The sequence below is a fragment of the Dietzia sp. WMMA184 genome (genome assembly GCF_002441635.1).
Taxonomy (GTDB): domain Bacteria; phylum Actinomycetota; class Actinomycetes; order Mycobacteriales; family Mycobacteriaceae; genus Dietzia; species Dietzia kunjamensis.
The window spans coordinates 56021-113691 of record NZ_NXEI01000004.1 but is presented as its reverse complement, the minus strand read 5'-3'; the positions used below and the strand labels follow the sequence as shown (position 1 = coordinate 113691).

The following is a 57671-nucleotide window of genomic DNA, read 5'->3' as shown; positions in this document are numbered from 1 at the left end:
TCCGGTAGCACGGCCCGGGTTGGTTACTGGGCGAGGTGCGGCGAACGCGGTGGCAGGCTGGCTGGGGGGCGTGGCTTAAGATCGGCTCATGTAGTAGTGCCCCATAGAGTGGTGTAACTCGGTGGCCGAGATCGTCTCCGACATCCGTGTCGTTGACGGATGTCGAGCGGCCACCGCGTGATCCTTCGAGTCAACCGTCTAAAGAATTCTCGAGGAGTCATCGCGATGACCGCACCCCATATTGTCGACCCTGCAGGCCTGCTTGGCCAAGCCCTCTCCGACGCATCACCGGATCTGATGCGTGAGCTGCTGCAGACCATGATCAACGCCCTGCTGTCCGCCGACGCCGACAGCGTGTGCGGCGCCGAATGGAACGCCCGCACCGCCGAGCGCACCAACCGGCGCAACGGCTACCGCCACCGGCCCCTGGACACCCGCGTCGGGACCGTCGACGTCGCCGTTCCGAAGCTGCGTTCGGGCAGCTATTTCCCGGAGTGGCTGCTCGAGCGCCGCAAGCGGGCCGAGTCCGCGCTGATCACGGTCGACCTGGCACTGACCACACGAAGAAACATCGCGACTAACAGGGCAAACACGCCCGCCACCAGCAAGTAAGACACGCCCCTGCCTGCCGATCGCATAGCGAGGGCAGGCAGGGGCATGGCCCCCCGGGTCCCGGTCTTTCGAGAGCGAACCGTGCTCTTGAGATCAGGTGAGCCCCCTTCTCGGCGACCATCGACGGCCTTGAAGAACTAGAGCCAGTCGTTGCCACCGAGACGAAGAGCGCTCACGTCAAGGCCAGGGGTGAGGCCTGTCTGGGGTGCGAGATCGTGCTTTTCCAGGACGGCGCGGAGCGTCTCGGCCGCGTCGATGTTCAGCGGGCTCGAGACCCACATGCCGTAGGGCAGATTGACGAAGCGGTTCTCGCGCACAGCTTTGAGGTCCCGGCTGGCGGGGTGAGCCTTGAGCGCGGCGATCTTGTCCTCCACCGTCTGTTCGCCGTAGTCGACGAACGCGATCATGTCCGGGTCTGCGGCGGCGAGGCGTTCCCAGCTGACGCTGGTCCAGGTATCTGCGACATCTTCGGTGGCGCTGCGCGCACCTGCGGCGTCGATGATCCCCTGGGGTCCGCCGAACGACCCGGAGGACAAGATGGTGTCGCTCGTGCTGTCGACGAGGAAGATGGTGGGCTTGTCCTGCGGGGCGGGCAGGGCACGCAGCGCCTCCAGCCGCTCGGCCACCTCGTCTGCCGCTGCCGCGCCCGACTCGGCGTTGCCGGTAATGGTCCCGATGTTGCGCAGGTCGGAGTCGAGTGCCTGCCACGGGTCCATGGTCCCGCGCTGGACCTCGCCCTCGGCCTGTCGGCATGCCTCGGAAAGCTGGTAGACCCCGATGTCGTGTCCGGCGAGGACATCCGGGGTCAGTCCGCGGGATTCGGAGAACCCATAGTTCCAACCGGCGAAGATGACGTCGGGTTGCGCCGCGACGACGTTCTCCAGGGTCGGGCCCGTGTCAGTGACCTCGTTGAGGCCGTCAATCTGCTCGCCGTAGGCCAGGCGCAGCAGGTCCTCGTCTTTGGACGCCGCCGCCACTGCGGTGATCTGCTCGCGGACTCCAGCCGCCAGGGCGATGGAGATGATTCCCGAGTCGTAGGCGAACAACTCGTCCACAGTCTCGGGGTAAGTAACCTCCTGACCGCAGTTGACCACGGTGATCTCCCCTCTGGAGTCACCGACAGCGGTTTCTGTGGTGTCGGAGCCGCATGCGGAAACAAGTGCCAGGGTTACGGCCAGCGCGGGTCCTGCCGTGATGATCGAACGGTTCATGGGTGAGTGCTGCTTTCTGTAGGGGCGACCGCGTCCCCGATGAGCAGGTGCGGTCGGCCGGTTCGTGGGTGGGCGACGATGTCGCCGTGGACGCCGAACACCTCATCGAGGAGCTCGGCGGTGAATACGTGGAGAGGCGGTCCGTAGGCGACGATCCGGCCGTCGTCCACGACGGCGACAGAGTCGAAGTAGCGCAAGGCCAGGTCAAGGTCGTGGATGGCGGCCACGACTGTGGAGCGCAGACCCTCGAGCGCGTCCATCAGGCGCAGGCGCCAGGCGGCATCCAGGTGATTGGTGGGCTCGTCAAGCATCAGCAGCGGGGTGCGCTGGGCCAGTGTTCGAGCTAGTACCACGCGGTGGCGTTCACCACCGGACAGTCGCGTGCAGGACTGTTCGCCGCGGCCAGCCAGGCCGACGGCCTGCAGTGCCTGCTGGACGATGTCCTTTTCGCCCTCCTCCCCCAGCGCCCAGGGTGTGCGGTGGGGCGTCCGGCCGAGCGCCACGGCTTCTGCCAGGGTGAGCTCAGCCGAGGGAGCTTCCTCCTGGCCTTGAACAGCGATCAGGCGTGCCCGCTGCCGAGACCGCATCCTGTGTACGTCGGCCCCGTCGACGGTCACCGAACCCGACACCGGGGCATCCAGTCCGGCCAGCACCCTGAGCAGGGTCGATTTTCCCGCACCGTTGGGGCCGACCAGAGCGAGCCGGGACCCGGCCGGGACATCCAGGTCGACACCGGAGACGATGACCCTTTTCCCCCTGGCGCAGGTCAAATCGTCGGCGACCAGGTGCACCCCGCTCGTCGGGGTCATGATGCGTTTCCGAAGGTGTAGGCACGACGCCCCATGAGCAGCAGGAAGATCGGGGCGCCGATGATCCCGGTGACGATGCCCAACGGCATCTCCTGAGGGGCGGCCACCACCCGGGAGACCACGTCCACCCACACCAGGAACAGTGCGCCCGCCGCAGCGGCCACCGGGAGCATGGCGCGGTGAGTGGAACCGACAACCAGTCGGGCAGCGTGCGGGATGATCAGGCCGACGAACCCGACTCCCCCGGCCACGGCGACCAGCACCCCGACCAGCAAGCCCTGGAACAGAAACAGCCCGATCCGCAGAGCACGGATGGGCACCCCCAGCGAGGCCGCTGTGTCCGAACCTGTGGCGTAGGCATCGAGCCACGAATGCAGCAACAGTCCGGTCACGAGGGCCACCGCCACAACACCAGCTGCTAGAGGCACCTTCGACCAGGTCGCCCCGGCGACGCTGCCGAGCATCCAGTGCATCACCGTCTCGGCCGAGCGCGAATCGGTGGCCATGAAGACCAGAAAGGACGACACGGCAGTGAACGCCGACGAGAGCACCACCCCGGCCAGGATCAGCCGCAACGCAGTAAGACCACCGGTGGCACTGGCCACCGCGTAGACAAGCACTGTGGCACCCAACGCCCCGAGCAGAGCCCCACCCGACAGCGCCCACACCCCAAGACCGCCGAGAAACCCCAGGGTGATCACCGCGGTGGCGCCCACCGCGGCGCCCGCCGACACCCCAAGCAGATACGGCTCGGCGAGCGGATTGCGCACCAGGGTCTGCATCGCCGCCCCGGCCAGAGCCAAACCCGCCCCCACCAACGCGGCAAGCACCGAACGAGGCAACCGCAGGTCAAGAATGATGATGGAGTGTGCACGCTCAGCTTCACCCCCGACCACGGCCGCCCACACCGTCCGCCACACATCCCCCACCGGAATGTGCTCAGCACCGAATGCGACCGAACTCACGACGCTGACCACCGTCAACACAGTGAGAACGATTGCCAGTGGGATCGGCGGGAGCCTGCGGGCGGAGCGAAACGCCGGTGAAGTGTCATCGGCGATCGCCCGTGACCGGCTCCGCAGTGCAGTGCCGGTCATCGGACAATCCTCGTGGCAATCCGGCCGCGTTCACGCCGACGCTGTTGCCGACCGCGCCGCTGCTCCTCTGGGATCTGGGGGCACGAGTTGCACTCGGACCGCTGAGCTCCCAGTCGGATCAAACAGCACGTGTGACGGTCGTGGACCAGCATTGGCGGGTCACCCAGCCGGATCATCGTCACCAAAGGTCGATCGGACAACGCTCGGGTCACCAGATCGGCATCCATCTCAACCGCGAGGCGCCGCATGCTGCCCGCGGTCCGGTGTGCCGCCCCAAACGCGCCAGCGCACGAGGCCGCAACCCCTCCCAGAACGGCCCGCCGGGTAACGGTGCCGGCCTCGACGCACGCGTCCACCAGGGCATCCACACGCGTCCACCAGGGCATCCATATGACACCGAATAGTGTCGACCAATGCGCTGGGATCCTGCTCGCGCCCGAGCACCGGAGTGCCGGGCAGCGACACCTCGAGCGTGGCACCACTCTGATCGATCAGAGCCCACCAACGCTCGTGACCCGGATGCAGCAGCGTGCCGTCCGCGCACCACGCCGCGACCATGAGGCCCAGAGCCCGGCCAGCGTAGTGCTGAAGCGAACACAGCAACCCGGGTGCCGCATGAGCAGTCCCCAGACTGCGCGAGTACTGGTGGCCGATCTCCCGCCAAGTAGCGGGATCACACAGCTCGGTGACACCGCGCCAGTTCGGATCGTCGGGATCGGGTCGCGATCTGTGGGGTACCGGTGATGTCGTGATAGCCCGCTCGGCCAGGGTGCTGATTCCCACGCCGACGGGCTCATACGTGAAGTCCACGTCTGACCTTGTCTCTTCGGAACCTGTGCGCGAGGTTCGCTCGGATGTCGCGGAACCGACAGGTATTCGGACTCGGGATCAACCCTCCCCGGCGCCTTCCCGGACAAAGTCCAGTGGCATCCTGCCGGTTCGGTACCCCACACCGCTGCGCGCCAGTCCCGGAATCTCACCGGGTTCCCTGGCACCCGCCCATCCCCGTAAGGGACGGCTAGATGCGGTCGGTTCCGCGGCTGACGTTACCAGACAGGCTGGTCAGCACTCCCTTAGGACGAGACCCACTGATCAAACCGCCGGCATCAGACGCGAGAGCAGCGACGACGAACTTGGTGCCCGGCCAACCCCAATAACATGGGAACTCTCCGAGAGGACTAACCCAACAACCTCGCCCACCGACAGGGTCTCGTCACCACAAGGCGCACCGACCGATAACCAGACGTTATGACAAGGGTGAAGGCAGGCACGCTCGGTCGTCTGCCTTCACGGTTCCGGCTCCCATTGCATTGATTTTGTCCGCTTCGAGCCGACACCCACCAGTTTTGTGCGCAAGCTCTGACGAACTACGCCAGCCCATAAAACTAGACTGTGCTGATGGCTACGAAGAGGGTGTCCCCTGCAGTGCTTGTGCCGCTGCAAGAGGCCTTGGCTACTGCTTACTGGTTCAAAAACGATCTGAGAGCATTCCTGCGCAGCGCCACCGGCGAACCCGAGCTGATCGCTCAGCTCGACTGGGGCGGTTCGTATAAGAGAGCCATCGTCCGTCAACTAGTCACTACGCTCGCTGACAACCAGCACCGGTACTTCGACACCCTAGTCGCGCTGATCTTGGCAACAGCTGAGATCGATCCTTCCTCACTGAAGCGGCTCGATGACGGTGCCGCCAAGTATGAGTCCGCAATCGCGGCACTCAGAGTCCTTCAGGACATGGTCGGACCGTACCGCGCTATGCGGTCGGAAGCAGAGGCGGCAGCGCAACGTCGCCGCCTTGACCAGGAGCGCGCCGAGCAGAAACAGGCGCTCGCACGTGAGACATCGGAGCTGAACGCCGAGTTCATTTCTATGCACTCCCAGCAAGCGCAGGCGCGTGGCTATGCCCTGGAAAACCTGCTCAATCGGCTCTTTGCCCTATACGACATCGACGTAAAGGGACCGTTCCGCATTCAAGGGGAACAGATCGACGGCGCCTTCACGTTCGAAGGAACCGACTACCTCCTGGAGGCAAAATGGACGCAGGAGCTGAGCACCACTTCCGACCTGTCGATTTTCGCAGAAAAAGTGCGTCGCAAGCTGGACAACACCCTTGGGTTGTTTCTCTCCATCAGTGGCTTCCAGCCCAACGCCGTGGCTCTGAGCGGAGAAGGTGGCCGACGATTGTTACTGCTCGCAGAGGGTTACGACTTGGCGATGGTGCTCGACGGGAAGATCCTGCTAGACGAGCTGCTACGTCGGAAGAAGCAACACGCGGCCCGCACCGGCGAGATCCTACTTCGCGCTGCAGACATCCTGTCCTGAAAACATCAACGGATGCCGATGCTCTCTCACACCCCTGTTGATAGTCGGCCGGAAGGTGTCGTTCAGGCCTTTTTCGGCATGCGTTCATGCACACGCAGAGCCGACTCAGTAAGTCGAGTCAGCGGGTAACCGGCGAGGTGAAGCCACCGCAGGACACCCCATTGCAAGGTGGCGGCAGCGGCCTCTACAACCTCTGTGATGAAGACGGGGTCCGGCATCCGTGTGCTGCGAAAATGGCCAGGCTCGTACTCCTCACCGATCTCGACGTCGTAGCCGACCATGCCGAACCAGTTTTGACCGTGCCCCGCTCCGCTGGCCGCGTTCCATAGGAACGACCAACGGTCGGCGTCACCGCCGACCGTTTCCGCCGCCTGGCGAACAAGCCCCTCGTATCCAGGCGGTTTGTCCTTCGGTGAGGCACCAGCTCCGAGGTCGCCGGCGCGCTGCACGGTGTCAGCCATCCGCTGGTCAATGCGCTCGACAGGGTATCCCCCAGCCAGCTGTGCCTTGCGCTCGTACCCGAAGTCCTTGTACATCATCCGCAGTAGCCGACGCACGCACTCACGTGGGTCGTCAACATCGGCCAGCAGCCAGACCGCATGTGCTCCAGACTCAAGACCGGCCCTGCCCATGAGCAAGTACGGCCGGTATCGCACATTATTAACATGGGCTTCGTCGAACGAGTACGGCGCCACCAGGTCGGCCCACAGCAGCATGTGCTCGATGCCCGCGCACAGGTAATTGTGCGACCACGCCGACACCTTTTCCCACGGGTACAACGCATCGGCGCACGCGAGGAGGCTGGCGGGGATCGGATCGACCGCACCGTCCAGAGCGAGTTCGCACGCCCGGATTGAGTAGGTCGCGCGCACCCAACGCTGCTGGTGTTCCTCACTGAGGAAGCCCTGGGGTGATGCCATCGGAGGATCATCGCACCAGTGCATTCGCCCAGTAAAGCGCAGAGGGTGAGACAGGCTCCTCGGGTTGGTCCCGAGCGGTGGCGCTCACTCCGGCCATATCGAGACGCTCGCGAGGCGCTGACAGTACTGCGTTATCGGTGGCGACCTCCATTTGACCGCCCCCTCTCGACCTCGCGCTCGGCTCCTGAGCTGTCCCGGGGGTTTCGGACACCGGATCTGAGGCGGATGATCGCTTCGGGAGGGAGTCCAGGATGCCTGCTGCCAAGCCGCCGGAATTTCGGCGCCGAGCTGTTGAGCTTGCTCGTCTGCGGGAGAAACCGATCGCCGAGATCGCCCGGGACCTGGGGATCAGCGAGTCCTGTCTGCGCCGGTGGATGGACCAGGCCGACGTCGACGAGGGGCATAAGTCCGGTCTGACGAGCGACGAGCGTGCGGAACTGGCGCGTCTACGCCGTGAGAACCGTGTCCAGGCGATGGAGATCGAGATCCTCAAACGAGCCTCGGCGTACTTCGCCCGAGAGAACGTGCTCCCAAAATAGTGGCCCGGCTGATCCATGACCTCGCCGCCGACGGGTTCCCCGTGGCGGTGGTCTGCCGGGTCCTGCAGGTACCGCGATCGTCGTACTACGACGCGATAGCCGTGCGTCCGCCGACGGAACGCGAGATCACCGACGCGCATCTGCCGAACGAGATCATCGACATCTATGCCGCGAGTCGGGGCACCTACGGCGTCCGGAGGGTGCATGCCGACCTGGTGCTGCGGCGCGGTCACCGGTGCGGTCACTGCCCCAGCTACCGCACCGAGCCTTCATCACTGCCGATCCTGGCGGCCCAACGCATCGACGCCGAAGCACTTGCCCGCGACGCCGAAAGCCGAGGGTGGATCGACGAAGCCGACCGTCACCACAAGCTCCTGGACCGCCTCGATGCGCTCATCGCCGACACGGAAGCCGCTGCAGGATGACCGCCCGCGACAAGATCAACCTCGTCGAACGCGCCTGCACAGACCTGGCCCACGAAGGCAGGCCGGTCACTATCGTCGCGATCGCAGCCGCCACCGGACTTAGCCGCTCAACGATCTATCGCAGCACCGTACTGCGCAGCATCATCGAGCACCACAAGCATCCCGAAACTCCGATGACCGCGCTCACCGATGAGCTCACGACGCTGCGAACCGCGGTCAACACCCTCGCAGAAGCAGTGCGACGCCACGACGAGCAACTCCGCCGCATGCGCCGCTGACTGCGTTATCCGGCCAACGGACCATCAGGCCCCCGATTAGCCGGATAAGCCTACGACAACTCGCTCATGGAGTCATTTTTCGGATCGATGCAGATCGAACTGCTCGACCGCCGCTCCTGGGCCACCCGTGCCGAGCTGACACAGGCGATCTTCGAATGGATCGAGTCCTGGTACAACCCCAGGCGTCGCCACTCGGCGCTCGGCTACGTCAGCCCCGTCGACTACGAGAACCGTTCCGAGACCGCCGCCGCCGCGGCATGATCACCACACAACACCTGTCCGAGAAAACCGGGACAGCTCACTCGCCCGCCGACACAGCCCGGGCAGCCCCCCTGGCCGACACCCGCGGCCCCGCCGGTCTCTCCCGCGCCATCGCCGACACCATCCGCACCGCACTGTCCGCGCATCAACCAGCGAACGTGATCGACGAACGCATCAAGAGCGCCTTCGCTGTCGGCGAGCCCTTGGCTTTATGGTGACTCCACAACAGAGAAAACCCCCACCAGCGCTGACCCGGGTTTCCAAGACCGGGGAACTCCGGTCAGTAGTGTGCAACTTATGACTGACCGGGCAAAAGGCACGCTAATCTGGATCAACGGTCCTCATGGCAGCGGGAAGACCCACACCGCTGCAAATCTGACACGAAGACTACCAGCGGCCCAGCTCGCAGATCCGGAGCATGTCGGCTTCGGCTTGCGCCGCATGTACCCGCGAACCGCACGCCCGGACTATCGCAGCCTCGACGCCTGGATAACCGCAACGAGCTCGACAATGATCGACATTCTGGACCGCACTGGCGGAACGGTCATCGCTCCTCAAACCGTAACCGATACAGCAACGCTGACCCGACTGCTCGATCCCGTCCGTCAAGCGGAACACCGAGTGCTCCATGTCACCCTGATGACTGGACTCGGAGAACTTCAACGCCGATTGCGCACGCGCGGAGATGTCATCGCTTCTTACGCCCAGCGTCAATCCGAAACCGCAATTAGAGTCCTCTCCGCCCCAGCGTTCGCCAGCCACCTCGACACTACGAACCGGACCGTTCAGCAAGTTGCTGACGACATCGCCACGCTGGCTGGGCTTGAATTAACTCCTGATCGCACGAATATCCTGAGCAGATCAATCCGAAGCACGTGCCTCAGGATCAGCGCGATCCGAGCCCCCTGGGCCTAACCGGCCCCAAGTAAGCCAATTGGACACATACCGAATACCTGCGGGTTACCAGTCATCAGCTGGCGACGAGACGGCGTCAGCAGAACCGAGTACGCGCACCGCTTCGCCCTCCTGATCGCCGGCGAACTAACCGACGGGGCGATCGGTGAGCACCGCTGCAACGAACCCTTGTGCGTGCGCGTGGACCCCGGCCACCTCATCGCCTCAACCCAATCGGCGAACCTGCTCTACGCGGTCGCCTGCGGACGCACCGGCATCATCCGAAACACCACCGAACGCCACGACCGGCACGCCCGGTCCCTCGCGGTCCGCGAGGCGGTCTCCGGCGGCTGGAACCCCAAGGCTTACGCCCACGCCTGCGGCAACACCGCACCCCTAGACGAGCCGCCACTGTTCTAGAATCGTCTACAAAACCTACAGCAATGGCCCCACCAAAGCGGTGGGGCCATTGCTGTATCGGTCGGGTGGGAAGTGTCAGCGGGCTGCCGCAAGGCCTCGCGCGCGGCGCAACTGCCAGTAGCGCGGAATCGTCCATTTCAGCGGCGTCTTGTCGATCACCACCAGCGCCAGACGCGACCGGTAATGCACATCGTGGCGCACGGCGAATGACCAGTGCCCGATAAACCACGCCACTATCCCCAGCGCCATCACCGTCGGCGCCCAAGAGCTCGACTGGGTCACGCCACAGAATCCGATCACGGCGCAGATGCCTCCGATGCCGCGTGCCAGCGGCGGCACCAGAAGTGATGCCACCGCGACCATCGCCACGGCTTGTATCGCGGTCTGTAGATCCCACATGACACCCCTCCCGTGTTGGCGTTCGTCCCGCTACGTGCCGACCGCACCTGACGCAGGTCCGAGCCACTTGGTCATTGCCTGTCCTGTTCGGTCAGTGTGCTCGCCCGGTCCGACACGACAAGGCCACCCCAGTGCGGCTCGCTACTTGTCCTCGTCGGCCTGCCCGGAGGAACGAAACGCGTCCAACAGTTCACGCAAGGTGTCCGAAGTGGCCTCGGCCCGCACACGCCCGCGGTCAGCCTCCTCGGCCTGGACGCGCGCCTGCTCTGCCTCACGCTGCACCTTCTCGAGCTGCTGGCGAACCTGGGCCAGTTCGGAGCGCAACTGCTCGGCGTCCCGGACCGCCGCCTCTCTGGCCGCGTCGGCGTCTGCTCGCTGCGCCGTAGCCGTCTCCGCCGCGGCGAGAGCGTCGGCCTCGCCCGCGCGCGCGGCATCGAGTGCCACCGCGGTGGCCTCGTCTGCCTGCTCGGCAGCGCGCTTCCACGCCGCCGCCCACACCGAGGCCACCATCGCCGACATCGCCTCCGACAAGTCCGGGGCCTCGGGCACCTCACCCGCTGCACCCGCGGCGTGCTCGCGCATCCACGCCGCCACCTCGCCGATCCGCACCCCCGCTTGTTTCTGCACCGCCCGCACGGTGACCTTGTCCCCACGCGCGACGAGTACGCCATAGGCGTGAGCGATCTTCTCCGACGACGACATGGCGCCCCTTCAGATTCTGTGTCCGGTAACGGGTAACCGGAAACGTATTCTGTTCCCGCCGTTACCCATCATAGGGGACGCCCGCGCCCATGTCGAGGATCAAGCGCTGACCGCTACTGAGACGCCAGGCGTCTGGCGGCGAACAAAACGGGGCGTCACGAGTCGTGTGGACAATCCCACATACCACCAACCGAACGGAGAAGGAATATGGATCCGACAATCATCGGACTCACGCTTAGCGTGAGCGCGTACTGCGCGATTGCGGTGACCGTGATGGTCGCTACGCTTGCCGCTCGCGGACATCACATTGGCCTGCCGGGGCAGTTTGTCGGCATCGCGTCCGGCGTGACCGGACTGGGACTGTCCGGAGTCGCCGTCCTGGCGTCGTCGGCGATCCTGCCGATAGTGGCCGGAGGTGCCATCGGTGCCGGCCTCATCGGCGGCGGCCTCGGCTGGGTCCTGAGCGAGACGGTGAAGGCTCTTCCAGCTGGCAATGATTGAGATAAGGGATGGCCCGGCCACTGCGACCGGGCCATCCCTTCCATCGTCAGCCTCTTACCGACCAGCTTGCTGGGTCTCAGGGGTGCGACTGTCAGGATGGGCGGGTGAACTCCCGGGACCTGGACCTGCCATCCAACTATGGGCGCCTCGTCGAGGACCTCAAGGACAGGGTCCGACGAGCACAGGTCTCGGCGCAGCGACGGGTCAACACCCAGCTGATCGAGTTGTACTGGTCCCTCGGGCGGGCTGTGCGCGAGGAGAGCGCCCGGCACGGGTGGGGCAGCGGTGTGATTCGCAGGCTCGCCGAGGATCTTCGGGCCGAGTTCCCCCAGATGAAGGGCCTTTCTGCCCGGAACCTGCAGTACATGGCGACCTTCGCCGGCGCCTGGCCCGCCGGGCCAATCGCGCAACACCCTGTTGCGTACCTGCCCTGGGGGCATGTGACTGTCCTGCTGGACAAGCTCAGCGCTCAGGACGATCGGGACAAGTACGCCGCCGCGGCCGTCGAGCACGGCTGGTCGCGCAACGTGCTGGCCAACATGATCGCCAGCAGCGCCCTCGAACGCACCGGGGCGGCTCCATCGAACTTTGCGCAACAGCTTGTTGCGCACGATTCCGAGCTGGCCCAGCAGATCGCCAAGGACCCGCTGATCCTTGATTTCCTGGACCTGTCCGGCGAGGTCGCCGAACGCGAGCTCGAGGAGTCCCTGACCGACCGGATCGTCGATACGCTGCGCGAGCTCGGCCCGGGATTCGCGTTCGTGGGAAGGCAAGTGCACTTCGACGTCGGGGGCGAGGACTTCTATGCCGACCTGCTGTTCTTCCACGTCGAGCAATTGCGGTACGTCGTCGTCGAGCTCAAGACCGGCAAGTTCAAGCCCGAACACGCCGGACAGCTGCAGTTCTACGTCGCGCTCGTCGAGGACCGCCTGCGCCGTACCGCGCACGCCCCGACTGTCGGAATCCTCGTCTGCGGCAGCCGCAACGACCGCGTCGTCCGTTACGCGCTGAACCAGGCTGGCGCGCCCCTGGCAGTTTCGACCTTCAGCTACGCGAGCCTGCCTCCCGCCGAGCAGGAGGCGCTACCCAGCGAGGACGATCTCACCGCCGCCCTGGACCAGATCACCGAGGGCGACCAGGACCACCCGTAAACACAGCTGGAGCACACCGTGGCCCCAATAGGCCTTCCACCTGCCACTATGTTAGTGCCGATAACTTATGTTATGACAAGCTAACGTCTGCGTATTGCATCAGATGATTCATCTCCCGGCCCCCGAGTTGCCTTCTCGTACGCAACTTCGATGTCAGCTCCGACCTGTTAGGTAGCCCGCTCACGGGCGACATCACCGACGGCCAGTTGATCGAGTACCGCATCTTGAGACGGTTGGCTGACGACCTCCGCAGCGTCGTTGACCTTTGCGGGATTCCGGACAGTCTCGATCAGATGCATCACCGATTCAGTAGACGAAACGGCCCTCCAGGGCTTCCGCTTCCGGCCAGAGCTCTGGCGGGTCCACTGCCACGATGCTCGAGAAGCTCCTTTATCGAGCATCAGTCGCCGGTCGCGAATACCCACGAGGCAGATGCCCCGCACGTCACCGAGGTCAGCGGCCCAGGCCTCGGCCGCGGTGCCCGGCCGCGCTTTGAGCCCGATCCGGTTGGCCAACAGCAACCCGACCAGAGAGGCCATGGTCATGATCCCGAGGCCCCCCACCTGGATCAGGCCTAGGATGACTAGTTGACCGAACCCGGACCGGTGCACCGCAGTGTCCACCACGATCAACCCGGTCAGACACATCGCCGACGTCGCCGTGAAAAATGCCTCGATCACACCGGTGCCGCCACCGGGTGCCACCGACGCAGGCAGCAACAACAACCCGGTGATGCCCTTGCGGATCGCCGCGGCGCGCAACGGGCCGGCTGTGGTCTGGGCAATCGACAACGACTACGTCTTAGGCGCGGTCTCACCCGTGGCGGCGATAGCGCGGAGATACTTGCGTTCCGCCGGCGTAGCCCGATCCCATCGGGAGGGAAAGAACCCCCGGTCCAACAGTGCGGTCCCCCGCGTGCCCGCCCCTGCTATCTGGGCCGTAAGGCTGGGCCGTTCGACATTCCCACAACTGCCGCCGCGATGGCGGCGAGTGCAGCGATCGCGGTGAGTGCGCTGGACGCAAGGGTCAGACTCAATGCGCCCACCAGGCCCGCGACGGGGTAGGTGATGAGGAAGCAGGCGTGCGAGAAGGCGAACTGGGCCGTGTAGACCAGATTGCGATTCCTTTCGGTGGAGGCGGCGGCGAGAAGTCGCGCCGACGGCGTGTTGATCAGGGATGTGCCCGCGCCGAGCGCGAACCACGTGCCCAGTAGCCATCCCCACCCCGTGCCCGATGAGTGCACTGCAACGGTGACCGCCACCGCCACGGTCAGAAAGATCGCGATTACCGCGATCCCGGCCGCCATCGTGCGGATCACCCCGAGACGTTCGACGAGTCGCGGCGTGGCCACCGCGACCAGAAGAGACCCCAACCCGTAGCACGCCAAGGCGAGTCCGAGGTCGGAATCATCACGGTCCAACACGCCGCGGACGTAGACCACGGTATTGACCAGGACCAGCGCGGTACCCGCGGCCACGGCCACGTTGGCGCACATCAGAAACCACAGCTCTCTGGTGCGGGCGAACACCGCGGCCCCTTCGCGGAGCCTGCGCCAGAACGGCAGCCCGGAGGTCGTGACAGATGCCGCCGGCAGGTGCGCCAAAAGCACGAACACGATGGATCCGGCGAACCCGATCGCGGTGCCGACGAACAGGTCATGGAAGCTCACCACGGCCAACATCGCGGCGGCGATAGCCGGCGACAGCAGCGACTCGAGGTCATACGCCAGCCGCGAGAGCGACAACGCGCGGGTGTACTGTCGCTCGTCCGGGAGCACTGCCGGGATCAGGGATTGAAACGCTGGGGTGAACGTCGCCGAGGCCGATTGCAAGACGAACACCAGGACGTAGATCTGCCACACCTGCTCAACGAACGGCAGGAGTAACGCGACCGCGAACCGGACCAGGTCCGCACCCACCAGGACGGTCTTCTTCGGGAGTCGATCCACCAACGCCGCCACCACCGGCGCCACACCCACATACGCCACCATCTTGATGGTCAACGCCGTCCCCATCACCGCGCCGGCATCGCCTCCGGCCAAATCGAAGGCGAGTAGTCCGAGCGCCACCGTCAGCAAGCCTGTCCCCAGCAGCGCCACCACCTGCGCGGCGAACAGCCGGGCGTAGGTGGGGTTGCGAAGAACCCCCACCATCACCGGGGTCCTGTCGACACCACCGGCGGCTGATCGATCGGGACCCGATGGTGGCGGGGCGTGCCCCCGAGGGCATGTTCTGCCTGGAAGATCGCGTCAGAGACCAGCTGGGAGGCGTGCTCATTGGCCAGACGGTAAAACACCCGCTGGCCCTCCTGCCGGCTCTCGACAATCCGGGCCAAGCGCAGCTTCGCCAGATGCTGCGAGATGGCCGCCGGGGTCTTGTCCGCCAAATCCGCAAGATGATTCACCGACATCTCCCCCGCCTGCCGCAGCGCGAGGATGATCCGCACCCTGGTGGCGTCGGCCAACATCGCGAACACCTCTACAGCCAGCTCGACGAACTGACTGTCCGGATCAAGACCGCATATCTGCTTATCTGCATCCATACGCAGATTCTTGCACATTGGCACCGCCGACTCGTGGGAAAGGTCCGGCGTGACATGAACCGCTGGCGCCTAGGGTGTAACCGTGGTTTCATTTCGCGAGTGAACGATGCGACCTCCGCGACGCGCGGCCAGTGGGTGCTGCTGAGCTACCGACTGCCCCGGGAACCGTCCACACCTCGGATCACCCTGTGGCGAAAGCTCAAGAAACTCGGAGTGGCGCAGCTCGCGGACAACGTCGTCGCCCTGCCCGATGACGCCCGGTCGCGCGAACACCTGGAGTGGTTGGCCGACGAGGTCCTCGAGTGGGGCGGTCAGGCCGGGATCTGGATCGCGTCGGCCACCACCCAGGCCCAGGAACTCCACCTGATCGACCAGATGCGCAACGCCCGCGCCGCCGAGTACGCCGACCTCATCGCCCACGCGTCTGCGGCCCTGCACGCGGCCGAGGACGAGCGGCTGAGCAGCCTGCGCCGGCTGCGCAACCAGTGGCGGCAGATCACGAGGCGCGACTACTTCCCCCCAGCTGAACGCGCCGCCGCCCACACCGCTCTCCGGCAGCTTGCGAGCCGCGAACCACAGAACGCGGAGACCACCCAGATGAAGGAATCGCTGTGAAGTGGAGTACCCGAGCCGGAATTCATATCGACCGTGCCGCCTGCGCGTGGCTGATCAGCCGGTTCGTCGACAGCGAGGCCGAGTTCATCTTCGTGGCCGGACCCGGCGACGTGCCGGCAGATGCCACCCCGTTCGACATGCGAGGCGTCGAACTGTCCCACCACAACGGCGACTGCACGTTCGAGACCATCCTGCGTCGCTACGACCTGGCTGACCCCGTGCTGTGGCGCATCGCCGAGATCATCCACGAGGCCGACCTCGAAGACGACCGGTTCGAGGCCCCTGAAGCACCTGGCCTGGACACGGTCCTACGCGGACTGTCCTTGATCGGCGACGACCACCACACGATGGCGGTGACCACGCCGGTCTTCAACGGCCTGTACGAGTACTACCGTCGGAGCCTGCTCGGCGGGCGACCCGCTTGATCACTCCCACCCATCCTCAGAACCGGGACTCTCTATGACCAGCGACCGCACCGCCAATAACCCCACCGACACCGAGACGCCCTCCGCTTTAACCTGGAAGGCGAGCGGGGATGCGATCCCGCTGAGGGTCGCACTGCGCACCTGGTTCGCCATCAGCCTCCAGACCTTCGGCGGACCGGCAGGACAGATCGCCGTGATGCAACGCGCCCTGGTCGACGAGAAGCAGTGGATCGGCCAGAAACGGTTCCTGCACGCCCTCAACTACTGCATGCTCCTGCCCGGACCGGAAGCCCAGCAGCTGGCCATCTACACCGGATGGCTCCTCAACGGCACCCGGGGCGGCATCGCTGCCGGCACCCTCTTCGTCCTACCGGGCGTGGTGGCCATGCTCGCCCTATCCGGCATCTACGTGGCGTTCGGTGACACCACCGCCGTCACCGCGATCTTCGCCGGCCTGGCACCGGCCGTGGTGGCGATCGTCGCCCAGGCCGTCCACCGGGTCAGCAGCCGAGCCCTGGCCAGTCGCGCACTCGTCCTGCTCGCCGTCGCCTCGTTCCTCGCGCTGTCGGTATTCTCCATCCCCTTCCCCGTCGTGATCATCGCCGCCGCCGCCACCGGCTGGCTCATCGGCCGCGCCCGCCCCGATGCACTACAGAGCAAAACCCCCGCCCGCACCACCGACACCGACGAGACGCCGCCACTGATCCCTGACGACGTGCTGCACACTGAGCGCCCGACCGCGCGACGCTCCGCAACGGTACTGGCGATCGGCATCGCCGTCTGGGGGCTACCCCTGCTCGCCGTCGCCCTCCTCACAGGCACCGACAGCGTGTTCACCACCCAGGGCATGTTCTTCACCGGCACCGCCCTGGTCACCTTCGGCGGCGCCTACGCAGTCCTGGCCTACGTCGCCCAACGAGCGGTCGAGGTGTTCGGCTGGCTCGCACCCGGGGAAATGGTCCGCGGACTCGCCCTGGCCGAAACCACACCCGGACCGCTGATCATGGTCGTGCAGTTCGTGGCCTTCGTCGGCGCCTTCCGCAACCCCGGAGGCATGGACCCATGGCTCGCAGGAACCCTCGGAGCCCTAATCACCACCTGGGTCACCTTCGTCCCGTGCTTCGTGTTCGTCTTCCTCGGAGCGCCCTACATCGAGCAACTCCGCAACAACAAGGCACTGTCCGCAGCGCTGACCGGCCTCACCGCCGCCGTCGTGGGCGTGATCGCCAACCTCGCCCTCTACTTCGCCTTCCACACCCTGTTCGCCACCACCACCGCACTTCACTGGGGCCCGATCCATCTCGAACTACCAAACCTGGGCACCTGGCAACCAGTCAGCACCGCCATCACCCTCGTCGCGCTGATCCTGGTCTTCGCACTGAAATGGTCAGTACTTCGCACCCTCGCCGTTTGCGCATCCCTCGGCGCAGCAGCAGCACTCGCCGGATTGCCTCTGCCATGACAGCACCGTCCCCACCCACTCCGGCCCCCACCTGATGGTGTCGCATTAGACGATCTTCTACTGCGACATCCCGAGACGTTGTCGGGCCCAAGCGCACCGGTGATCAAGGCGTTTCACGTGAATGTCGTACTTGCTGATCGCGTTTGACAGGGCCAAGTGCTCCAGTTGGCCGGAGCCAGGCCGAGAGCACGGCCTTCAGGCGTTCGAGGCCTGTCGGACCCATCGGATAACGTGGAAAACATCGGGTGATGACATTGACGTAATTCAGCTTTGGAACCGCTGGAGGATGCCGATGCTTCGTCCGATGTGCGTATACAGCAGAGCCCCGACGGTCGGGGCGAGCCGACAGACGGGGCCTGCACAAGATTGGAGCCTTGCGCGGAAACCGTAACGCACCCGGCCGCCCACTCCCCGCACAGGGGTGACGGGGGGCAGGGTGCGCTGGCTCATGATGTCTGTATTCGCGAGCTCTCGGGAGGGAGCACATCATGGCAAAACAGCCCAACAACCACGGGAAATCCTGGTCTGGCAGCGACGACGCGCAGATGCGGAAGCTCGCAAGCCAGAACACCCCCACGCGCCTTATGGCGTTCAAGCTTGGACGCACGGAAGACGCAGTCCGGAGTCACGCTTCGGATCTCGGCGTCAGCCTCAAGCCTACGAACCAGTCCCCGTACAACAGGCGGAGCAAGTAGTGCTCGGGCGCCCGAGCACTTACCCTTGTGCGGTCACCGACTGCTGTTCGACGGACCCGAAGGCAATCGGGCGCGCTTTTCGGTGGGTACGCGCGCGACAGGAGCCCGGTCAGCAGATGCTTCTCTGGGTCCCCCAGAAGAACGCGATAGACGACAATCCGGAACTCGAGGCGATCTCGCGCTTGCCCGGTGTTTCCGTTGGGACGTCGCGTGGGCGCTCAGCGCCCGGATGGCGCGAGGGACCCGTGCTCGGGATGTGGGCGTACACAGAAGATCTGGCGAAGATTCCGTTCGGACGCCCTACGGCCTTGTGCATAGTGCCGTGGGATTCCGACCGCCTTGAGGGATGGGTTCGAGCTGTGGACGCAGAGGTCCTCGGAGACGGTCACGATTGGCAATCACTCTCCTGGGAAAGGGCGGGACTCGACCCCATTGTTGCCCGAGGTCTCGACCATCTGACTTTCACGATTAACCACAGTAACTCGATCAGGGCCGGATACGAGAGGCGTGATGTCGTCAGCGTGCTACTGGCCCTGCACGATGCAGGATTCACGCTTCCTGCCGAGGCGCTTCGCTCCCAGGCACTGCGGTACGGATGGGAAGCTGGAAACGCCAACCACCTCGCCAGCTACTGCGCACAGATTGGACGGGGAAGTCGGCCTCGTTTTCCTGGACGTGCTGTCCTCAGGCCGGACATCGTTGACCTTTGGCGAAACGATGTTCTTAGTGCGGGATCCGTTTAGGAACTGAGTTAGCTCCGGTCCGGCGATCTTCTGTTCGCCGGACCGTGGCTGATGCCATCAATCACATCTTGGTTGTAAGGGTCGTATCGTAGACACGCTGAGTGAGCATGACGGGTTGTCACTCTCCTTTTGCCGCGGCCATCGCGACGAAGGGGGCAGCGCCGACACCAAACGCGAGTGTATCGTATCCAGACGTTATGTAAAGCCAGAACCTGCGTACCAAGCCAGGTGGATCGCTCGTATTGGCTGATTCACAACGCACCAAACCGCGCCGAGCGATGAGCCCACTCGCGAAGATTCAGCGAAGTAGATCCCCACATAGCGAACTCCGGATCATCTCCGTCGTCTGCCGAACAAGCAGGAATACATCTCAGACATAAGGGACCTCACCTAGCAGAACGGCGCACGAAGGTCACTAAAGAGGAGCGTGAGGCCGTGCTTGCGGTGAGACGATGACCGCTCAGCACAATTCAGAACGAATGGGGACCGAATGACCAATCCGGCGCAGTTCATGCTGGCCGATCTCCGGGAGAAGTACGAGGCTGTGCCCTCCTCCAAGTCCTTCGAACGCCTCTACGACGATCCCGAGTGGGGTCACATGTTCGCCGTACTTCACAGGCGGTTGAACGACCATTTCACAGCCATCAACGGTAGAGCAGAGACGACTCACCACTACTGGGCCGACGACAGTAGAGACCTCCTCTCACTCATCCGAGAGATTGAGGCCGACCTTCACACCCTCAAGCGGGCCGGCGTGGAGGTTGAGCTAGCCGACTCCTACGAGGCTGCATTGGAGCGTTGTCTGCCGTGGCTCTCACCGAGCGGGGGCAGTACGGTGCCGGAGGGGTTCGAGTCAATTGAAGTCATTGCCTACGAACCGGTGCTGACCCGCGTGGGCAGAAGGGTAACGTTGAAGAAGCGCCAAGAAACCCTCGACCTAAAGATGGAGGGCAGCGGATCCTTCGCCCACGTGTATTCTTACGTCGATCCTGACTACGGAATCAAGTTCGCTTTGAAGCGAGCAAAGAAGGACCTCGACGAGCGGGATCTCGAACGCTTTAAGCAGGAGTTCGAGGTCTTAAAGACGCTGAGCTTCCCCTACGTGGTGGAGGTCTACCACTATGACGAGACCCGCAATGAGTACCGAATGGAGTACTGCGACACTACCCTGCGGGACTACATCCGCAGAAAGAACGCCAGTATCTCGTTCGCCGCCCGCAAGCGCATCGCCCTCCAATTCCTCTACGGGATCAACTACTTGCACCACCAGAAACTGCTACATCGGGACATTAGCCTTCAGAACATCCTGCTTAAAGTCTTCGCCGCAGGCGCAGTTCTGGTGAAGCTTTCAGACTTCGGACTAGTGAAGGCCGGCTCGAGCGAGTTCACTCGCACTCAAACTGAGATGAAGGGCACAATCCGCGACCCCATGCTCAGCAACTTCAGGGACTACGCGGTAGTGAACGAGATGTATTCGATCGGCCACGTTCTCGCGTACATCTTCCAGGGTCGGGAGTCCCTCCCACCTGGGACCGACGAGGTGGGGCGCATTATCCATAAGTGCGCCGACAACAACCTCGATCAGCGCTACCAGTCAGTAGCTGAACTCATCGCGGATGTGGAGAGATTGGAGGCTCCGCCAGGACAGGCGACTGCATAGGACCCGTGCACACCGATCCTCTTTCTCCATAAACCGAAGGTAGCCCCTGCTGGGCAAGTGCTGCAGTGACCGTCCCAGTTCCTTGGATCTGAGGCTCGGCGACTCACGTAGCAGCACTGCCAACTCCGCCGAACTGGGAAGCTGTCAACATGGGGCGTGTCGAGTGGACCAGACTGAGCGGTGATGGAGTTGAGGCCGTCGTTGCAATGCTGTTGTGCACCGAGTATCCAAATGCGTGGCGAGTCCGGCCAGGCCAAGGGGACGGCGGGGTCGACGTGTTCGTTCCGCTGTCCGACGACCGCAAGCTCCGCGACGTGTACCAAGTAAAGAAGTTCGCAGAGAACTTGACGAGCTCGCAGAAGCGCCAGATCAAGGCGTCATTCAACAAGGTGCTGAAGACTGCCGACGACAAGCAATGGAAGATCTCGTCGTGGTTTCCTTGTGATGCCTCTCGATCCCACGCCGGCGAACGAGGAGTGGTTCGCCAAGATGACGGCTCCTGTCAGTTTTCCGTGCCATTGGGTGGGTCTGAACCGCCTTGATCTGCTGGCGGCCCAGAACCCGATGGTCATCGACTACTACCTCCGTGACGGCAAAGACAGATTGCAGCAACAGACAGACCTGCTCGCCGGCGTAATCGCTCGCCGAGATAGCCGTACTTCAGGGGAGGGCTTGCTGCCGTTGGACGTCCGTTCTGCCGCGCAAGAGCTGATATGGGATTTTGACCGTGCTAATCCCTTGAGTTGGGACGCTTTCGGGGCCGAGATTTGAAACTGAAGCGCATAGGCCAGCCTAAACTCTTTATTTTTGCTTGGGACTCTTTCTTCCCAGATCCAGTGCAGTAGAAGTTGAAGTGCTCGACTCGTCGACGGTGCTGGCGTTCCAATTCATACCGGGGGCATTTCCGGGGATAGCACTGTTCACGACGTCGCTCCAGGAGGTCTGCCACTGGGACGGGAAGCAGGTTTGGAGCAGGTCGAGCATGATTGGGACTGCCGTCGAGGCCCCGGGGGACGCCCCGAGTAGTCCCGCAATTGTTCCGTCGCCGGCGACGATGAGTTCAGTTCCCTGCTGGAGTACACCAATGTGACGTCGGTCGGGGGTTACCAGTTGGGCGCGCTGACCGGCGGGCACCAGGTTCCAATGATTGATGTCTGCGGCCGGGTAGAAGCGTTGTAGCTTGGCGAACTTCTTTCGGGGTCGGGCGGCAAGTTCGACGAGAAGGTAGCGCATCAGTGGAAGGTTCTGGATGAGTGCTGCCGCGATGACGTGCAGGTTGTGCCAGCGCAGCGTGGTGAAGAAGTCTGTGAGTCGACCCTTCTTGAGCAGCTTGGTGCTGAAGGTCGCGAAGGGACCGAACATCAGGTGTTCGGTCCCGTTGATGAATCGCCGGTCGAGATGGGGAACCGACATTGGTGGCGCTCCGAGCTCTGCTTGTCCGTAGACCTTGGCTTCGTGGCGGGCAACGACCTCTGGTTCCGAGCAACGGAAGAATGCAGCACCAACGGGTAACACAGCGTATCCGCGAATCTCGGGTAGGCGAGCGCGCTGTAGCAGGCGTAGTGCCATTCCGCCTGCGCCGACGAACACTCGTCGCCCACGAAGCTCGAACGTGTTGCCACGTGCGTTTCCCCCGACGACCCATGTTCCATCCGGGGACTGGTGTAGCGAGCGAACGTCGTGCTCGAGCAGTACCTGTCCGCCGGCATTGGAGACGATCTGCATCAACCCTTCCGTGAGCGCGCCGAAGTCGACGTCGGTGCCACCGGGATGGCGGGTGGCGGCTATCGGCTGATCATCGGTCCGTCCCTCCATCATCAGTGGTGCCCACTCGCTGATGGTGGCGGGATCTTCGGTATAGGCCATCCCGTCGAACAGGGGATCTGTCGTCAGCGTCTCGAATCGCTGCCGAAGGTAGTCGACGTCGCGGCAGCCGAAGACGACGTCCATGTGTGGGGTGGAGTGTACGAAGGCGTCCGGGGAAAGCAGTCCTTTGCGTACTAGGTGCGCCCACCACTGGCGGCTGAGATGAAACTGCTGCGCAACCGTCGACGCCTTGTGTCCGTCTGAGGGGTCTGGCATGTAATTGAGTTCGCAGTATCCGGAGTGTCCGGTGCCGGCATTGTTCCAGGACCCGCTGCTCTCAGTACCTAACCCAATTGCCCTCTCAAACAGGACAATCCGCCAGTCAGGCTGCAGAACTGCCAGCATTGATCCCAACGTCGCGGACATGATTCCGCCGCCGATCAAGATCATGTCGGCGTCGAGCTCCGTGCCCGAATCCGGTCCAGCTTTCGGTGTCTTCCTCATGAGTCACACGCTCCCGATGTGGTGGGTCCAGTGCTGTCAGGATCGCCTCGACTCGATCGTTCCGTCCAATGAATGATTAGGGAGATACGATCCGATAATGGATCAATGGACAAATCGGCTGGCCCCGCACTTGCGCGCCCTTGTGGCACTTTCCGCTCACGATGGGCATATGACGCAGGCCGCCGAGGCGCTCGGCATGCCGCAATCGTCGATGAGTCGTCGCGTTCACGCGTTGGAAAAGGAACTGGGCATTCCGCTTCTCATCCACGATGGACGAATCGTCCGCCTTACTGCTGCAGCCCAGCGACTTGCCCAGCAGATGCGCGAGCCACTGCGCGAGCTTGATTCGGTAATTGGTGAAGTAACCGGAGAGGCCGACCCCGATCAGGGAACAGTGCGATTCGGCTTCCCCCTAACGATGGGCTCAGGGCGCATCCCCGATCTGCTCGCCGAGTTCCGACACCAGCACCCCGGCATCAAGGTGCTCCTCAAGCAGGCACACGGCTCCGCCCTGACTGCGGAGCTTCTCGCCGGCGAGCTAGACCTGGCTGTCGTCATACCCGCTCCCGAACGGCTCAGGCACGTACGAATCGGCACGCAGCGAATCCAGGTCGCTGTCCCCAGCGATCATCCGCTCGCTGCGCTAGAGCAAGTCGAACTCGCAGACCTCAAGCACGAGACCTTCATCGCCAACCCGCCCAGCTACAATCTCCGCCAACTAACCGAGACCTGGTGCTGGGAAGCGGGGTTCACACCGGACATCGCGGTCGAGGTAACCGAGTTCGCGACTATCCGCGAACTGGTCAGCCGCGGACTCGGGGTCGCTCTGCTACCCAACGACAAACGGATACCTCCAAGCATGACCGAACTGCCGCTGGTCGGCTCCCAATACCGTCGAGACATCACGCTCGTCTGGAGCGCTACAACCGAAGCGCCCGCCACCCGCCGCCTGAGCAGCTTCCTCCTCCACCAGCCCGGCTGACACCACAACCCTCCGCCTGCCGCCTTCAGGCAACCCAACTGCAGATGAGTTCAGATCGTGGCCTCAACCTCACGGCCGTCAACAACTGACCTTGAGACCCATACCGCACCCACTGGCTAAGTCAGACCGCGCTACGGCGACGGATCGCCTCGACCATTCCGCGGAAGGCTCAGCTGGGTCTCAGCAGTCCCAACCACTTCCTTCAAAACGGCCTGAAAATCCCAGAATCCCAAGATTTCGTCCCAGAATCCCAACTTTCGCCTTGCGCGGCACGTTCGGACCTCATGGAGATCTACAAAGCAATCAATGCCTACGATCCGCACTACCGATATGAGTTGTCGATGACCGCGGCCCCACCCGACGGATCCGAAGTGAATCGACCGGGGATCGTTGCACTAGCGGCGTACGGGTCACCGGACGGCTGGCTATTGATAAGCATCTTCGCTCGGAGTTTGGCAGCCCTAGAAGAGCGTCCAATAACGGGCGAATTCAGGGTAAAAGTCGACGAAGGAAGCGATCTCGATACAGAGTACCGCCGCTACCACGAGTTCGGCACGCCGGTTTCATTGCCGAAAGGCTCAGTGAACTTCCGCCTCTCACTCCCAGGTGGACTGGGAACCCTCGACAGCGACGACGACAACGTCGAGCTGTCCATAACACCCTCGGAAGTTCCACATGACGACGACGCGGAAACCGAATTGGTCATCGCCGTACTGTCACCTGACCAGACCACGCTCGCGGAACTGGAAGTGCGACTGGTCGAGCGCACGCGGGGGGCCGCAGGGGGCACGCGGACAGTTTGGGAAGACCCGTCTGAATCCGTACGTCTGGAAATTCTCGCAAAGGACCACCCCGACCTGACGGTCAACATGCGTATTAGCTCAGATCCTGCCGGGCGTCGGCCTGCCGACATCGTTGACAGTCTCGAGTTCATCGCGAACCTGCACGACCCAAATACGCTGGGGGTGTCAACTGCATACGGTCCGCGTGAGTTCTCAGCCGTATCAACCTCCGCATACGGAAGAGAACGTGACATTAATTCAGTCCGCCTAGCGAGGATTGCGCGGGCATTGATGACCATCCAGGAACACACCAAAGCACGCATCCTCTTCCCGTCCAGCTATACCTGGGACCAAGCGCGTGAGATGCTAGAAGTAGCGAAGCTTCTTTCGGGCGAGGCGATTCCCTTCACCTGGCCGGAAATTAGGGTGGACCTGGAACCAGACCAAGAGTTTCCTTTCCAGGTCGGTGACGAAGCCATGTTCCGCGTGGTGAACGCTCTTGAGATATCGCTGGATTCGGGGCGCCTAGAGGTGGGCCAACGCATGGCAATCCTGCAGGGCCGAATCGCGGAACTAACAGCAACGCAGCTCGTCGCTCTTCCCACTGACAAGGACCGTGCACAGATGTTGCGGTTCGATGGTGACGAGAAGCCTCGGAGAGTTCGTGCGCTCGAGGTCCCGGGACCGAGGCCTGACGTCGGGACGGTTGACCCTCTGCCCTAGCCGCCGTAGCTTGTACCGTTTGACGATCGCCAACCGCGACACTGTGTGGTCGCGCCGATCTTGGGCGTTCGCGCCGCTCGAAACGATGTCTGGCTTATCCGTACTGTCTCGTACACGTGTAAAGCAGGTTTCGTCGCGCAGTAGACGGGCTGCCACTACAGCCGTCTACGACTTTGGGCGCTGAAGTGCGCGATAGAGCGTAGAACGGCCCACTCCGAGGTCTCGGGCGATGGCCGATGGCCCCTCCCCCGCCTCGATGCGGGCGCGGGCCTTGTCGATCTGCTCGTCGGTCAGGACGCGCTTGCGACCTTTGTACTTGCCTTTCGCCTTGGCGATAGCGATGCCCTCGGCCTGGCGCTCACGGATGATGGCCCGCTCGAACTCGGCAAACGCCCCGAGCAGCGAGAGCATCAGATCCGCGCGAGGATCCCGGGCGCCAGCGGCGTAGGTTGCCCGCTCGTGGACGAACTCCACACTCGCACCCTTCGCGGTGATCTCACCAACGATCTGCTTGAGATCAACCAGAGAACGACCGAGACGGTCCATCGACGCAACAACCAGCTCATCACCGTCACGCAGATACCTGATGCACTCCTCCAGCTTCACGCGATCAGCACGCGAGCGAGCCGACTGCTTCTCAACATAGACCCGGTCGCACTCCCCCACCGCCTCGAGCTGACGCGCCTCATTCTGATCCGCCGCCGACACCCGCACGTACGCCACCCGCTGTCCACGCGGACGCGACGCCCGGCGAGTCGGCTTCTGATTCGGCTTTGGCTTCCGCTCGATGACGTTCTCCGAGTCTGTCGATTCCACCCGAATCGACCAGTCCAGCTCGTCCCGGCGACGGAACTGAGTCCGCACGCTCCCACGGCTGACGATCAGCACCTCCTCGCCACCATCACCCGCCCGATTCAAGAGCGTCCCGATCCGATCAGCCATCAAAAGACCCTTTCGCCCGGAATCCGTATCAATAGATACTAGACCCGGCGGGAAGACGTTTCATAAGTACCGATCTAGACCCTGTGACACAGCAGCGATGGCCGGCGGCAGCCCGTCCCGCACGGGTGTACTTCAACGGGACCAACAAACGAGTAACCTCCAAACCCGGACTGCGTCAGAGTGAAACGAAAGTGAGCCCCCAGGAGCCCCGAAAGTGCGCCGAGGCCGCCCATATGACACCTGAATGAGGCCAACAGCGGTAGGCTCCGACCATGGACCAGCTCGACGAGGCTCTTGCCGCGCACGCACGTGCGCAGGAGTTCGTACAGATCACGCGTGAGGCGTTGCACCTGGCAATTAGGGATGCCCTGCACAACGGAGTAAAGCAGATCGACCTCGTCCGTAAGACCGGTTACACGCGCGAACACATACGGCGCATCTCACGCGAGGTGCAACCTTTCGGCGAATGAGCGCACGACCTCCAAATCGTGATACCAACCAGGCGGTCAGCACGACCGGAATAACCGCTTCCGCGAACGTGCATCCGCGGACCTCAACGCCCACGGCGCCTAGAACAAGGGGTAGTAGGAAATGGCAAATAGTACCGGTGGTGCCGGCTTGGTCGCGCTACGCGCAGCGTGCGAGCCTCGCGAAGACGTCCTCACCGGCGGTCTCGCTGATAACCACTTCGCAGCTCAGTTGGACAAAGTTGTTCGCGACGCCGACCACTACCCCGTGTACGGCGACCCAGATTCGTTTTTCGCACAGACCTACGCCACCAGTGGCCTGCGTGCTCTCCTCACGAAGACCTTCGGCCGCGTGACCGGTGCGAAGGGGGTGGCAGCAGAGAACGGCGTCCTTCGTCCCACCACCTCATTTGGTGGTGGAAAGACCCACGGTCTCACTGCTGTTTACCACCTCGCCAAGGGCGCCCGACCGGCAAACCTCTCCGATTTTGTAGACCTCGCCTTGCTTCCCGCCGGACCCGTGCAAATTGCTGCACTCGTCGGTGACGCACTCGACCCAGTCGCCGGCGTTGAGACCAACGGACGCCGCACCTATACCCTCTGGGGTGAGATGGCCGCCCAGATCAGCGCCGACGCTTTCAGCGCTATGGATGCCAGCGACCAGGAACGCACCGCCCCTGGAACCTCGACGATCAAGAAGGCGTTCGCGGGGCAGCCGACCATCGTCATCATCGACGAGATCGCCAAGTACATCAGGCAGGTCACCTCCTCAGGCAGCGAAGACGTCCGCCGCATGGCAAAGGCAATCCCTGTGTTCCTCGGGAATCTCTTCGAGGTCGCCTCCGACCCGACGAACAACGTCTCCGTCATCATCACCTTGGCCGCGGCTACCAACGCCTTCGGCGAAGAGACCACCGAAATGACCGACCTCCTCGATGACGCTGCTTCCGCCGCGAGCGGCGCGGTGGCCGAGACCGCCGACGTTCTGACCCGCGCGGTCCAGCCGGCAGCCGTTATCAAGCCGGCAGACGATACCGAGATCGGCGAAATCCTCAAGACTCGACTATTTAAGTCTGTCGACCAAGACGCTGCGCGCGCGGCCGGTGATGCCTACCGAGACTTCTACGAGGTGCTCAACAAGAGTGAGACCTTAGCCGGCGGACCGGAACAGCCCGTCACCTACGGCGACCAGGTAGCCAAGTCGTACCCGTTCCACCCCGAACTTGTGCGTGTCCTCGACAAGCGTCTCGGCGACATTCCCCAGTTCCAGCGGGCACGTGGCGCCCTCAAGCTCCTCGCGGAGGTGGTGGCAGGGATATACCGCGACGGCGACGACACCGCGATCATCAACGTCGGCGACATCGATTACACCGATGCGCCGGTCCTCAACCACCTCACCGACGGACTCGGTCGAGGGGAATTCTCCTCCGTGGCAATCGGCGACTTCGCTGGCCCCACGTCCCATGCCGCATCGGTCGACGCCGACGTCTTCCCCGGCAAACCCCATTACGCGACTCGAGTCGCTCGGACCGTATTCACCCACTCGCTAGAGATGAAGTCTAACGCTGGCGCCGGCCGCAACGACTGGTTGCTCGGCACCATGCGCCCCGGCGAGAACGCCACAATATTTGAGAAGGCACTGACCGAGTCGGAGAAGGTGTTCTGGCATCTGTCCTTCGACGGCGCGCGGTGGCGATTCAATGTCGAACCGAACGTCAACGCCATCATCGAATCCGAGAAACGCAACGTCGCGAACACTCGTGTCGCAGCCATCGTTGACGACCTCATCCGCCGAGCGTTCTCGAACGATGGTGGTGTCACCGCCGTGCTCTTCCCCTCCAGCGCCGTCGAAATTCCCGACCAGGCCAGCCTGCGCGTTGCGGTGCTCGACTACCGCGTCCTGTCCGTGAACCTCACCGATGCCGAAAATCCCCCTAAACTGCTGGTCGAGATGCTCGACAAGGCTGGAACCGTCGGCTCGCCCCGCAAATACCGCAATGGTGTCGTGCTCGCGGTCGCCGCGGACGACCAGATCGACGTTCTCAAGGACCGGGCCCGAGCACTGATCGCCGCGGACATCCTCGCCACCGACACCACCCGACTGAGTCAGTTCAGTGCGGAAGTGCGTAAGAAGATCGAGGCCTACCAGAAACGTGCATCGCTCGAAGCCCGGATCGCGGTGAACCGCTGCTACAAGCACATCTACTTCCCCACCAATGACAAGTCAAACGGGCACCTGCGACACAGAGAGCTGCCCCCGCAGGTCCAAGGTGACCCGAAGAACGCGACATCCGCAGTGATCGCACTCCTTGAGGACGAGGGCAAGATCCGGCGTGACTCGTTCACTGCGTCTTTCTTACGGTCGAAGACTTGGCCGAAGGTCGACTCCGTCACGACTGCAGCAATCTTGGACTACTTCTGGATGGATCACGGATCTCCGATCGTCCGCAACCCTGCGCTCCTGCGTGAGGCCATCACCAATGGCATCAAAAACGAGAACTGGGTCTACTACGACGGAGCTACAGGCAAGGCCTACACCGCGCACGCGATGGCCGGCATGAATGTCGGATTTAGCAGCGATGCCGCGATTATGACCGCCGCCGAGGCTCAGAATCGGGGTTTGCTCGTCCGCAAACCGACCCAGACCGACCTGCGCGCGGTCCTGACCGGCACCGCCACCACCGGCGCCGAACTCCGGGCACTACTCGATACCGAGTGTGGCGGAGAACCGTCTAAGACCGACGTCCTCGAACTACTCGCCACCGCGGTGCAAACCACCGACTACAAGTCCTTCGTCGTCCTCGACACCGACCCAGCGCCCGGAGTGCGCGCCCTGACGCCGAGCTCAATCAAAGATAAGGGACTCGACACCCTCCGCATCGTCCCGCGAACGGACGCCGACACCGCTGGAGTTGAGGTACCGACCCGGACCGTCAACAATAAGACATTCACAGCGACAGGCCCGGGCGGTGCCGCATTCCAGAAAATCGTTGACCAGATCTCCGATTTTGCAGTCCGTACCGTCTCCCGTATTACCCTCAAGGTCACCGCCGATGAGGCCAAGGGCGCAGGAGACATCGACCTTGCGGTCGCAGCGCTCGGTATGCTGCCCAAGCACTCCATCTCCGTGACGAGCACGATCGTCGCCGAGTACAAGAACTTCGCCGGTGGACTCCGGTTCGCCGGCACCGCCGAGCGGGCCGACTTCCAGAGGTCTTACGGCCACGTCAAGAAGGCACTCTCCGGCGCTGACAAGATCGCGGGCGACATGACCCTCGACATCGCATTAGAACCGGCCGTCGACGTCGACGCTGCGGACATCAGTCAGATCCACACCGTGGTCAAGACCCTCCAGATTCAGCAGACCACCATGACAGCCGAGGTGACTCGATGAGCGCCCGACCCAGCACCACTACCCGTATTCGGCCGCTTACCGCTGTCAGCGCTGTGCGCGCATTCCGAATCACTGTCGTCCCTGGCAAGAATGACTCCTACGGGCTCGTTCTCGAGGAAACCTACGGCGAATCCGGAAACGCCCTCGCCTCTCGCGTCGTCGCCACCACACCCGAGCAGACCGGCCGGATTATCGATGCTGTCTTCGCGGCCGCCCGTGGCTCCGGGCACTCGCCCAGCGTCTTAGCGTTCACCCGCCAGGTCCCAATCAGGATCAACGAAGTCGACGGCGTCCGACTCGCACTAATCCTTCTCACCACTCAGCCGATTGCAAAGCACGAACGAGTGTGCGCGATCATGGCAGGCATCAACGCCATGAGCGTCGAGGAGACCTACTATTGGTACTCCAAGTGCATCGGCACAGAAGCCTCCCGCGCACGCAAGGCGCTACGAACACTCCTATCCGACAACTGATTCGATTGACAATATGACTAACTCCCGCCCTCGCGTCCTTATCGAAGACTGGCTTCCCGTCGCTGAACTCGGAATCGAGTCGAAGCGGGAACGAAAGGTATTTACCGATCTGCCACCATTGAATTATCTGCATGTATGGTGGGCGCGACGGCCCATTGTTGCTTCACAAGCTGTGGTGCTAGGCGGACTACTCCCTACTTGGACGGTGGAACTAGCCAACCAGTTCCCCGGTGATGAGCCCTTATCCACACGAGACTCCTACAGGGACTGGTTCTTAAAACTCGTCGGAATTCTTGGGGACCCTGTTGCGGCTGCTCGCCAAGAGGCGGCAGGAATTGCCAAGGGCATCAAAGCTTTTGGCTACTCTCAAGCCTGGAAAAACAGTCCGACCGTGTCCGACCTTAGCCTGCTCCATCGGTTGCTGATTCACACGTGGGGTGCGATTCCCACAGTGGCAGACCCGACTGCCGGCGGAGGGAGTATCCCTTTCTCAGCAGCACGGTACGGACTTCCAACAGTCGCTAATGATCTCAATAGCATTGCTGTCTCCGTGATAAACGGTGGAGTAAAATATCCCAATGACTACGGAGATTCCGTCTCCGAGGCCGCTGATGCGTTTGCCAACCGATTGGCAGAGCGACTTGAAAATCGCCTTCGGCCATTCTTCCCAGTTGAACAGGGTGCCGAGATCGCCGAGTACTTATACGCCTACGAAATCGACTGCCCACGTACAGGTAGACCGATTCCTCTGCTGCCAAATTTATGGCTCGACAAAGCAAACCCGAAAGCAGCCATCTCCATTGAGGTTTCTGAAGAATCGTACGAACTGCGGGTAATCGAAGGTCCAGAATTCAATTTCGACCCGTCCAAGGGGACTATGAAGGGCGGAAGCGCAGTCTCGCCATATGACGATATTACCATTGACGGAACATACATTAAATCCGAGGCCCAAGCCGGGAGGATGCGGCCCATTATGTATGCCGTCGGTTGGCGCGCCGCAGGTCGCCCCGGAAAACGGCCAGGACCACTTACTTTTCGGACCCCTTCCGATTTGGAACAGCGTGCGTTGGATTGTGCGAGTCAAGAAGTACTCGCACGAATAGATGAGTGGATTCGCTTTGACTTAGTGCCTAGTGAAGACATTCCCGATGTGTCGAACTATAATCGAGGACATCGCCTGTACGGAATCAATAATTGGCGATCAATGTTTACGGACCGCCAATTGCTCACGCACGTTACTTTCGTTGAGCTTTATCTGGAAATAATTGAAGAGGTGCGCGCCGAGTGTGGAGAATATACGGAGGCTGTGCTAAATCTCATCACGCTTATGCATGGGAAAATGCTGGATTACAACAGTCGAATGTCGGCATGGAACATTAGCCAGAGATCAGTGCAGCACGCGTTCGAGAGCCATAACTTTTCATTCAAGACCACTTTCGCGGAAAAGATGACGCCGGGCCCTTTGCTGCGTTGGGCCTCGGCGCAAGTTACCAAGGCTTCAAGGGTGTCATCTGGATTGCTTCAACAATCTCGAGGTGAACGCAAGTCTGAAATTCTAGTCTTTCAGGGGAATGCGGCAAGTATTCCAAAAGTGGAAACTGGATCCATTTCGCACATATGCATTGATCCACCGTATTATGACAACGTCATGTATGGGGAACTTTCTGACTATTTTTATGTCTGGCATAAAAGGACCTGGGGAAAAATTGTCCCAGCAATATTTACCCAAGAGTTAGCTGATGTAGATAACGAAGCTGTTGCCAACTATGCACGATTTGCCTCAATGGGTAGGCGGAAATCCGAGTTAGCCGATGCTGATTATGAGGCTAAAATGACAGCTATATTCGCAGAATGCAACCGCATGTTGCGCGACGACGGCGTCTTATCTGTAATGTTCACCCACAAACGGGCAGAGGCATGGGATACGCTTGGCATGGGACTGCTGCAGGCCGGACTTATAATCGAAACCTCTTGGCCGGTAAACACCGAGTTTGAATTTTCGTTTCATCAAGCAAACATGAATTCAGCAGCGTCCACGATCATGCTGGTCTGTCGTAAGCGCGGTACTTCTCCGAGTTCAGCGCGAGTATACTTGGAAGATATTGAGAGCGAGATTCGAAGTGCCGCAAGGACTGCTGCGCAACGCTTCCAACACGACGGTATCGACGGTGTGGACTTGCTGCTGTCTACCTACGGTCCCACCCTTTCGGTAATCTCGCAGAACTGGCCGGTATACTCTTCTGTCCCAGACGCAGAAGGAAAGGACCAGCTTCTGCGCCCCGAGGACGCTCTCGACCTAGCCCGGGAAGAGGTCGTCCAGCTACGCCGCTCCCGGTTGGTCGGCAAGGCTGCACATGTCGACGATCTGACGGACTTCGTCCTTCTTGCTTGGGACATCTTTGGATCTAGAGAGTTCCCTTACGACACAGCTCGTCTTCTTGCACTTGCTGTTGGCGGAGCCGAAGTAGATTATCTCGAGCGTGCCAAGATTGTGAAGAAGAAGGCTGGCAACGTCACTCTGCTCGAACCGAACGAGCGACTACGACACGACGGAGACAGCAAGTTGCCCGGTGTCCGTCCGGAAGCAACGAGCTTCGAGTTCATGATCGACGCCATCGATACCGCACTGTATATCGCCGACGTCGACGGGATGCCAGCTGCCAAGCGGTTCCTCGACCGGCACGGGTTCACCACCGATTCTGGATTCATCTCGACCGCGCAGGGGCTCGTCAACGCGATCCCGCGGACGAAGGTGAAGGGCGCGTGGGCCATTCCCGAGGCCGGATTGCTGGACACTTTGTGCACGCTGTATTTCCCGACCGTCGCGTTGCCAGAATCGGAAGATCTGGCCGCGGCGGCGGTGCAAGCATCGCTATTTGAGAACGACTGACCGATGCAGCCGGACCCCCAGGAGTCACTGATGAAGGGCCTGCCCGATGCCGACGACTCGTTCGTTGGCATCGGGTTGAAGGGACGGTATAGCCCAAACGATCACCCGCTGGAGTCGTTCTACATACCAATGCTGTCCCGTGCGATCGCTTACGACCGCGCGGTCGGGTACTGGTCGGCTTCCGAGTTGCAGTTCGCAGCCCAGGGAACCGCGCAGTTCCTAGCCAACGGCGGCCGTATGCGGCTCATCGTCGGCGCTCAGCTGAACGAATCCGACGTCACGGCAGTGCTGTCCGGGCAGCCGATGAGCGATGTCGTGGCGGCGCGACTGTTGGCGGATCCGGCTCTCGAAGGAACGAAGATCGTCGCGAATGAGCACCTTAGCGTGCTCGCCTGGATGGTCGCGCACGACCGGCTCGAAATTCGAGTCGGGGTTCCACAGCTCGGCGGACAACTCCTCTCCTACCAAGAGTCGGGCCGGTACTTCCACACCAAGTACGGAGTGTTCACGGACCGGCACGAGAACAAGGTTGCCTTCAACGGATCGAACAACGCCTCCGTGCGTGCGTGGGCCGTTAACCACGAAACCTTCGACGTATTTCCGTCGTGGATGCCTGCGGTGTGGGAATGGAATGGGCGTCAAGCTGTTCTGGACTTCGAGCGTCACTGGCATAACCAGCCCGACGAGGGGTGGGCTGTCGTGCCGCTGCCTCAAGCGGTGCGCGAGCACCTCATCGACCACGCCCCTGCTGCGCCACCGCTACCGAAGGCAACGTCGGATTCGCACGACGAGGGTGGCGGCAAGCGAGTCGCGCCGGAAGTCGACCCGAATGACACGAAGCAAGCGTGGGTCGAACTCATCGACCTCGGCGGTCGGCCCACCGCCTCGCCGTACACCGCGGTGGGAACCGCGCAGGTAGAACCGCTGCCACACCAGGCGCGCCTGATCGACCGGGTCGTGGCCACATACCCACGCGGCTACCTATTCGCCGACGAGGTGGGACTCGGGAAGACCGTCGAAGCGGGCCTCGTGCTGAGAGAACTGTTCCTGGCTGGCAAGGCAAACAAGGCCCTACTGCTAGTGCCAGCGTCTGTGATGCGGCAGTGGCAGGAAGAGCTCCACGAGAAGATGAACCTCGACGTGCCCCGACTCGAGAAGGGCGAGTTCCTCGATCGAAACGACGAAACCGTCCCGGTGCCTACCGGCGTGAACCCCTGGTCGGCGTTCCCGATCGTACTCGCCTCGAGCCACCTCGCGCGCCGCAAAGACCGCCGCAAAGACATCCTCGCCGCGGGCCCGTGGGACGTCGTCCTCGTTGACGAGGCTCACCACGCACGGCGGCGAGGCTCAAAGGCCAGCGACACTCCGAACTCGCTGCTCGGCCTACTGCTGGAAATGCAGGACATCGGTATGTGGAAAGCGCTGTACCTTGCGACCGCGACCCCGATGCAGATGAACCCACACGAAGCCTGGGACCTCATCTCCCTGCTCGGGTTGAACGGGAGGTGGGCAGTGTCCGCGTCCAACTTCCTCGGATACTTCGAGCGGTTCCGCCACAATCCCCGCTCACGAGGCTGGAAACTCCAGTGCGAGATGCTGGCCGACTACTTCGAGGATCCAAACGCCGAGCGAGACCTGCACCTCGCCGATCAGGTCAACGCTGCGCTCGGGTTCGTCGGAGCCTGGGCGGTAACCGAGCTGCACTCAAATCCACCGTCCGCGGAGGCTCGTTCGCAGATGCCGAACGACACCTCCGAATGGATGGACAAATGGCTGCGCCGCCACAATCCGATGCGGGACCGGGTGTTCAGAAACACCCGGTCCACACTGCGCGAATACCAGTCCGCTGGGATCATCGCCGACGACGTTGTCATACCGACCCGACACGTCAATGACACTTTCATCCAGCTCGCACCGGACGAACGGAAACTCTACGACCGGATCGAGGAATACATTCGACGCCACTACGACTCGTATAAGACGGACCAGTCCGGCCAGGCGCTCGGCTTCATCATGACCATCTACCGGCGTCGACTCACATCGTCGTTCGAGGCGATCAAGAAGTCCCTCACACGGCGGCTCGACGTCCTCGAACAAGGTAAGAGTCTGGCCGACCTCCTCTCGGACGACGACAACATCGATGTCGAAGACTCCCTCTTCGAACCCGAAACCCTTGAAGGGTCGGCCAGCCGCCTCCAGGACGAGATCTACGAACTCCGGCTATTCCTCAACGACCTGAACAAGATCACCGGCGAGGACACCAAGGCCACCCAACTGGTTACCGACGTGAACCAAGCACTCCTCAACTATGACAGTCTGGTCGTGTTCACCCAGTACACCGACACGATGGACTACGTCCGCGAGCGCCTGATCGCGGCCGGAATCACCAAGATCGGCTGCTACTCCGGCCGCGGTGGACAGATCTACAATGACACCGACAAGACTTGGTCCGAAGTCAGCAAGGCCGTGATCAAGGACCAGTTCCGCGGCGGCGCGTTGACCGTACTCATCGGCACCGACTCGATGAGCGAGGGCCTCAACCTGCAAACAGCCGGCCGGCTCATCAACTACGACATGCCCTGGAACCTCATGCGTGTCGAACAGCGCATCGGCCGCGTCGACCGAATCGGCGCGTCCTTCAAGGACATCACGGTCACGAACTACTTCTACGCAGACACCGTCGAGCAACGCGTCTACGAGGGAATCGCCGAGGATTACGGAGACTTCACCGACATCGTGGGTGACGCAGCCCCCGTACTCGCCAACATTGAAAAGGCGATCGAGCAACTCGCTCTCGGAGATGCCAGCGACGAGTCGATCGAAAAGCAGCTCATTTCGCTCAAGGGTGAGGTCGAAAACGTCAACAACAACGCCATCAAGGCCGCAGACCTCGGCAACTCGCCAGAAACCATCGGGCACATCGAACAGCCCCCCGAACTGCGCGGCGAGACCGATCTCGAGGACCTGGAGACAGTGCTCACCACCAATCCGCTGACCGCCCCGCTCCTGACTCCGGTCGACGGGGCGGATGGGGTGTATCGACTCACGCCGCCTGTACAGGTCGCGTCGAACTCATTCGCCACGAGCTCGGGAACGACCACCACTGCCGATTACCTACGAGGAACCCAGACGGGCGCCGAGATCCTCGTCACTTTTGATCGCCACGTCAGCGACAAAAGCCGCGAAGGCATCACGCTGCTCACGTACGGAACCCCTGAACTCGAAGCTCTTCTGCCGAAGGGTGCGTAATGAGCGCACGCTGCGCGTGCCATGGCGCAGCCGCTACGCCGATAATGTGTGTTCTGACGTAGTTGCTGGTCAGGGCGTCCTCTCTTGCGATCGCTGTTAGTGTCACAGCATGTGTGGTCGGTACTCGGTCGCAGTGTCTGGTGCAGCCCTGGTCGACGTTCTTGACCTGGACGGGGCGGAGCCGGGATTCGAGTGGGAGCCGACCTACTCGGTTGCTCCTCGCACACGGGCGCCGGTAGTCCGGGATCGCCTGATCGGCGAACAGCGGGTGAGTGAGGCGTTCATGCCCACGTGGGGGTTGCGTCCGTCGTGGGCCAAAGAGAAGGGTCCGCGGCCGATTAACGCCCGGCTCGAGACTGCTGCGACTAATGGCATGTTTCGTTCGGCGTTCGCCTCTGCGCGGGCCTTAGTTCCGATGACCGGGTACTACGAGTGGCAGGAAGCTCTCGAGGCCGGGAAGAAGGTCAAGAACCCCAGCTATGTGCACGCCCCGGGTGACGAGCTACTGCTCGCTGCGGGACTGTTGGCCTTCCACCGCCAGGACGGTGATGAGCAGTGGCGGACGACGTTCACGATCATCACGCGGACGGGTGAGGATGCGGCCGGCGAGGTGCACGACCGCATGCCGGTCTTTGTGACCCCTGCTTCGTGGGACACCTGGTTGGCCCCGGAGAAGCTCGAGAAGGACCAGGTCGGAGACGTGCTGGATCTGCTGGACGTCGAGTCGCGGGCGGTGGCGTCGACTCTTCGAACCCGTCCGGTGTCGCGGGCGGTCAACAACGTCCGTACCTTGGACCGCCGCGATGCCGGCCTGATCAAGACGGTTACCCGCGGTGGTGGTGATCGCTGACGGTTCGCCCCTGGCGGTAGCGAGGTTTGCCGTCGGCGCCGTGGCGATAGCGGCGGGGGTTGCGGGCGAGTCTGCGCAGGTCGCGCAGTAGCTCGAGTGTGCGCTCCTCCCCCAGCTCGGCGATGGCGTCTCGGTAGGCGCCCTGCTTGGTGGGGTCGACATCTGGGAGGCCGGCCACGACGAGGTGCCACCGTAGGAGTTCGAGGAACTGATCATCGCCTGCTTGCTCGGCTGCTCGGCGCAGTGGGCCCAGCAGCTCATCCATGGGGCGCACCCTAGGTGTCGCCTCCGACAAGGGTCGATTAGTGCAGGTCCCTTGCGGCGATGAGCCCGGTGATGAAGTCGGTGACGCGGTCGGCTTCGGCGTCGGTGAGGTCGAAGCGTTGGCCTCCGACGAGGGTGCGGGCGGGGCCGAGTGGTTCAAGCCCGTAGAGGACTCGGGTCGCGGCTGACAGTGCGGCTCGGTTGGCGATGGATTCGATGGTGCAGTCCAAGGCGTGCGCGATTGCTGTGAGCTGGTCCCGGCTGATGACGGCCGGCGGCGTGGCCTGTCGGTAGGCGGTGGGTTGGGATTGTCCGCGTTCCCAGGCGCTGATCCAGGGGGATTTCACTCCGCTGGCCACGGCCAGTTTGAGCTGGGTGAGTCCGGCCTCCATGCGTGCGGCGCGGATGGCGCGGCCGAGTGATCGGGCTTCGTCTGGGGTCACCGGGGCTCCTTGTCTGTTGTGCCGGTGTTAAGGGTGGCCAAGACGGCCCAGTGTCCGTCGCTGCAGGTGACGTCGAGGACAGTGACGGCCGGAGCCGCCCCAGGCCGGCTGGTTGCGGTGATGCGGTGGTCGAGGTCGATGTGGGCGTGCAACTCGGTGGGGCCTGTCCCGACAATGAACGTCATGCCTCCCCCTCTCCCCCACTGGTCGGTCCGCCGGTGAGGTCGGCGCGACGCTTGGTTTCGCGACGCATGGCGCGGCCTTGGCCAAGGAGGATCTCGAAGAGGTCGTCGGTGGACGCTTCGGTGCTGGCACGGGTCAGCTCAGCGGCGGTGCGGGCGAAGCGGCGGCGGTAGGCGGCGTCGAGGACGTCGGCGGCGAGAGTGCGCACTCCGATGGCGGGGGTTCCGAGAAGTGCGACGACCTGGAGGGCATCGGCGAGGAGCCGTCCTTGGTGGCCGGCCATGCGGCCGGCGCTGGTGAGTGCGGCGAGCACCCGCGGGGCGTGGTGGGGTTCGCTTGCCGCGATGAGGTCGGCGATCACGCTGTACAGGTCGCCGTATCGAGGGTTGAGGAAGTCGCTTGCCTCGAGGTGACGGGTGATGTGGCGAGCCTCGGTGGTGTCGGTGGTGTGCAGCAGTGCGCAGAGGAGTGCTGCTTCGGGGTCAAGTTCCGGGACGGTGGGTGCGTCGTCGGTGGCGGCGAGGTCGTCGACGTCGACCGGGTCGGCGGTGGCCTGCGGGCCCTCGGCGGTCATGGTGTGCATTGTCTGTCCTGCCTGTGCGGGGTGGGTGCTGGTGGTTATGCGAAGAGGTCGAGCTGTTGGGGTTCGGCTTCGATCGTGGTGGCGGGTTCCCAGATGGGAGAGGCCAGGAGTCGCAGTTGTGCCTCCAGGTCGGCGATCTGGTCGCGTTCGCTGTCGGTGGTCCGGTGTAGGACACCGGGGGTCCGGTCGCCGGCCTTGGCGTGGCACCATGCCTTGTCGGTCTTGCGAAACGCGGTGATGAACTCGTCGGTGGCGTAGCGGCTGATGTGGCGACGGATCTGGTTCCAGGTGATGTGGCGGTCTGGGGCCGCGGTGGAGGGAAGCGTTCGCCCGGTCCAGACGGATAGACCCTTGGCGCGGTACTCGAAGGCGAGGTCTGAGCCGTATCCGGAGGACTGGCTGGCGACGATGTGCGGGATCTGGGTCTCGGGGGAGGCGGCGAGTCGGCCGAGGCCGTGCAGGGACATGGTCCTGCGGAGGTAGTGCAGATCGGTGTGGTCGAGAGCGTGCATTCCGGGTGTCCTTCCTGCGTGCCCGTCTGCCTCTCGGCGATGGGCGGGCGGCTGTTGGCTGGGGAGCGTCAGCCGTAGATGACGTCGCCGAAGACGCCCATTTGCAGGGCCATGTCGGCGTTGGCGGCGTCGATGTCGCCCCGGTGGCCGTTGGTGCGGTTGGCCTCGCGGAAGTCGTTGACCAGGTCGTTGTTGATGCTGGTCGCGGCGAGCTTGGTGGCGCCGCGTGCGATGGTCTCGAGAGTGACCTTGTATTCAGTCCCGGTCTCGTCCTCGCGGATGAGGGCGGCGTAGCAGTCGCCGCCGGAGCCGAGCGGATCGAGGTTGTCTCCCTCGGGGGTGGTCCCGGTGCGGTCCTCGACGTGGACCGTCTCGGCCCAGTAGCTGATGCCGGTCTCGACGGCGGTACTGAGCACGTCGACGAGGAACTGGGTGCGCTCGGGGTTGCGGGAGTGTGCGGACGCCAGGGCCTTGATGCGGTCGGGGCGGAATCCGGACCAGTGACCGTCGCCGTCAACCTCGATGATCGGTGCAGAGCTGTAGCCGAGGGTGTTCATCACATAGTCGCGGGCGTCGTGGTCGGTGGTGAGGTCGACGGTGGTGTAGACGATGCCGGCGACGTCGAGGGCGCGGATGGTGCTGTCGCACTGGACGCAGGCCGGCTTGGTGTAGACGACGATGCTCATGGTGTCCTCCTGGGGTTGCCGGGGGCGGTGTTGCCCTCTCGGTATGCCTCCATAGTAGCACTAGTGCCACTAGTGTCACAAGGGTTTTAATGGGTTTGGCCTGGGTTTTTCCGGTCGCCGGGACCGGCGGTGACCTCCACGCATGGTGCCCCTTTCCCTGATACCGGCCCGATTGGTGTGGAGCGGACGGGGTCAAGAGAGGGCACGGCGGCGGAGCCGGGAAGGTCCGGGCGATATAAGCGAGCGCAGCGAGCGCGTCCGGGGCTTGTCGGTGGAGCCGGCGCACCCGAAGGGTGCCGACCTTGACGCCGGCAGCGGAGCACCAAGACTGGCAGGGGCAGGGAAAGGGAGCGCTCCCCCCTCGAGTACGAGCTCTGGCCGCTCAAGGCTGGCGCACGAGTACTCGCCGCCAAGACCGCTTATCGAATCGAGTCCCTCGAAGTGATTCACTCGGGCCGAGTTAGTCTCCAGCCTTCTCGGATGTCTAGCGTGCAACCGCCGCGGGGCGAGCCCTTCGTGCCTGCGCCTGAGAGTGCGTAGAAAGGTCGGTCACCCTGCAGGTTCAGGGTTCGAGAGATTCCGTCGGCATCCGCCGCCTTGCCTGTTTGAAGCACCGCCCCGGCCGCTGGAAGCACGATGTCGACACGCCTTTCCCAGGGCCCCCAGTTGAGGACTAGGTTTGTCGCCATGCCCACCTCGGCCGGGATTGGCGCGACTTCTATCCACACATCGCCCGAGTAGCTGGCGGGCCAGGAGAAGTAAAAGTTGCGTTCTGGCCATTGGCTAGGGGAATGCCACGGGTCCCACTCTGCTTGCCAGAGAGTTCGAATGCTCATGTCGATCCACCCGCTGGCCCTATAGAGGCGATCAAGGTGTGGCCCATACTCGAGCGGGGGAAGTACGCGCCCAGACTCGTACCGGGACAGCGTGCTTCGCGAGAGCACTATCTCGTAGGGGGGATCTCCGCACCCCTGTTCCGTCTCCAGACCTCGCAGTCCGACCTTCCGGAGTGCTCGCATCCCGGTCGCGAGCTCCTGCGTCGTTCGCGCATACTGTCCCAGCACGCGCCCCATTAGAGCAGATTCATCTCCGCACTTGAGTCGTCCATTCAACTGAAAAGGCGGGCTCGAACAACGAACGTCCGAGCCCGCCTCGCCTACAGCGTCAGGGCTTGTTGCCCGGCTCGTTCTTTCGCCGGATGGAGGCGTTGCCCGTGTCGTTCGCCTCCTGCCGAAGGCGGTCTTGGACGCGCTTGGCCTGGCCGCCGAGATTTGAGTTGTTGCTCTCGGCGTTCCGCACGATCGCGCTCGCGGCAGTCTGGGGGATGTTGTAGTCCATTGTTGATCCTGTTCCTAGATGGGTTGATCTTTCAGAGGTTCTGAAAGACGTTCTGACTGGAGCCGAGGGCGCCAGTTTCGAGCGCAGATTGCGCCTCGTAGCTGGGGACAGGAGCCCCTTGGTCGTAGAAGCGTGAGGCTGCGGAAGTGATGAGCTGCAGCGTCGGCACCCCCACATCTGGCGTGAAGCCTTCCGCGTGCGCGACAGCACAGTACTGGGCCACGTGTCGACACCCGTCTTCGATGGAGTTGATGCCTGGGATCGCGAGGTGGAACGACGTCCCCATGAGGCGGAGTCCGTGCCCTTCTGACGCCCACTTGATTACAGCAGCAAACTCTTTTTGGTACTGAAGGTGCTGAGCTTCAGTCAGCCGGTCATTTGCCATCTAGCCGTCCTTCCACTGGGTGGGTGGAATTAGAAAGGTATAGCCGGCAAGTCGATCCGTTCTGTTGTGAGACGGGATTGGGACACTGCCCTTCCAGTTAACGTGCGGTAGGAGCTGGACGGTGTTGCACGCGGGAGCTGGGGCTAGAACCACCGCTTCAAGCCGGGTACATGGTGCTTTTCGCTGTCTTGCGGGTGCGGTTGATCGTCGTTATCCGGTGCAGGTACGTAGTGTCCGAGGCCGGCGGCGGTGAAATAGCCGTCGGTGTAGTGACCGTCGTCGGAGGACAGTCCGAGGGCGAGGGCGTAGGCCTGGGCGGCGAGGTCGGCGGCGTCGAGGTGGCCGCTTTCGGTGCGGTGTGGGGTCAGGATGGCGGTGTTGCCGTTGATTCGTGCGGGTCGTGCTCGGTGGTCGCCTGCGCGGGCTAGGCGTAGTGCGCGGGCCGTGACGTCGGCGAGGGTGCCCTGCAGAGGGTCGGTCATGGCGTTGAGGCTGCCAGGCTGGTGGCGGGGCCGGGTGTTCTCGGGGCGCTCGGCTGGGGTCGTCTGTGGATGGTTGGGGGATGTGGAATAGCGGAGAGGCCCGCCCCTTGGGGCGGGCCTCTCCGCTGGCTCTGGGGGGTCACAGGATGGTGAACCCGGTGAATCGGTAGTGGCCGTGGCTGTCACGGACGATGGTGGCGGCCAGGGCGCGGTAACGGGTATCCCAGGTGATGATGGCGGGGACGTAGAAGACGGTCCTCTTGGGCTCGCGGATCGCCTGGGCCTGCTGTCGGCGGATGGTCACGGTGGAGGTTAGTCGCGCGGCGGCGACTCGCTCGGCGGCGACGTTGATGCTGGCGCGTCCGGCGGCGGTGGCGAGTTGGGTGTCGAATAGGTCGCGCAGGCGGCCTCGGCGACCGTTGACGATGGCCAGGGCAATGGTGAGCATCCGGTGCAGTTCTGCCCATTCCTGGCGGGTCGGGGTGAATCCGTCGTCGCCGATCGGCTCGGGCTTCGGCGCTGCGGGCGCGGCTGCGGCCTCGGCTTCCATGCGGCGGACGCCGACGCTGGCGACGAGGTCGGTGAGCCATTCGCGGGCGGTGAGCGTGTCGACGTGGTGGCGGGCGAGTTCGTCGTACGCGGCCTGGACCTGGCCTTCGGCAGGTTCGAGCAGCCCGTTGCGAGTGATCGGGTGTGCAGGCGCGGGGGCTGTTGCCGGTTCTGTGCGGGGCAGGGCTCGGACCGTGGCGGGCGCGTGGTTCGTGGTCATGGTGTCCTCCTGGGGTTTCCGGGGGCTTGGAGCCCTCTCGGGGTGGTGAGTGGTGGCCGGACTACCGGCCCGCGGGGCGGGCCGGTAGCGGGGTCTAGTCGTGGCCGATGACGAGGCCGTCGACGCAGGCGATGCAGCAGCCTCCGGCGGCAGCGGCGGTGATGATCTCGTTGCACCGGACGCAGCGGCGGGCGGGGTGCACGAAGCCGAGGTGATCGTTCTCGTAGTGCCACAGCATCTCGGTGCCGTCCTCGGCGTGCATGAGGCGGATCTCCGCCTCGATCGGGCCGCGATCGGTCTCCAGAGTGAAGGCGTCGAGCAGGGTGCCGGGCTTGGCGGTCATGGTGTCCTCCTGGGGTTTCCGGGGGCGGTGTTGCCCTCTCGGTATGCCTCCATAGTAGCACTAGTGTCACTAGTGCCACAAGGGGCTTAGCGGGTTTGGCCTGGGCTTTTTCCGGTCGCCGGGACCGGCGGTGACCTCCACGCATGGTGCCCCTTTCCCTGATACCGGCCCGATTGGTGTGGAGCGGACGGGGTCAAGAGAGGGCACGGCGGCGGAGCCGGGAAGGTCCGGGCGATATAAGCGAGCGCAGCGAGCGCGTCCGGGGCTTGTCGGTGGAGCCGGCGCACCCGAAGGGTGCCGACCTTGACGCCGGCAGCGGAGCACCAAGACTGGCGGGAGCAGGGAAAGGGAGCCCCACCAACTAGCTACTCCACCCGGCGGGGCGGCTTAGGCGTCAGGATCGTGTCCGAGCTCCGGCCCGGTGGGCGAGCCTGGGTTCTGCCATTCCGATAGCGGGTCGAGATCCGGGGCTTGGGCGCGATGCTCGAGGTAGGAGGTCGTGAAGTCATTGTCGACGGGGGCCTGCTCGGCACCGGCATTGCGTGATTTGAGGTCGCGGGTGAGGTCGTCGAGCGGTCGGGGGTTTCCCGTTTCGCCGATCTGATCTCCTACGTCGATGAGCCGCCGGCCGATGTCCTGGTCTGGTCCGCCCTGTCGGATCAGGTCTTCGGCGAAGCGGCGATAGTTGTCCATCGCCGAGTCCAGGGCCAGATCGCTTTCCTCGGCCGCCCGTTCGATGGCGTCGGCGTGGTCCATGATTTTTCCGCGCAGGTCGTCGTAGTCCACGGCCCGAGTCGGGGCGGTGTTCTGGGTTGCGCCCGGCAGTGACGCCCACGCTTCCAGGGCTTCGATCTCGCGCTGTCGCATCATCTCGCGCACCTCGTCCGCGGTGTCGAAGCCGAGTTCTTCCACCAGGGCTGGAGTCGGGTTGAGCATCAGTGACCAGCCGGGGCTGCGGCCCTTGGCCGCGAGTCGCTGGTCCAGTTCTGTCTGGGCCAGCTGGGCGGCGTCGGAGTTCTCGTATGCGGCGAGGTCGTCGTTGATGCTGGCTAGCTCGGTCTTCATCAGCTGGAGTTTCGCGGCGTCCGGGAAGGGCTCATCTGGGGTGTTGTGCAGTTCGTCGAGCCGCTTTCGGTCGGTGTCGAGCTCAGTTCTAGCGGCGTCGACCTGGCCAGGCGCTCTGCCGATCGCGTTCTCGATGCGAGTCATCACGCCGTTGGCCATCGCAGCTCGGCTGGACTTCGCTTCGTCGGCCTCCACGTCCAGCGCCTCGGTGCTGCCTGCGCCCCAGACTCCGAATCGGGAGTCGTCCCGTTGTGGCCAGAGCTGCTCTTGAGTGATGCTCACGCCGGTCAGTGGGAGGTCGCCGAAGCGAAGGATGACCATGTCGTGTTCCATCACGCGGGTGACGTGTAGCGGCACCCCTGCGAACGTGGCGACGTGTGCGGATTCATTGGGGCCTGCTCCGCGCAGTTGAACGTACGCCTCACGAAGCGCCTCCAGCAGACGATCCGAGGCGTCCTTTCGGACGCTGAACGACGTGCGGCCGATGGTGTAGTCCTTCGTCTCCTTCTCGGCCCAGGCCTTAAGTTCCGGGGCGACGGCGGCGAGCTGCTCGAGTCGCTTTTCCTCGTTAGGGATGGAGCGAGTCAGCGCCGCGATCTCCTCGCGGCGGGATCTGACCTCTGACAGGTGGCTCTCGCGTCGTGCGTCGAGTGCTTCTATGTCTCGCTCGAGTTCCACGCGCCGCAGGTATCGGTCATCGCCGGTGGCGATGGCTTTGACCAGAGCGGTCGACTCGGCCAGGTTGTCGGCCGATAGGTCCTCGATGCTGCGGATGGAGCGATCCGCGGCGTAGAGCTGCTCGAGGAATGCGGCCTTGCGGTTGAGCGTCTGCCACATCGCGGTGTCGTAGGTCGCGGTGGCGACATAGTTGTAGACGGCTACCTCTGGGTTCTGGTTGCCCTGTCGAATGATGCGGCCCTCGCGCTGTTCGAGGTCGGCGGGTCGCCAGGGCACATCGACGTGGTGAAGGGCGACCGCTCGTGTCTGCACGTTCGTGCCGGTGCCCATTTTCTCCGTGGAACCCATGAGCACGCTGATTCGGCCGGCGCGGCAGGCCTTGTAGAGCGCGGCTTTGTCTTCGGGCTTGGGATGATCGTGCACGAAGGCGATCTGCTCGGCAGGCATCCCGCCGGCGACCAGCTCGGCCTTGATGGCGGCGTAGATGTTCCAGCGCCCATCATTTTTGGGCACGGACCGATCGCAGAACACGATCTGCAGGCCTCCGCGGACGTCGGAAGGCTCCCCGAAGTCGTCGAGGTAGGCGCGGTCTCGGGTCGCCTCCCACTCGGCCAGGATGCGTGTGGCGACCTCGCGTGCCCGGCCCCCCTCGGAGGGCGGGGCCAGGTGGGCGCTGCGCGGGTCGAGGGAGACGTTGCGGCCGTCGTTGGCGATCTTGAGGGCGTTGTCGAGGTCCATCCGGCGGGGGTCGAGAGTGTCGGCGCGGTGGCCAAGATCCTGGATGAAGTCCTTGACCTCCTGGCTGGGCTCGAAGTCCACGACGATGTTGCTTCCGGAGCGCTTTGCGGGCAGATTCACCGGCACCTGATCGCGGGTGACGGCGTCGGTGAACTGGCTGACCATGCCGACCAGGTCACCGACATTGGCGAACTGGCCGACTCGGGTGACCGAGCGCAGCTTCGTGCCCGACGCGTTGAGTTCGACAGTCTCTGTGGTGTCGGTGAAGTTCTGGCCCCACGCGTCAATGCTGTCGACTCCTGCGTGCTCAAGCAGGTCAGGGCGGAGGTAGGTCTGCATGACGAAGAGCTCGGCTAGGGAGTTCGCGACCGGAGTTCCGGTCGCGAAGCAGGCGACCCGCTCGACGTACGCATCGTCGGGAACGCCTGCCGCTGAGGCTTCCTGTCGTTTGCGATCGCGCAGGTAGTCGAGCTTGAGCTTGAGGTCCATCGCCTGATCGGACCCCGGGTGGCTCAGTTCCTGCACGCCGGAGGTGCGGGCGAGGTTCTTGTAGAGGTGGGCTTCGTCGATGAACAAGTAGTCGCAGCCCGATTGCTCGAAGGTTAGGCCTTCGTCTTTGCGGGTGGCGTCCATCGCTTTGTCGAGATTGATCTGCGCCTTGGCCATCGCGTTCTCGATCTGCTTCATCGTCGCCGCGCTCTGGTTGCCGTCCTTGGCCTCGAGGAGCGCCGAGCGCATGGCGTCGATCTGGTTGCTGATGAAGCTGGCGCGGGTTTGAGCCGAGGTCTTCATGCGGGTGAACGCCGAAAGCGGGACGATCACGATGTCCCAGTCCTGCGCTGCGGACTGGGCGACGAGCTTTTGTCGGCCCTCTGCGGTGGTGCGGCCGGCGCCAGACAGCACGTTGGCGGCCGGGTACCACTGAGCGGCCTCACGGGCGACCTGGTCCACGATGTGGTTGGGCACCACGATCCACGGCTGGCGGACTAGTCCTAGACGCCGCAGCTCCATCGCTCCCATCAGCATGGTGCCGGTCTTGCCAGCACCGACGACGTGGTTGAGCAACACGGTCGGTTCGTTGACGATGCGCTCGACGGCGTTCCGCTGGTAGGGGTAGGGATTGAAGGTCTTTCCCAGCCCGGGGAAGGTTCGGTGTGAGCCGTCGTAGCTGGGGGCGACGGTGGCGTTGAACCGCCAGTTGTACTCGGTGAGTAGGCGTTCGCGTCGCTCGGGATCGCCATTGAGCGCCCAGTCGGCGAATGCCTCCTGGAGGCGTTCGGCCCGTTGCTTGGCCGCTCGTGTGGCGCCGGCGTGGATGTCTCCGCCGGGGACGGCTTCCTTGTACTCCTTGGAGCGGTTGACCGTGATGGGCCGAGAGTTCATCAGGCAGTCGAGAACCTGCCAGTGGTCGAAGCTACCCGAGCGGTCGCGGCCGAGGGAGACGCCCTGATTGGCCAGGGTTTGCTCGCGGTCGGTACCCACGAAGTTGTAGGACCGAGAGTAGCGGCCCTTCTGGGGCACGAGACCGTAGGCGAGGGCGTCGGTCTGGTAGCCGTCGTACCAGGAGCTGCCTTCGATGACCCACTCGTTGTTGACGTAGCTGACCGTCACGGAGTCCTTGTCGATGCGGAAGGTGTCCGCGATGAACTGTTCATAGTCGTCGGGGCTGACCCAGGTCACTCCGAGCCGGGCGCGGATCCCGTCCTCGATGCGGGCGGGGATGGCCTCGCGCAGGGCGGCCACGTTCGAGCGGTATCGGTCATCGGTTGCTGCGGCGGCGTTCGCCTCGGCGAGCTTTACGCGCACGTTGCCGGCCAGGTAGCGGCTGCGCGGGATCCACGTTCCGGGGTCTTCAGTGGAGCGGAACGCCAGCGCCTCGGCCTGAAGCTGTTGCTCGACGGTGCCAGCGTCGACGTCCATGAGCTGAGCGATCCGCGCGACGTCGACGCTGGCGCTTTCGTCCATGCTCACCGCCAGCGCATCCTGGATTGTCTCTGCGGCGATGATGGGGGTTGCCGGCTCGAGGACGTCGGCGGTGAACATGGCCGCTTTGCGGCCGACCATCCGTTCCTCGTCGAAGTGCTCGAGGGCTAGGACAGTCTGGAGATGAGGATCGGCGCGTAGTGCGCCGGCCAGGTGAGGTTGTCTCTTCGTCGCCGCTGACTTGGGCTGCCAGGCTTCTTCGTCCAGGCGTGATCGGACACCGTCTGGGATGTCCTGCATGTTCTCGGCGCCGTAGTTGGGCCCCTCGGTGTCGAGCCAGGTGGTTAGAGCGGCGTCGAGGCGGGTGTCGTGCTCGTCTTGTGTGACTTCCGGTGGCTGCTTCCAGCTGAACCGGTTGAGGAACCCGTACTTGGTCACATAGGCGTCGTAGTGCTCGTTGAGTGCGGCCCGCAGGGCGGCCTTATCGGCAGGGTCTCCCCCGTCTCGCTGGATCTGTACGAGCGACAGCGCGGTGTCACGCAGCTCGAGGATGGAACGCCACTCGGCGAGCCTGCTCTTGGGGCACTTGCTGTCGACCCACTCGGTTCCGTCGAAGCGCTCGATCAGGTTGTGATCGCTGTTGTAGCGCAGCGTGTCGCTAACGACTTCGCCGTGCTTCTCGACGGGAACGACGAGGCCCCGATCGGTGGCCAGAGAGGAGTCGTAGACGACGAGATCCCGGTTGGCGAGCAAGCCGCGGCCGTCAAGAACTGCAGCGTCGATCACGGGGCCGAGGACGTCAGCGATCTGCCTGTCGAGCGGAGCGTCATTGCGGGCCAGGACGCGTAGTTCGTCCTGCCCATACATGCCGTGGCCAGCGGTCAGTGTGCCGAGGATGTGATGGGGGTTGTCGAGGAAGTACTGATTGACGTGCAGTCGGGCCGGTGGAGCGTCCCCGTCGGCGAGATCGGTCCGCACGGTGACGTCATTGGTGCGAACGAACTGGCGGGTCGTTTCAGTGGGTTCCTGCCCATGTTCGCGGACGCGGAACACGAGCAGATCGGTGACGACTTCCGTGCCTGCGACCCGGCGGAAGGCGCCGGTTGGAAGGCGAACCGCGCCGATCAGGTCAGCTCGATCGGCCATAGCGGTGCGAGCGTCGGCTCTCGCTGCGTCGGCGGTGTACCGACTGGTGAGCAGAGCGACGTAACCGCCGGGGGCGGTGAGGTCCAGCGATTTGATGATGAAGTGGTTGTGGATGGAGTGCTGGCCCCTGTTGTGGGCGTCGTCCCACAGCTTGATGTCGCCGAATGGGACGTTTCCGATTGCGGCAACGAAAGAATTGTCGGGTACCGCGGTGTCGGCGAACGATTCATTGCGCACCTGGGCACTGGGATATAGCGCCGCCGCGACTCGAGCGGAGAGGGTGTCGAGCTCCACGCCCACCATCTGTGCATCGGCCGGGGCGTGACCGATGAAGGTTCCACTGCCGCTGCCGGGTTCGAGGACGAGCCCGCCCTGGAATCCGGCTCGTCGTAGGAGACTCCACGTTTCGGCGACAACAGCCGGGTCTGTGTAGTGGGCGTTGAGAATGGTGTGCCGCGCCCGGTTCCACTCGGCTGAACTGAGTAGCGATTCGAGTTCCGCACGCTCGTCGGCGAAATCGGCTCGACGCGGATCGAAGACTTCGGGCACGGCGCCCCAGCCGGACCACTGCGCGATGATTCGCTGTTCGTCTGAGGTCGCATAACGATCCTCGGCGTCGAGGGTCTGGAGCAATCTAATGGCGGCGATATTCGCCTCGACTCGGGCCTTCTTGCCGGACGGGACGACGACGTCCCGGGGCGGCGCGTAGTCGACGGGTTCGGGCCGCTGGTCGGCATCGGGGGCGACCACTCCCCCACCGCCGCCGGCTAATGCCAGGCTGGCCGGCTCTGCTGCCACCTCCGATTGACGCACGGGCGCCGGCAGAGGTTCGGAGTGGACGTTGATCGTTGCCGGGTCGACCGGCGCCGCTCCGGTGTCGTCGAAGACTAGGTCGAGTTGTTCTGGCTCAGTCCTCTTGCTTCGGACAGGACGCTTTCGCGTCGCTCCAGCTCCCGTTCGACGAGGTCCGTAAACAGTGCTCTGAGTGGATCGTTCGGCGTCTCCGGTATTGGTTGCCCGTCCTCGTAGCGTGTCTGCATCAAATAGGCCGCCATCACTCGGAAGCGGATCGTCTGCTCCGGCCAGACGTCCTCCGTCTGCACGTCGATCTCGGGACTCGGGTCGCCCACCACGTCGGTGTGCGTCCGCCACCGATCCGGGCTGGTCCGCCAGCTCTGGTCCTCGAAGGTCTCCTGGTCCTCCTCTTCGGCTGCCAGTTCCACCTCTTCCCCCAGTTCCTGCCACAGGATCGTTTCCTCGGCCTGTGCTCGTGCCCGGTTGCCGATCTGCACGGTCTCTATGTAGGGCGGGAAGTTCCCCTGATTGTCCGCCCGGAACTGAGCGATCCCCATGCTCCTGAGCCGTTCGGTCTCGTCTCCGATCATCTCCGCCAGCCTCTCGGCCTCCGCCTGAATCGCGGCCTCCAGCGCTTCTGGAGTCGGGTACTCCCGGTCCCGTCCGAGCTCCTCCCATGCCGCCTGAACGGCTCTGCGCGTCATCTCTGACATGGTTGTCTCCTTCGGGGGCGTCGTCGCCAAAGCTGAATAGGTCCGGTTGTTCTGACAACGGTGCCTCCACGATCGGCTGCGGTATCGCTTCACCCTACGACCCCGGAAATGCCTGTTGTGGGACGTGCACCGTGATGATTCCTTCTCATCCATGAGCTCTGCCTCCCTGCCCGATTCCGCCAGTTCGCCCCAGGCTGTCTTCAACGTCGAGGGCTAGATCTGCCCAGTCGAGATCCGGCTCAAGTGCGTCGCCGATGAGCTCGCCGACCTCGCGCACGGCCGAGGCGACTGATAGACCTGATTGCGCGGCGACAGCTCCGACGGCAGCCGCGATGAGCCCCACGCAGTCCGGTCGTCGACCCCGCGATGCCAGGACCGCCAGCAGTCGGCGGTACTCCCCCACGTCAGGCCGAGCCAGCCCAGCGCTCCTCGCCGACGCGAGCTCGAACCCGAGCGCTCGCCCGGATAGCGCTGCCATCATGTGCAGCTCAGGTTCCGGCACCTCCGAGTAGGTGGACACCAGAACTGCCTCCGCCCTGCGATGCGCACCGACGAACACGCGGCGCCGTGGATCAGCAGCCACGTGGCGGATGTGCGCGGCGAGATTGGACTTCATCTCATTGGTGGCAAAGACTCGAGTTGGCATGGTCTCGGTTATACGCCACGGATAGGCCTAGTTCTAGGCCTACTTTTCGTCGCCAAAAGAAAGTGCCCCTTGTGGCACAAGGGGCACTTGTTCGAATGGTGGCGCATGTGGCACTTGCGCAGCGCGTTCTATCTCTCCAGCCTGTCGAGCTTTTCGTCGATCGCCTCACGAATGAGATCGGCGATGGCGTCGTAGTCACGAGCATTGGAAGCCCACACGTCCTTAAGCCTCTCGTGACGCTCCTTTCCCAGGACCACCGACACCTGGCCGGTGCGGTCCCAGCCCTTCTTCTTGCCGGCCCCCCGCTTCTGTGGGCTGGCGGCCTCGACCGAGGCGACCTCGGCGACCGGCGCTGGAGCCTCATGCGGAACGGAGCTCAGGTCACTGAACACCGATCGCTTCCTGCGGTTCGGGGGCTTTGGGCCCTCCGGCAACTTGTCCGCCATGGTCGATCAGTCCTTTCCCGTGATGGTCGTGAGCATGTCGTCGAAGAACCGGGCGACCTCGACCGCGCGAATTTCGGTGAGCTCGTCGAATCCGTACCCGGCAGCGTTCGCTCGTTGGATGAAGGTGAGTCTGGGAAGCGGGCGGCCAAGGACTGAAATCTCCGCGTCGCGGGCATACTCCTCGATCTCAGACACGAAGGCCTCTTCGGTCTTGACGTTGGTTCGGTGCCCGTTGATGACGATGCCAGCGATGTCGATTTCGCGGCCAAGCACGCGTCCGAGCTGCTCGTTGGCGGTGTCGATCGTGTTGACGATGCGCCCGACGCCTACGAATCCGGCCGACGACGGGTCGGTGACGATGATGACCGAGTCCACAGCCGCGAACGCATTGGTCAAGGTCAGCCCGAGCGCTGCGGGGCAGTCGATCACGACGAGGTCGTAGGCGTCGTCCGGGAGCTGACTGAGGGCCTTGTGCAGCGTCAGTTCGCGCATCATCGCCCCGGTCAGCGTCATCTCTACTGCGACGTAGTCGTCCAAGCCCGAGGGCACGAGGTCGATGCCATCTCGTCGGGTCGGAACGACCGCCTCGTCGACGCGCACGTTCGTCGACGGATCCATGACGTCGGCGATGGTGACGTCGAACCACTCGTCCGCGTTGCGGGCGGTGAGCTGCTGGGTCAGGTTGCCCTGGGAATCCAGGTCGATACCCAGCGCCTTCTTTCCGCGGGCAGCGGCGGCGTGCAACAAAGACTGCGCGACGGAGGTCTTTCCGACTCCGCCCTTCTGGTTCGCTACTGCAACGATTTTCATGCTTCCTCCCTCTAGTGACCCTAGTGCAACTAGTGGCGCGTGCGGTGCACGCGCCACTAGTTGATTTTGCGTGTCGCTCTAGTCGCGTCGTGCGCTGTCGAGGACGATGCGCCCGGGCAGTGCGATCGCCGCCCATTCGATCGTTTCGGTGTCCACTTCGAGGCCGAGCTCACGCAGAGCGTTGCGCAGTCCTCCGGTCGAGAACTCGCGGACATGGAAGGGGCCGTCCTCGATGCTGCTGTCGGCAAAGTGGTTGAAGTACTCGATGCGGACCGAACCCGGGCCGGTGACCTCCGGGGTCGCCACCGCTCGCACCTCTTCGTCGCCGTGGATGATGCCTTCAACCACGCAGCGGTGGGCGTCGTCCTTCCCGGCAGCCTTGAACAGTCGGGCAAAAACCAGTACCTCACGTGCAGTCAGGTGGGAGGTCAGGGCGTGCAGCACCTCAGCGTCGGCGAGCAGGGACGCGACCTCGGACAGCGCTAGCCCGAGGGCGGCGAGACTGGTGGGTGAATCACCCATGGTGTCCTCCTGGGGTTTCCGGGGGCGGTGTTGCCCTCTCGGTATGCCTCCATAGTAGCACTAGTGTCACTAGTGCCACAAGGGGTTTAGCGGGTTTGGCCTGGGTTTTTCCGGTCGCCGGGACCGGCGGTGACCTCCACGCATGGTGCCCCTTTCCCTGATACCGGCCCGATTGGTGTGGAGCGGACGGGGTCAAGAGAGGGCACGGCGGCGGAGCCGGGAAGGTCCGGGCGATATAAGCGAGCGCAGCGAGCGCGTCCGGGGCTTGTCGGTGGAGCCGGCGCACCCGAAGGGTGCCGACCTTGACGCCGGCAGCGGAGCACCAAGACTGGCGGGAGCAGGGAAAGGGACCCCACCAGCTAGCTACTCCACCCGGCGGGCAAAGGGCTGTGTCGCATGGCCAACGTCGATGCCGTAGACCACCAGGGTGGACGCTCCGTCTTTATCTCCCTGGACCCGGATCGCGTCCTCGGCGTAGACCAAGAGGTCGTCGCCGACCGTGAACCTCGCCTGGATTGCCGTGGACCACTGAAACAGCTTCGAGTCAACGAACTGCACTTCGTATCGAGTGGGGGAGTGGCGCGCCCCCGGTTGGCCACCGTGCTGCGGGCGCGAGTGATCGTCCACGACCCGCAGGGTCGTTAGTTGGGTGGATCCGCGCTTGGTCGTGATTGTGGTGGTGTGCAGGTGAATGAGAGAACCGCGAACGATCATCGTTGAACCCTAACGTCTCGACTTGAACACACGCGGCACACGCGGCACAAGTGGCACTCGTGCCACTTGTGCCGCTAGAGCCGCACGCTCTTTGAGGCTGTGACGGTCCGGATGTGTTCAGCCCCGTGGGCTGAGCCTGGCCGGGTCAGCATCTGGGGGAGGGGCTGGAAACGCTCGGCACTTCAGTGCCCCATACCCACTCCGCCGTCGACGTTGAGCACGTTGCCGGTGATGTAGCTGGAATCCTCGGAGGCCAGGAATGCGACGGCGGAGGCGATCTCCTCGGGTCGGGCGAACCGGGCGAGCGGGATCATCGAGGTACCGATTTCCTTGGCTTTGTCGTCCATCGCGTCGGACATATCGGTCTCGGTGAATCCGGGGGCCACGACGTTCGAGGTGATGCCCTTGATGCCGAGCTCTCGGGCGAAGGATCGGGCCATACCGATGACGCCGGCCTTGGAGGCGGTGTAGTTGACCTGGCCGGGGACGCCCGACATTCCGGATGCGGATCCGATGAAGATGATCCGGCCGTACTTCTGCTTGAGCATGTTGCGCGTCGCTCGTTTAGCGATGCGGAACGCGCCGGCCAGGTTGGTGTTGACGACGTCGAGGAACTGCTCTTCCTTCATCCGCATCACCAGTGTGTCCTTGGTGATGCCGGCGTTGGCCACGACCACGGAGACCGGGCCGAAGGTCTGCTCGGCGTAGGTGAACGCGGCATCGACGGACTCGGGGTCGGTGACGTCGCACTCGACGCCGTGGATGCCTTCGCCGACGCCGCTGCCCCGGTGGGTGCCGACGACCGTGAAGCCGTCGCGGGCGAGTCGGGCGGCGATAGCCGCGCCGATGCCTCGGTTGGCGCCGGTGACCAGGGCTACGCGTGCGTCGGTCATGTGTGATCCTCCTGGGGTCGTCGTGCAGAGAACAGCGCGACTTGGCCGACCCGCCGGGTGCTGACCTCGGCGTAGCCGCGGAGCGCGTTCTCCAGCTCGTCCATGGTGTCGTCGGCGTTACCGAACACGCCGAGCTTGTTGTACGTGCTATTCAACGCTCGAGCTGCGAGCGTCGCGGTCTCGGGATCGGGGATGAGGGTGGAGCCGAAAATGGTCCCGCCAGGCCGGAGGTGGCCGCGAAGCTGGGAGAGGCGGTCCCACTTCTCGTGACTGGGGATGCAGTGAAGCAGGAAGTTCAGACCGATCGAGTCGAAGCTGTGCTCACGGGGCAGCGGGTCGAAAAAGGACTGCTGGAGGGAGGCGACGGATCTGCCGTGGCCAACTCTGACGGACGCGGCGGCGAGGCAGGAGGCGTTGAGGTCGAGCAGGGTGAGCGAGGGGGAGTCGATGCGCTCGAGGAAGTAGCCGGTCCCGGGGCCGACATCGAGGTGGCTACGGCCGGCGTGACTGCGGTAGTGCTCGACCATCGTCGCTGTCGGGCATCGCCAGATCAGCCGATTAGTCAGCCCGAGGACGCCCGCATCGTAGAGCCTGAGAGTGACGGGGTTGTAGATACCTCCGCTGGCGCCGCGATCGCGTGCTTCGCTCATGCAGTTCCTCTTCTACGCAGCATTACAGTGGCCGCCCCGCCGTCCATGTCTGCGATCGGGACCACACTGGCATCGAACTCGATGCCATCTAACTCGACGGGGAAGACGCCGGTTTCATACAGGTCATACTCGGTGACGAGGCGGCACAGTGCCTCGTAGCTCAGCGGGGCGTCTGCACCGACACTGGTGACGGCGCTTCGCGCCAGGCGGTTGACCAGCGCAAGCGTGATGGAGGCGAACTCGACGAGCGGCCCGAGGAGGTCCGGAGGTTCCTGCGTGCGCTCGGCGAGGACGACGCTGGTGCCGATGATCCGTCGCTGCTCACCCTCGACGCGGAGCCGGCCTCCGCTGAACATGTGCAGCGGGGCAGCGTCCGGCAGGTTGAGAGTCCACTCGTATCCGACCCACGTGTTGTCCGGGTCGAGCACCGCCGCTTTGTAGCGCGTGACAAGGGTGGCGGCGTCGGCCGGGGTCAGAAATCGCCACAGATCTTGAATCGGCCGCTGTTCGCCGGCGACACGGCCGTCTGCCATGAGGGAGACGTCGTCGCCGGCAGTGACGGTGGTGAGATCGGCCAGGTCCATGACCCACGAGTTGAGCACGCAGCGCTCACCCGGCGGGGTGGGGTGGAGCCAGACGGCGATTCCGGTCGGACCGCACTCGGGGTGTTCGACCAGGTGGTAGTCAGCGTGCAGGCCGGGAGTCGAGCATGTTCGGGTGCGGGCGTAGTCCGTGAGCAGCCTCAGACCGTCACGGTCGAGGTCGAGCAGGCTGCTCTTGACGGCCCGGCGGAGCGTGCGCTGGCAGGGGACTCCACCGATGGAGTGAACCATCAGGTCTCCATCGCCTCTGTCTGCGAGATCGAAGACGATCCATCTCGGATCAAGCCTCACGTGAAGCCTCCTGACGTGGTCAATGACGGGCACAGCCTATGGTTTCGAGCTCAATCTCGGGCGATCAACTTCCCCCGATCACCACCCTCGGGCGCTACCTGGCGAGGCCGAAGCGGTCGTTCTCCGCCGACCTGCGCTGCCGTCGTCTCAGGATTGAGCGAATGGCGTCCATGTGGCGTGACACCTGCTCGGGAGTAGCTGCGCGTTCTTCGGCTGCGGCGGCGGCCTCGGCCCGTCGGCGCTGCTCTTCGAGGGCTTGCTGTCGGTGCTGCTCGGCCACCTCGCTGGGTGAGGGGCCGGCGAGCACGTCCTGGAGCCGGGAGAGGCGATGCCGCAGGAAACCGGCCGGATTCTTGATCGTGGAGGGCCAGTCCCGCGGGTTCTTCCGCGCATCCTCGTTGAGGATCGTCACCAGATCACGCCCTGTCCAGCGAGTGCAATCCACGAGCTCGTCGATGACGTCGACCAGTGACCCGAGGTGACGCCCGTTGTCGAGGCTCTTTGCTGCGGCGACGAGCTGGGCGGTGACGATGTGTGCCTGGCGAGGTCGCTCTCGCCCCTGGAGTCTTGGTGAGCGCCCGGAGGGCGCCGTCGCGCGCTTGCGCGCGTGTGTGGGGGAACGCTTCTTACGGGGAGTTTTACTCCCCGTAGAACCGCTACGCGGTAGAGACGATTTTGTGTACAACCTGCGGGGAGTCGTCAGCGCCCATGTGGATGCAGCTCGGATCTGAACTCCGTCGTGGTGCACGGCTGCCTGAAACCGTTCCTCGGCGGTGAGGTACCGCCCCCGCGCGACCTCGACCGCGAGTTCCAGCGCCGCCAGGACGGCCCGAGCTTTCAGGACAACATCGTGGCAGTACGGACGAGCGCGACCCGCCAGCTCAGCGGCGACCCGGCCGATAGTGGCGTTGGAAGCGGTGACGCCGCGCCCGGTGCTGGAGTCTGCAAAGTGAGCGCACGCCCGAGCTACGAGCAGTACGGTCCGCGAGGACACGCCCCACTTCCGGCACAGCTGCCGGCCTGGAGCGCACGCCAACACCGCCGCGGCGGCCGTGAGCCACTTGGTGCGGCTCTGCCATACCAAGGCTGGCTGTCGGCCGTCGAGTGCCCAGGAGTGGCCGCGTTGGCCGCGCAGCGTGTTTTCTTTCTCGGCATCCACGATCCGCTGGCGGATCACGTCGCCGAGGTTGGGTTCTTGCGTGTTATCGAGGTCTATTGGCGCACCCTGCGACTCGCCCAGCATTGACATGCTGGACACCGCATTTGGGTGTGCGCTACCCTCGGAGCTGTCTCGCACGACAGTTCCTTCC

54 protein-coding genes, 3 pseudogenes and 1 riboswitch are annotated in these 57671 nt (G+C 63.6%); of the genes and pseudogenes, 24 read left to right on the top strand and 33 right to left on the bottom strand.

Annotated elements, in window-relative coordinates:
- Positions 1–225: 225 nt before the first annotated feature.
- Positions 226–543, top strand: a pseudogene (locus CK206_RS18875) (transposase); the annotation flags it as partial.
- 206 nt (positions 544–749) lie between these two features.
- Here the strand turns inward: CK206_RS18875 and CK206_RS18870 are convergent.
- From CK206_RS18870 to CK206_RS18860, 3 genes are read right to left on the bottom strand one after another with little or no spacing between them, the layout of a single operon-like run.
- Entirely contained in the window at positions 750–1823 is a 1074-nt protein-coding gene (locus CK206_RS18870) for an ABC transporter substrate-binding protein (RefSeq protein ID WP_096907630.1), read from the bottom strand.
- Positions 1820–2632 (bottom strand): ABC transporter ATP-binding protein, encoded by an 813-nt coding sequence (locus CK206_RS18865; RefSeq protein WP_096907629.1) that lies wholly within the window; start codon positions 2630–2632, stop codon positions 1820–1822. Before CK206_RS18865 ends, CK206_RS18870 begins: the two co-directional genes overlap by 4 nt.
- Complete coding sequence (locus CK206_RS18860; protein WP_371607173.1) at positions 2629–3618, bottom strand: FecCD family ABC transporter permease; 990 nt, start codon at positions 3616–3618, stop codon at positions 2629–2631. Before CK206_RS18860 ends, CK206_RS18865 begins: the two co-directional genes overlap by 4 nt.
- A gap of 960 nt (positions 3619–4578) precedes the next feature.
- Positions 4579–4763: riboswitch (cobalamin riboswitch) on the bottom strand.
- Positions 4764–5127: 364 nt separating this feature from the next.
- Here CK206_RS18860 and CK206_RS18855 point away from each other — a divergent pair.
- Positions 5128–6048 (top strand): hypothetical protein, encoded by a 921-nt coding sequence (locus CK206_RS18855; protein WP_070719742.1) that lies wholly within the window; start codon positions 5128–5130, stop codon positions 6046–6048.
- A gap of 62 nt (positions 6049–6110) precedes the next feature.
- On the opposite strand, the gene CK206_RS18850 is transcribed toward CK206_RS18855, so the two are convergent.
- The gene (locus tag CK206_RS18850; RefSeq protein WP_070719741.1) at positions 6111–6968 is read right to left on the bottom strand and encodes a hypothetical protein; all 858 of its coding nucleotides are present in this window, start codon (positions 6966–6968) and stop codon (positions 6111–6113) included.
- Positions 6969–7219: 251 nt separating this feature from the next.
- Between CK206_RS18850 and CK206_RS18845 the strand changes: the two genes are divergently transcribed.
- The 7 genes and pseudogenes from CK206_RS18845 to CK206_RS18815 all read left to right on the top strand — a co-directional run bounded on the left by CK206_RS18845 (position 7220) and on the right by CK206_RS18815 (position 9785).
- A complete protein-coding gene (locus CK206_RS18845) occupies positions 7220–7507 on the top strand; it encodes a transposase (protein WP_061230111.1) in 288 nt (95 codons plus the stop codon).
- Entirely contained in the window at positions 7507–7932 is a 426-nt protein-coding gene (locus CK206_RS20205; protein ID WP_204649519.1) for an IS3 family transposase, read from the top strand. The genes CK206_RS18845 and CK206_RS20205 overlap by 1 nt, the downstream gene beginning before the upstream one ends.
- On the top strand, positions 7929–8210 hold the full coding sequence (locus tag CK206_RS18835) for a DUF6262 family protein (protein ID WP_061230110.1): 282 nt from the start codon (positions 7929–7931) through the stop codon (positions 8208–8210). Before CK206_RS20205 ends, CK206_RS18835 begins: the two co-directional genes overlap by 4 nt.
- Positions 8211–8273: 63 nt before the next feature.
- Positions 8274–8471: pseudogene (locus CK206_RS18830) on the top strand (IS3 family transposase); the annotation flags it as partial.
- The gene (locus CK206_RS18825; protein WP_061230109.1) at positions 8468–8689 is read left to right on the top strand and encodes a hypothetical protein; all 222 of its coding nucleotides are present in this window, start codon (positions 8468–8470) and stop codon (positions 8687–8689) included. The pseudogene CK206_RS18830 and the gene CK206_RS18825, both read left to right, overlap by 4 nt.
- A 79-nt stretch (positions 8690–8768) precedes the next feature.
- Positions 8769–9386 (top strand): AAA family ATPase, encoded by a 618-nt coding sequence (locus CK206_RS18820; RefSeq protein ID WP_083324207.1) that lies wholly within the window; start codon positions 8769–8771, stop codon positions 9384–9386.
- Positions 9387–9560: 174 nt separating this feature from the next.
- The gene (locus CK206_RS18815; RefSeq protein WP_254050722.1) at positions 9561–9785 is read left to right on the top strand and encodes a hypothetical protein; all 225 of its coding nucleotides are present in this window, start codon (positions 9561–9563) and stop codon (positions 9783–9785) included.
- A gap of 75 nt (positions 9786–9860) precedes the next feature.
- On the opposite strand, the gene CK206_RS18810 is transcribed toward CK206_RS18815, so the two are convergent.
- On the bottom strand, positions 9861–10184 hold the full coding sequence (locus CK206_RS18810; RefSeq protein ID WP_096907628.1) for a hypothetical protein: 324 nt from the start codon (positions 10182–10184) through the stop codon (positions 9861–9863).
- A gap of 141 nt (positions 10185–10325) precedes the next feature.
- The gene (locus CK206_RS18805; protein ID WP_096907627.1) at positions 10326–10886 is read right to left on the bottom strand and encodes a DNA-binding protein; all 561 of its coding nucleotides are present in this window, start codon (positions 10884–10886) and stop codon (positions 10326–10328) included.
- 207 nt (positions 10887–11093) lie between these two features.
- Here CK206_RS18805 and CK206_RS18800 point away from each other — a divergent pair, with 207 nt between their 5' ends.
- Positions 11094–11387 carry a hypothetical protein gene (locus tag CK206_RS18800; RefSeq protein ID WP_096907626.1) on the top strand — a complete coding sequence of 98 codons (294 nt, stop codon included), beginning with the start codon at positions 11094–11096 and terminating at the stop codon, positions 11385–11387.
- A 104-nt stretch (positions 11388–11491) separates the two neighbouring features.
- Positions 11492–12538: a YhcG family protein gene (locus CK206_RS18795; RefSeq protein ID WP_096907625.1), complete on the top strand. Its 1047-nt coding sequence runs from the start codon at positions 11492–11494 to the stop codon at positions 12536–12538.
- Positions 12539–12705: 167 nt separating this feature from the next.
- Here the strand turns inward: CK206_RS18795 and CK206_RS20845 are convergent, their stop codons facing one another.
- The 3 genes from CK206_RS20845 to CK206_RS18780 all read right to left on the bottom strand — a co-directional run bounded on the left by CK206_RS20845 (position 12706) and on the right by CK206_RS18780 (position 15079).
- A complete protein-coding gene (locus tag CK206_RS20845) occupies positions 12706–13329 on the bottom strand; it encodes a hypothetical protein (RefSeq protein ID WP_371607165.1) in 624 nt (207 codons plus the stop codon).
- Positions 13330–13466: 137 nt separating this feature from the next.
- A complete protein-coding gene (locus CK206_RS18785) occupies positions 13467–14690 on the bottom strand; it encodes an MFS transporter (protein WP_096907624.1) in 1224 nt (407 codons plus the stop codon).
- Entirely contained in the window at positions 14690–15079 is a 390-nt protein-coding gene (locus CK206_RS18780; RefSeq protein WP_173674861.1) for a metalloregulator ArsR/SmtB family transcription factor, read from the bottom strand. The genes CK206_RS18785 and CK206_RS18780 overlap by 1 nt, the downstream gene beginning before the upstream one ends.
- Before the next feature lie 99 nt (positions 15080–15178).
- Between CK206_RS18780 and CK206_RS18775 the strand changes: the two genes are divergently transcribed.
- The 5 genes from CK206_RS18775 to CK206_RS18750 all read left to right on the top strand — a co-directional run bounded on the left by CK206_RS18775 (position 15179) and on the right by CK206_RS18750 (position 21450).
- Positions 15179–15694: a Chromate resistance protein ChrB gene (locus CK206_RS18775; protein ID WP_096907622.1), complete on the top strand. Its 516-nt coding sequence runs from the start codon at positions 15179–15181 to the stop codon at positions 15692–15694.
- Positions 15691–16119, top strand: a complete 429-nt coding sequence (locus tag CK206_RS18770) for a chromate resistance protein ChrB domain-containing protein (RefSeq protein ID WP_096907621.1) — start codon at positions 15691–15693, stop codon at positions 16117–16119. The genes CK206_RS18775 and CK206_RS18770 overlap by 4 nt, the downstream gene beginning before the upstream one ends.
- A gap of 34 nt (positions 16120–16153) precedes the next feature.
- Positions 16154–17581 (top strand): chromate efflux transporter, encoded by a 1428-nt coding sequence (gene chrA, locus CK206_RS18765; RefSeq protein WP_096907620.1) that lies wholly within the window; start codon positions 16154–16156, stop codon positions 17579–17581.
- Between the two features lie 1928 nt (positions 17582–19509).
- A complete protein-coding gene (locus CK206_RS18755) occupies positions 19510–20679 on the top strand; it encodes a protein kinase family protein (RefSeq protein WP_096907618.1) in 1170 nt (389 codons plus the stop codon).
- Positions 20680–21123: 444 nt separating this feature from the next.
- Complete coding sequence (locus CK206_RS18750; protein WP_143337794.1) at positions 21124–21450, top strand: hypothetical protein; 327 nt, start codon at positions 21124–21126, stop codon at positions 21448–21450.
- A 30-nt stretch (positions 21451–21480) separates the two neighbouring features.
- Here the strand turns inward: CK206_RS18750 and mqo are convergent, their stop codons facing one another.
- Complete coding sequence (mqo, locus tag CK206_RS18745; RefSeq protein ID WP_096907616.1) at positions 21481–22989, bottom strand: malate dehydrogenase (quinone); 1509 nt, start codon at positions 22987–22989, stop codon at positions 21481–21483.
- A 97-nt stretch (positions 22990–23086) separates the two neighbouring features.
- Here mqo and CK206_RS18740 point away from each other — a divergent pair, with 97 nt between their 5' ends.
- Together CK206_RS18740 and CK206_RS19805 are read left to right on the top strand one after the other, a co-directional pair.
- A complete protein-coding gene (locus CK206_RS18740) occupies positions 23087–23971 on the top strand; it encodes a LysR family transcriptional regulator (RefSeq protein ID WP_096907615.1) in 885 nt (294 codons plus the stop codon).
- 284 nt (positions 23972–24255) lie between these two features.
- Positions 24256–25476, top strand: a complete 1221-nt coding sequence (locus tag CK206_RS19805; protein WP_143337793.1) for a hypothetical protein — start codon at positions 24256–24258, stop codon at positions 25474–25476.
- A gap of 165 nt (positions 25477–25641) precedes the next feature.
- Here the strand turns inward: CK206_RS19805 and CK206_RS18730 are convergent, their stop codons facing one another.
- Positions 25642–26418 carry a recombinase family protein gene (locus tag CK206_RS18730; RefSeq protein WP_096907613.1) on the bottom strand — a complete coding sequence of 259 codons (777 nt, stop codon included), beginning with the start codon at positions 26416–26418 and terminating at the stop codon, positions 25642–25644.
- A gap of 272 nt (positions 26419–26690) precedes the next feature.
- Here CK206_RS18730 and CK206_RS18725 point away from each other — a divergent pair, with 272 nt between their 5' ends.
- The 6 genes from CK206_RS18725 (at position 26691) to CK206_RS18700 (ending at position 37741) form a co-directional block, all read left to right on the top strand.
- Positions 26691–26888: a hypothetical protein gene (locus CK206_RS18725; protein ID WP_096907612.1), complete on the top strand. Its 198-nt coding sequence runs from the start codon at positions 26691–26693 to the stop codon at positions 26886–26888.
- A 121-nt stretch (positions 26889–27009) separates the two neighbouring features.
- Positions 27010–30279, top strand: coding sequence for an ATP-binding protein (locus tag CK206_RS18720; protein WP_096907611.1), 3270 nt, complete (start codon positions 27010–27012; stop codon positions 30277–30279).
- A complete protein-coding gene (locus CK206_RS18715) occupies positions 30276–30752 on the top strand; it encodes a hypothetical protein (protein ID WP_143337792.1) in 477 nt (158 codons plus the stop codon). Before CK206_RS18720 ends, CK206_RS18715 begins: the two co-directional genes overlap by 4 nt.
- 13 nt (positions 30753–30765) lie before the next feature.
- Complete coding sequence (locus CK206_RS18710) at positions 30766–33642, top strand: DUF1156 domain-containing protein (RefSeq protein ID WP_096907635.1); 2877 nt, start codon at positions 30766–30768, stop codon at positions 33640–33642.
- Between the two features lie 30 nt (positions 33643–33672).
- Positions 33673–36891, top strand: coding sequence for a DEAD/DEAH box helicase (locus tag CK206_RS18705; protein WP_159981246.1), 3219 nt, complete (start codon positions 33673–33675; stop codon positions 36889–36891).
- A gap of 109 nt (positions 36892–37000) precedes the next feature.
- A complete protein-coding gene (locus CK206_RS18700) occupies positions 37001–37741 on the top strand; it encodes an SOS response-associated peptidase (RefSeq protein WP_096907608.1) in 741 nt (246 codons plus the stop codon).
- On the opposite strand, the gene CK206_RS18695 is transcribed toward CK206_RS18700, so the two are convergent.
- From CK206_RS18695 to CK206_RS19790, 22 genes and pseudogenes are all read right to left on the bottom strand, one after another.
- Complete coding sequence (locus CK206_RS18695; protein WP_096907607.1) at positions 37716–38006, bottom strand: hypothetical protein; 291 nt, start codon at positions 38004–38006, stop codon at positions 37716–37718. The genes CK206_RS18700 and CK206_RS18695 overlap by 26 nt on opposite strands.
- 37 nt (positions 38007–38043) lie before the next feature.
- Entirely contained in the window at positions 38044–38448 is a 405-nt protein-coding gene (locus CK206_RS18690) for a helix-turn-helix transcriptional regulator (RefSeq protein WP_096907606.1), read from the bottom strand.
- Complete coding sequence (locus CK206_RS18685) at positions 38445–38633, bottom strand: hypothetical protein (RefSeq protein ID WP_096907605.1); 189 nt, start codon at positions 38631–38633, stop codon at positions 38445–38447. Before CK206_RS18685 ends, CK206_RS18690 begins: the two co-directional genes overlap by 4 nt.
- Positions 38630–39214, bottom strand: a complete 585-nt coding sequence (locus CK206_RS18680) for a DnaB-like helicase N-terminal domain-containing protein (protein ID WP_096907604.1) — start codon at positions 39212–39214, stop codon at positions 38630–38632. Before CK206_RS18680 ends, CK206_RS18685 begins: the two co-directional genes overlap by 4 nt.
- A gap of 35 nt (positions 39215–39249) precedes the next feature.
- Positions 39250–39726, bottom strand: coding sequence for a hypothetical protein (locus CK206_RS18675; RefSeq protein ID WP_096907603.1), 477 nt, complete (start codon positions 39724–39726; stop codon positions 39250–39252).
- A 458-nt stretch (positions 39727–40184) separates the two neighbouring features.
- Positions 40185–40412, bottom strand: a pseudogene (gene nrdH / locus CK206_RS20560) (glutaredoxin-like protein NrdH); the annotation flags it as partial.
- Positions 40413–41576: 1164 nt separating this feature from the next.
- On the bottom strand, positions 41577–41750 hold the full coding sequence (locus tag CK206_RS19960) for a hypothetical protein (RefSeq protein ID WP_159981243.1): 174 nt from the start codon (positions 41748–41750) through the stop codon (positions 41577–41579).
- Between the two features lie 31 nt (positions 41751–41781).
- Positions 41782–42135, bottom strand: coding sequence for a hypothetical protein (locus CK206_RS18665; RefSeq protein WP_132064226.1), 354 nt, complete (start codon positions 42133–42135; stop codon positions 41782–41784).
- A gap of 143 nt (positions 42136–42278) precedes the next feature.
- On the bottom strand, positions 42279–42617 hold the full coding sequence (locus CK206_RS18660; protein WP_096907600.1) for a hypothetical protein: 339 nt from the start codon (positions 42615–42617) through the stop codon (positions 42279–42281).
- A gap of 139 nt (positions 42618–42756) precedes the next feature.
- The gene (locus CK206_RS18655) at positions 42757–43386 is read right to left on the bottom strand and encodes a hypothetical protein (protein ID WP_096907599.1); all 630 of its coding nucleotides are present in this window, start codon (positions 43384–43386) and stop codon (positions 42757–42759) included.
- 94 nt (positions 43387–43480) lie between these two features.
- A complete protein-coding gene (locus CK206_RS18650; protein WP_063934995.1) occupies positions 43481–43729 on the bottom strand; it encodes a hypothetical protein in 249 nt (82 codons plus the stop codon).
- A 387-nt stretch (positions 43730–44116) separates the two neighbouring features.
- Complete coding sequence (locus CK206_RS18645) at positions 44117–50029, bottom strand: DEAD/DEAH box helicase family protein (RefSeq protein WP_132064227.1); 5913 nt, start codon at positions 50027–50029, stop codon at positions 44117–44119.
- Positions 50030–50166: 137 nt separating this feature from the next.
- Positions 50167–50787, bottom strand: coding sequence for a hypothetical protein (locus CK206_RS19955; RefSeq protein ID WP_063972668.1), 621 nt, complete (start codon positions 50785–50787; stop codon positions 50167–50169).
- Positions 50788–50932: 145 nt separating this feature from the next.
- Complete coding sequence (locus CK206_RS19800; RefSeq protein ID WP_132064159.1) at positions 50933–51433, bottom strand: hypothetical protein; 501 nt, start codon at positions 51431–51433, stop codon at positions 50933–50935.
- Between the two features lie 128 nt (positions 51434–51561).
- Positions 51562–51879 carry a hypothetical protein gene (locus tag CK206_RS18640; protein WP_069390389.1) on the bottom strand — a complete coding sequence of 106 codons (318 nt, stop codon included), beginning with the start codon at positions 51877–51879 and terminating at the stop codon, positions 51562–51564.
- Between the two features lie 6 nt (positions 51880–51885).
- Complete coding sequence (locus CK206_RS18635; protein WP_096907597.1) at positions 51886–52689, bottom strand: ParA family protein; 804 nt, start codon at positions 52687–52689, stop codon at positions 51886–51888.
- Between the two features lie 78 nt (positions 52690–52767).
- The gene (locus tag CK206_RS18630) at positions 52768–53211 is read right to left on the bottom strand and encodes a hypothetical protein (protein WP_063972672.1); all 444 of its coding nucleotides are present in this window, start codon (positions 53209–53211) and stop codon (positions 52768–52770) included.
- Between the two features lie 363 nt (positions 53212–53574).
- The gene (locus CK206_RS19795; protein WP_063972546.1) at positions 53575–53925 is read right to left on the bottom strand and encodes a hypothetical protein; all 351 of its coding nucleotides are present in this window, start codon (positions 53923–53925) and stop codon (positions 53575–53577) included.
- Between the two features lie 182 nt (positions 53926–54107).
- Positions 54108–54818, bottom strand: a complete 711-nt coding sequence (fabG, locus tag CK206_RS18620) for a 3-oxoacyl-ACP reductase FabG (protein ID WP_063972547.1) — start codon at positions 54816–54818, stop codon at positions 54108–54110.
- Positions 54815–55468: a class I SAM-dependent methyltransferase gene (locus tag CK206_RS18615; RefSeq protein ID WP_096907595.1), complete on the bottom strand. Its 654-nt coding sequence runs from the start codon at positions 55466–55468 to the stop codon at positions 54815–54817. The genes fabG and CK206_RS18615 overlap by 4 nt, the downstream gene beginning before the upstream one ends.
- On the bottom strand, positions 55465–56301 hold the full coding sequence (locus CK206_RS18610) for a hypothetical protein (protein WP_096907594.1): 837 nt from the start codon (positions 56299–56301) through the stop codon (positions 55465–55467). The genes CK206_RS18615 and CK206_RS18610 overlap by 4 nt, the downstream gene beginning before the upstream one ends.
- Before the next feature lie 154 nt (positions 56302–56455).
- A complete protein-coding gene (locus CK206_RS19790) occupies positions 56456–57619 on the bottom strand; it encodes a hypothetical protein (RefSeq protein WP_143337791.1) in 1164 nt (387 codons plus the stop codon).
- Between the last annotated feature and the right edge of the window lie 52 nt (positions 57620–57671).

Coding starts and splice junctions, on each gene's coding strand:
- CK206_RS18870 (WP_096907630.1), bottom strand. CDS start 1,823: ATGAACCGTTCGATCATCACGGCAGGACCCGCGCTGGCCGTAACCCTG.
- CK206_RS18865 (WP_096907629.1), bottom strand. CDS start 2,632: ATGACCCCGACGAGCGGGGTGCACCTGGTCGCCGACGATTTGACCTGC.
- CK206_RS18855 (WP_070719742.1), top strand. CDS start 5,128: ATGGCTACGAAGAGGGTGTCCCCTGCAGTGCTTGTGCCGCTGCAAGAG.
- CK206_RS18850 (WP_070719741.1), bottom strand. CDS start 6,968: ATGGCATCACCCCAGGGCTTCCTCAGTGAGGAACACCAGCAGCGTTGG.
- CK206_RS18845 (WP_061230111.1), top strand. CDS start 7,220: ATGCCTGCTGCCAAGCCGCCGGAATTTCGGCGCCGAGCTGTTGAGCTT.
- CK206_RS18835 (WP_061230110.1), top strand. CDS start 7,929: ATGACCGCCCGCGACAAGATCAACCTCGTCGAACGCGCCTGCACAGAC.
- CK206_RS18825 (WP_061230109.1), top strand. CDS start 8,468: ATGATCACCACACAACACCTGTCCGAGAAAACCGGGACAGCTCACTCG.
- CK206_RS18820 (WP_083324207.1), top strand. CDS start 8,769: ATGACTGACCGGGCAAAAGGCACGCTAATCTGGATCAACGGTCCTCAT.
- CK206_RS18810 (WP_096907628.1), bottom strand. CDS start 10,184: ATGTGGGATCTACAGACCGCGATACAAGCCGTGGCGATGGTCGCGGTG.
- CK206_RS18805 (WP_096907627.1), bottom strand. CDS start 10,886: ATGTCGTCGTCGGAGAAGATCGCTCACGCCTATGGCGTACTCGTCGCG.
- CK206_RS18800 (WP_096907626.1), top strand. CDS start 11,094: ATGGATCCGACAATCATCGGACTCACGCTTAGCGTGAGCGCGTACTGC.
- CK206_RS18785 (WP_096907624.1), bottom strand. CDS start 14,690: ATGGTGGGGGTTCTTCGCAACCCCACCTACGCCCGGCTGTTCGCCGCG.
- CK206_RS18780 (WP_173674861.1), bottom strand. CDS start 15,079: ATGGATGCAGATAAGCAGATATGCGGTCTTGATCCGGACAGTCAGTTC.
- chrA (WP_096907620.1), top strand. CDS start 16,154: ATGACCAGCGACCGCACCGCCAATAACCCCACCGACACCGAGACGCCC.
- CK206_RS18755 (WP_096907618.1), top strand. CDS start 19,510: ATGACCAATCCGGCGCAGTTCATGCTGGCCGATCTCCGGGAGAAGTAC.
- CK206_RS18750 (WP_143337794.1), top strand. CDS start 21,124: ATGCCTCTCGATCCCACGCCGGCGAACGAGGAGTGGTTCGCCAAGATG.
- mqo (WP_096907616.1), bottom strand. CDS start 22,989: ATGAGGAAGACACCGAAAGCTGGACCGGATTCGGGCACGGAGCTCGAC.
- CK206_RS18740 (WP_096907615.1), top strand. CDS start 23,087: ATGGATCAATGGACAAATCGGCTGGCCCCGCACTTGCGCGCCCTTGTG.
- CK206_RS19805 (WP_143337793.1), top strand. CDS start 24,256: ATGGAGATCTACAAAGCAATCAATGCCTACGATCCGCACTACCGATAT.
- CK206_RS18730 (WP_096907613.1), bottom strand. CDS start 26,418: ATGGCTGATCGGATCGGGACGCTCTTGAATCGGGCGGGTGATGGTGGC.
- CK206_RS18725 (WP_096907612.1), top strand. CDS start 26,691: ATGGACCAGCTCGACGAGGCTCTTGCCGCGCACGCACGTGCGCAGGAG.
- CK206_RS18720 (WP_096907611.1), top strand. CDS start 27,010: ATGGCAAATAGTACCGGTGGTGCCGGCTTGGTCGCGCTACGCGCAGCG.
- CK206_RS18715 (WP_143337792.1), top strand. CDS start 30,276: ATGAGCGCCCGACCCAGCACCACTACCCGTATTCGGCCGCTTACCGCT.
- CK206_RS18710 (WP_096907635.1), top strand. CDS start 30,766: ATGACTAACTCCCGCCCTCGCGTCCTTATCGAAGACTGGCTTCCCGTC.
- CK206_RS18705 (WP_159981246.1), top strand. CDS start 33,673: ATGAAGGGCCTGCCCGATGCCGACGACTCGTTCGTTGGCATCGGGTTG.
- CK206_RS18700 (WP_096907608.1), top strand. CDS start 37,001: ATGTGTGGTCGGTACTCGGTCGCAGTGTCTGGTGCAGCCCTGGTCGAC.
- CK206_RS18695 (WP_096907607.1), bottom strand. CDS start 38,006: ATGGATGAGCTGCTGGGCCCACTGCGCCGAGCAGCCGAGCAAGCAGGC.
- CK206_RS18685 (WP_096907605.1), bottom strand. CDS start 38,633: ATGACGTTCATTGTCGGGACAGGCCCCACCGAGTTGCACGCCCACATC.
- CK206_RS18680 (WP_096907604.1), bottom strand. CDS start 39,214: ATGCACACCATGACCGCCGAGGGCCCGCAGGCCACCGCCGACCCGGTC.
- CK206_RS18675 (WP_096907603.1), bottom strand. CDS start 39,726: ATGCACGCTCTCGACCACACCGATCTGCACTACCTCCGCAGGACCATG.
- CK206_RS19960 (WP_159981243.1), bottom strand. CDS start 41,750: ATGGACTACAACATCCCCCAGACTGCCGCGAGCGCGATCGTGCGGAAC.
- CK206_RS18665 (WP_132064226.1), bottom strand. CDS start 42,135: ATGGCAAATGACCGGCTGACTGAAGCTCAGCACCTTCAGTACCAAAAA.
- CK206_RS18660 (WP_096907600.1), bottom strand. CDS start 42,617: ATGACCGACCCTCTGCAGGGCACCCTCGCCGACGTCACGGCCCGCGCA.
- CK206_RS18655 (WP_096907599.1), bottom strand. CDS start 43,386: ATGACCACGAACCACGCGCCCGCCACGGTCCGAGCCCTGCCCCGCACA.
- CK206_RS18650 (WP_063934995.1), bottom strand. CDS start 43,729: ATGACCGCCAAGCCCGGCACCCTGCTCGACGCCTTCACTCTGGAGACC.
- CK206_RS19955 (WP_063972668.1), bottom strand. CDS start 50,787: ATGTCAGAGATGACGCGCAGAGCCGTTCAGGCGGCATGGGAGGAGCTC.
- CK206_RS19800 (WP_132064159.1), bottom strand. CDS start 51,433: ATGCCAACTCGAGTCTTTGCCACCAATGAGATGAAGTCCAATCTCGCC.
- CK206_RS18640 (WP_069390389.1), bottom strand. CDS start 51,879: ATGGCGGACAAGTTGCCGGAGGGCCCAAAGCCCCCGAACCGCAGGAAG.
- CK206_RS18635 (WP_096907597.1), bottom strand. CDS start 52,689: ATGAAAATCGTTGCAGTAGCGAACCAGAAGGGCGGAGTCGGAAAGACC.
- CK206_RS18630 (WP_063972672.1), bottom strand. CDS start 53,211: ATGGGTGATTCACCCACCAGTCTCGCCGCCCTCGGGCTAGCGCTGTCC.
- CK206_RS19795 (WP_063972546.1), bottom strand. CDS start 53,925: ATGATCGTTCGCGGTTCTCTCATTCACCTGCACACCACCACAATCACG.
- fabG (WP_063972547.1), bottom strand. CDS start 54,818: ATGACCGACGCACGCGTAGCCCTGGTCACCGGCGCCAACCGAGGCATC.
- CK206_RS18615 (WP_096907595.1), bottom strand. CDS start 55,468: ATGAGCGAAGCACGCGATCGCGGCGCCAGCGGAGGTATCTACAACCCC.
- CK206_RS18610 (WP_096907594.1), bottom strand. CDS start 56,301: ATGGTTCACTCCATCGGTGGAGTCCCCTGCCAGCGCACGCTCCGCCGG.